This is a genomic window from Arthrobacter sp. TJ-238 (assembly GCF_058269215.1).
In genome coordinates this window covers 1-57215 of sequence record NZ_JBZCNH010000005.1, presented here as the reverse complement: position 1 = coordinate 57215, position 57215 = coordinate 1, and the positions used below count along the sequence as shown (strand labels likewise).

Sequence of the window (57215 nt, the reverse complement as noted above, 5' to 3'; positions counted from 1 at the left end):
TCGCGGCAGCCATCATGCGCTCGTGCAGGGTCCCCATGGTGGCGCGGACCTCCTCGTCCGTCGCGGCGGTGGGCCAGATCTCGACGGCCCGCCGGTCCGTGGCACTCGGGCGGCGTTCGGCGTGGCCGCTCCTGGTCAGACGGTCGACGAGGACCGTCGTCGCCGCCGTCGAGATGCCGAGCTCGCGCGCGAGTACCGCCGCGGTCAGCGGCGTGCCGGTCTGCCCGGCGCGGAGCAGGAGGCGCAGCGCCGTCATGTCCGACCGCCCGAGATGCATGGAGTCCCTGCTCCGGCCGCGCATGGCGATCTCCGCGGTCCGGTACCGCCGCACGGCGTCGATCAGGTCCTCGAGGCGCTCCGTACCGGGACCGGAGGTCTGCCGGTCCGCTGTCGGAACCGCGGCGGGAGGGACGGGAGGATCGGGCGGCACAGGAATCAGCGTAGTCGAGGGCGGCCACCGGCGTCCCGGCTATGGGGCGGTATCGCAGCGGACGCCGGATGGGGTACCGTCCCGCTGCGGCGCATCAGGGCCGGGAGGCCGGCGCCGAGCACTCCGGGCACAGCCCGTGGATCTCGACCGTGTGTGCGGTGTCGGTGAAGCCGTGGTCGGCGGCGATGCGCGCGGCCCACTGCTCGACGGCGGGAGCCTCGATCTCCACGGCCCGGCCGCAGTTCCTGCACAGCAGGTGATGGTGGTGGTGCTCCACGGCGCAGCGACGGTAGACCGCCTCGTTGTCGCCGCTGCGCAGCACGTCCACGAGGCCGTCGTCGGCCATGGACTGCAGGATCCTGTACGTCGTCGCGAGCGAGACCGACTCCCCGCGGTCGTGGAGCACCCGGTGGAGTTCCTGGGTGCTGACGAAGTCGTCGAGGTCGTCGAGGGCGGCACTGACCGCACGGCGCTGGCGCGTGACGCGCTGCGCGCCTCCCGTTCCTACCGTGGGCCCTGCCTCGGATGTCGCCTCAGGCGTCATGTTCCAACCTTCCCGAGGGCACCGGACGTGCCCTGGACCAGAGTCAAGATTATCAGCGTGGCCGCGGGTAGTCTGGGCGCATGCTGCTGACCAAGTTCTCGCACTCCTGCGTGCGTCTCGAGCAGGACGGCGCCGCGCTCGTCATCGATCCGGGCTCCTTCTCGGAGGTCGAGGAGGCCCTGGAGGACGCTGCCGCGATCCTCGTCACCCACGAGCACCCCGATCACATCGACGTGGACCGGGTGGTCGCCGTGCTCGCGGCGAACCGTTCCATGCAGCTCTGGGCTCCACCCGGTGCCGCCGATGCCGTCACGCAGGGCCTGGGCGATGCCGCGGGTGACCGGGTCCACGCCGTGGCCGGTGGCGAGGAGTTCTCCACCGCCGGCTTCGACGTGCGGACGTTCGGCGGCCAGCACGCGCTGATCCATCCCCTCATCCCCATGATCGCCAACGTGGGGTTCCTCGTCCGGGGGGTCGGGGGAGCAGGTGGCCCCGTCTACCACCCGGGCGACTCCTTCGTCGTCCCTGACGGCATCGACGTCCGGACGCTGCTCGTCCCCGTCCACGCGCCCTGGTCGAAGCTCGCCGAGGTGGTGGACTTCGTGGCCTCCGTGCGTGCGCCGCGCGCGTTCCAGATCCACGACGCCCTGCTGAACGAGACCGGGCTCGGCATGGTCGAGGGCCACGTCACCCGGCTCGGCGCGCGCTACGGGACCGTGTTCCGCCATCTGGTGGTCCGCGAGGGCGTCGAGGTCTGACGGGCGCCACCCGGGCGCCCCGGGTCCTTGGTGCGCGGACCGGCGTGTGGTGGACTGGCCTGCATCAGGGCCGGCCGCGGCGATCGCCGCGGTCCGGCCGCCCGTCCCGACAGGAGATCTCGATGAAGACTCTGATGGATGTGCAGGAGCTGCAGGACCGGATGACCTCCGGCCGGCAGACCATCCTGCTCGATGTGCGCTGGTCCCTGGGCGACCCCCACGGCCACGAGCACTACCGTGCCGCCCACATACCCGGCGCCGTGTACGTGGACATGGAGACCCAGCTCTGTTCCCCCGGCGGTCCGGGTATCGGCCGTCACCCGCTGCCCACGGCCGAGGCGCTGCAGGAGGCCGCCCGCCAGTGGGGCCTGAACGACGGCGACGTCGTGGTCGCCTACGACGACTCGGGGAACCTCGCGGCCGCCCGCCTCTGGTGGCTCCTGCGTGACGCCGGCGTCACGCAGGTCAGCCTGCTCGACGGCGGCCTGACCGCGTGGCGCGCCGCAGGGTTCGACGTCGAGGGCGGGGAGGAGCGCCACTGCGTCGGCTCCGTGCACCTCACCCCGGGCCAGATGCCGGTCGTCTCGGTCCCGGACCTCCTCGACGCCTCGGTGGTCGACGTCCTGCTCGACGCCCGTGCAGGTGAGCGTTTCCGCGGCGAGCAGGAGCCGGTGGATCCGCAGGCCGGCCACATCCCCGGCGCGGTCAGTGCGCCGACGGCGGACAACCTCGCGGCGGACCGGCGCTTCCGCACCGCCGACGAACTCCGGCGCCGCTTCGGGGCCCTCGGCGCCGACCGCGGGCGCGTCGCGGTCTACTGCGGCTCCGGCATCACGGCAGCCCACGAGATCGCCGCCCTGGACATCGCGGGCATCGACGCCGCGCTGTTCCCGGGTTCGTGGTCTCAGTGGTCCACGACGCCGGGCCTCCCGGTCGCGACGGGCGCCTGACCCGGCGCGCAGGGGCGGTTCGACGGCGGGCCCGTCACTGGTCCGCCCCGGGTTGCTCGGGTAGCGTCGGGGCATGACCCCAGGACGCCCCGTGCCACCGCCCCTGCGCGGCCGCGTGACACTGCCCGACGCGTCGTCGCACGCCGGCGTCCGACCAGCCGCAACCCCAGGAGGCACGATGCCCACGCTGTTCACGAGGATCATCGACGGCGAGATCCCTGGCCGGTTCGTCTGGCAGGACGAGGACGTCGTCGCGTTCCTGACCATCGCCCCGATCACGCCGGGGCACACGCTGGTGGTGCCGCGCCGGGAGATCGGGCACTGGCTCGACGCCGACCCGGACACCCTGGCCACGGTGATGGCGGTGGCGCAGACCGTCGGCCGGGCGCAGGAGAAGGCGTTCGGGGCGAAACGCGTGGGGGTCCTGCTCGAGGGCTACGAGGTACCCCACCTCCACGTCCACGTGTGGCCGACGCAGTCGCCGCAGGACTTCGACCTCCGGCGCGTCGACCACGACCCCGACCCGGGCGCGATGGACCGCGCCGCCGACGCTCTGCGCACCGCCCTCCGGGACGCCGGGCACGGAGCCCACGTCCCGGGGTAGGCGGCCGACGGCGGGCCGGCCACCCCTACCGCGTCGCTGCCAGTGCCTCGTTGAGTGCGGTCCGCACGCGCTTCTCGGACACCGAGTACGCCGTCCCGAGGTCCTGCGCGAAGAGGCTGACGCGCAGCTCCTCGATCATCCAGCGCACGCGCCGGAGGACGGCCGGGCGGTGTCGCCCCGCGGCGAGGGACGCCACGGCGTCGTCGTACTCGTCCTCCAGCCGCTGGATCACCGCGGTGGCGAGACCGTCGCGCTGCACGTTCGTGGGCAGCTTCTCCAGCCGGACCTCGATGGCCTTCAGATACCGGGGGAGGTGCGCCAGCTGCGCGTAGCCCGTCGCCGCGACGAACCCGGGGTACACGAGGTGCTCGAGCTGGCTCCGGACGTCGTTCAGGGCCGTGATGAGCGCGAGGCTCGTGGTGCCCTTGAGCTGCTTCTGGATCCGGCGGTTGCTGGACAGCACGCGCTCCACCGTCGCGGTCACCGTGAAGACGGTGTCGATGAGCTCGGCGCGGACGTCCTCGTACAGCCGGTCGAAGGCCTCCTCGGTCCAGGGCAGCTCCTCGGGCACGAGCTTGTCGATCGCCGCGAGCGAGCAGTCCCGGATCAGCTCCGCGACGCTGCCGTGCGGGTTCTGGCTGAAGGTGAGCTTCTCGGTGTTGCTCAGGTGCTCCAGGACGTACTTCGCCGGGCTCGGGATCCGCAGCGCCAGGAGCCGGATGACACCCGCGCGCATGACCGTGGCCTGCTGGCCGGCGTCGGGGAAGACCTTCAGGCCCACGGAGGTGCCCTCGTCCACCAGGGCGGGAAAGCCCGTGATCCGGTGTCCGGCGACGGTGCGGGACACCTCGCGCTCGACGGCGCCGAAGACCCACGCCTTCTCTCCCGTGCGTTCCGCGACGGCCGGCGCCTCGGCGACGGCGATCCCGCCGCGGGAGGCAGGGGCGGCGCCGGTGCGCCCGCCCGTCCGGGGCGCGTCGGCTGCGGGGGCGCCGCGGCCGCCCCGGCCGGAGGCGGGACGTCCCTCGTCGCGTCCGGCGGGGCCCGTGCCTCCGCCGCGGCCGCCCCGACCGGGTCCTCCCGAGGGCCGTGTGCTGCCGGGCGTGGCGCCGAGGGACTGCGCGATGGCACGGCTGACCGCGGGCGCGAGCGACTCCTTGAGCGCCTCGAGGTCGCGGGACTCGTCGAGCACCCGTCCACCGGCGTCGACGATGCGGAACATCATCAGCAGGTGCTGCGGGACGGCCGACCAGTTCCACGAGCCCGGCGGGATGACGTGTCCGCGCAGGCGGCGCAGCGCGAGTTCGAGGGACGCCTCGAGATCGTCCTCGGCAGGGTCGAAGTCGCCGGCGAGCGCGGCGACGGCGGCCCGGGCGACGTCGGGGGCGGGCACGAAGTTCTTCCGGACCTGCTTGGGCAGGGACTTGATGAGCGCGGTGACGAGTTCCACGCGCTGGCCGGGGATCTGCCAGCGGAACGGCTTCGGCTCGAGCTGGTTGAGGAACAGCACCGGGATGGTGACCGTGACGCCGTCGTGCGCCTCGGGGGTCAGGGGCGAGAACTCGTACGTCAGCGGCAGCTCGAAGCCCGCCTGGTGCCAGGTGCTCGGGAACGCCGCCTCGTCGAGTTCCGCCGCGTCCTCACTGAGGAGCTGCTCCGGGTCGAAGTCGAGCAGGTCGGGGTGGTCCTGGCGGGCCTGCTTCCACCAGGAGTCGAAGTGCCGTTCGGAGACGACGTCGGGGCCGATGCGCTGGTCGTAGAACTCGAAGAGCGTCTCGTCGTCGACCCGCAGGTCACGCCGTCGCAGCCGGTTCTCGAGTTCCTCCACCTCGGCGAGGCGGGCCTGGTTGCGGCTGAAGAAGGTGTGGTGCGTCTTCCAGTCGCCCTCCACGAGGGCGTGCCGGATGAACAGTTCGCGGGCCACGTCCCGGTCGATCCGCCCGTAGTTGATGCGGCGCTGGGGCACGATCGGCACACCGTAGAGCGTGACCTTCTCGTAGGCCATGACCGAGCCCATCTTCCTCGACCAGTGCGGCTCGCTGTAGGTGCGCTTCACGAGGTGCGGTGCCACCTGTTCGGCCCACAGGGGGTCGATGCGGGCGACCACCCGGGCCCAGAGCCGCGAGGTCTCCACCAGTTCGGCGGCCATGACCCAGTCGGGCGACTTCTTGAACAGCGCCGACCCCGGGAAGACCGCGAACCGGGTCCCGCGGGCACCGGCGTACTCCCGCTTGCGCTGGTCGTAGAGGCCGATGTTGCTGAGCAGACCGGAGAGCAGGCTGACGTGGATCTGCTCGTGCAGGCCCACGGGGTCCACGGGTCCGGCGGGCAGCGTGATGCCGAGCGGCTTCGCGAGCTGGCGCAGCTGCTGGAAGAGGTCCTGCCACTCCCGGACGCGCAGGTAGTTGATGAACTCGGCCTTGCAGAGCTTCCTGAACTGCGTCGAGGAGAGCTCGTCCTGCTTCTCCTGGAGGTAGCGCCACAGGTTGAGGAAGGCCGTGAAGTCGGAGTTCTCGTCGACGAAGCGCTTGTGCTTCTCCGCCGCCTGCTGCTGCTTCGCCGGCTGGTCGGCCGAGGGCCGCTCGCGGGGGTCCTGGATGGTCAGTGCGGCCGCGAGGACCATGACCTCCTTGACGGCGCCGCGCGAACCGGCCTCGACGATCATGCGTCCGAGCCGGGGGTCCACGGGAAGCTGCGCGAGCTTGCGACCGACGGCGGAGAGCCCGCCGTCGTCCTTCAGCGCGCCGAGCTCACGCAGCAGGGCCACGCCGTCGTTGATGGCCTTGGTCTCGGGAGGTTCCACGAACGGGAACTCCGCGATGTCCTTGGGGCTGCGGGTGACGCCCATGGCCGCCATCTGCAGGATGACCGCGGCGAGGCTCGTGCGGAGGATCTCCGGCTCCGTGAACGGCCGGCGGGACTCGAAGTCCTCCTCCGAGTAGAGGCGGATCGCGATGCCGTCGGAGACACGGCCGCTACGGCCCGACCGCTGGTTCGCGGACGCCTGCGAGACGCGCTCGATCGGCAGGCGCTGCACCTTGGTGCGGTGGGAATAGCGCGAGATGCGTGCCGTCCCCGTGTCGATCACGTACTTGATGCCCGGCACGGTGAGGGACGTCTCGGCGACGTTCGTGGCCAGCACGATGCGGCGGTGGTTGCCCGTGGGGCGGAAGACGCGGTGCTGCTCCTCGAGGGACAGGCGCGCGAACAGCGGGAGCACCTCGGTGCCGCGCAGGCGCGTGGTGGACTGGATCCTCGCCCGGAGCGCATCCGCGGCGTCGCGGATCTCGCGCTCGCCGGAGAAGAAGACGAGGATGTCACCCGGCGCCTCGAGGGAGAGTTCGTCCACGGCGTCGCAGACGGCATCCAGGGGGTCGCGTTCCTCCTCGAGCTCGCTGTCCGCACCGCCGTCACCGTCGTCGATCCCGCCCGGCGGCTGGTCGAGCGGCCGGTACCGGATCTCCACGGGGTAGGTGCGGCCCGAGACCTCGATGATCGGTGCGGGGGAGGTGTCCGCGACGGCGGCATCGGCGGCGAAGTGCGCGGCGAACCGCTCGGGGTCGATGGTGGCCGAGGTGATGATGACCTTGAGGTCCGGACGCTCGGGCAGGATCCGCCGGAGGTAGCCGAGGATGAAGTCGATGTTCAGGCTGCGCTCGTGCGCCTCGTCGATGATGATGGTGCTGTACTTGCGCAGCATCCTGTCGTGCTGGATCTCGGCGAGCAGGATGCCGTCCGTCATGAGCTTGATCTTGGTCTTGCGGCCCACCGAGCCGGTGAAGCGGACCTGGTAGCCCACCTCCTCGCCGAGCGGGACCTGCAGTTCCTCGGCGATGCGCTCGGCCACGGTGCGGGCAGCGAGGCGCCGCGGCTGGGTGTGACCGATCAGGCCGCGCTCCGCCAGGCCGAGCTCGAGGCACATCTTGGGGATCTGCGTCGTCTTCCCGGACCCGGTCTCGCCGGCGATGATGGTGACCTGGTTGGCCGCGATCGCGGCCATGATGTCTGCCCGGCGTTCCGAGACAGGAAGGTCCGCGGGGTAGGAGATTGTCAGTGTCATGGTTGCCTGCCAGTCTAGTTGCTCGTGCCGGACCGCAGGCGGGCGTTCACTGAGGGCTGGGCTCCGGCTCGACGGCGTCGTCGGTGCGGGCGGGCACCCCCGCCGATCGGCGCAGGCGGTCGGCCACGACGACGGCGCGCTCGCGCATCTCGGCCGGCTCGAGCACCTCGAAGTCCACGTCCCAGCTCGCCAGATAGGCGAGGGGGAAGTCCAGCGAGTCGAAGCCGGCCCGGAGCAGCGTGGCGTGCTCACCGTCCGCCTCGAGCGTGCCCGTGTTCGAGGGCACGCGCGACTCCAGCTCGTGCAGGGGCGCGTGGAACCTGATGACGGCGTCGTAGGAGTACGGCGAGCGCGTGATGGACTCCTGCACGTAGGCTGCGAGGTCCGTGGCCGGCAGGGGGCGGGGCGTGAAGCGGTCGCGTGCCACCGGGATGCTGTGGCAGCGGTCCACGCGGAAGGTCCGCCAGTCCTCCCGCGAGCGGTCGAAAGCCACGAGGTACCAGCGCCGTCCCGTGTCCACGAGGCGGTACGGCTCCACGACGCGGCGGGAGGACTCGCCGTCGTGCCGTTCGTAGCGGAAGGCCACGCAGCGGCGCTCGGTGATGGCCGACGAGAAGGCGGTCAGTACCTCGGGGTTCACGGGCGTGCTCGCGGCCGCCATGCGGGTCACCGCGGAACGGAGACCGGAGAAGCGGGGGCGGAGGCGGGCCGGGAGCACCTGCTCCAGTTTCGTGAGGGCACGGACGGACGCCTCGCCGACGCCGGAGACAGGGCTCGCCGTGACCGCCGTGAGGCCGATCGCGACGGCGAGTGCCTCGTCGTCGTCGAGCAGCAGCGGCGGGAGCTGGGCGCCGGCGCCCAGCTGGTAGCCGCCGGCCACGCCGGGCGAGGCATTGATGGGATAGCCCAGCGTGCGCAGCTTGCCGATGTCCCGCCGGACCGTGCGCTCGGTGACATCCATGCGCTGAGCGAGCGCCGGTCCGGTCCACTCACGCCTCAGCTGGAGGAGCGAGAGAAGCTGCAGGAGGCGTGCCGACGTCTCGATCATGGTCCAACGGTACGGCCGACCGCGGACAGGAACGGTCCGTATTGCGACCGGGCCACAGGCGATCCGCGCTGTCGACCTGCCGGATCCCGTCCGCGGTCAGGTGCGGTCGGGTCCGGGGTCGCGCGGCGCCCGGTCGTGGCTCACCTTGGACAGCGTGAAGATCCCGTAGCGCATCGCACCGGTGCGGTAGGCCAGGATCATGCGGGGGAGGATCAGGAAGGAGATGCGGCTGCGTGCGACGCGACGGGCCTCGCGGTCGACGAGCACGGCCTTCACGAGCCGAGCGGCGCAGATCGTCCAGGTGCGTGCGACGCGGCGGCTGACGTCCTCATAGGCCGTGACCGTGAAGCCGGCCGCCACTGCCATCGCCTCGTAGTCCTCGCGCGTGCCCATCGACGGCAGCCGCCCGTCCCGGCAGATCGGCTCGAGCAGGTGGCGTACCTTCCACGCGCGGGCCTCGGTCTCGGCGAGCCAGGCGCAGATGACGAAGCGGCCGCCGGGGACCAGCACGCGGTGCGCCTCAGCGAAGAACCCGGGCTTGTCGACCATGTGTTCGCTCGACTCGATCGCCCAGGCGGCGTCGGCCGAGGCATCGGGCAGCCCGCTGACGAGCCAGTCGCGGACGTGGATGTCGACGCCGGGTACCGGATGCGCGGCGGCGTAGCGAGCCTGTTCGGCGGAGAGGGTGAGGCCGGTGACGGCGACCCCGTGTGCGGCCGCGAGCAGCCGTGCGGTGGAGCCGTAGCCGCAGCCGATGTCGACGCACGCCTCGCCCGGGGTGAGGCGCAGCCGTTCGCCGACCGCTCGGCTCAACGCCTCGACCGCCTGGGTGGATGTCTCGCGACCCGTCGTCCACAGCCCGTGATGGACATGCTCGCCCCACACGCCACGATAGATCGGGTCGAGGTCGTCGTAGTGGTCCGCGACCGCTGCGGCGTTCTGGGAGATGTCGGGGACGATCACGCCAACACGCTACAACGACGCTCCATGCCTCCGTAAGGGTCCCGCTCGCGAGGAAGGACCCCGGGTCGAGACGGCGAGGGGGCTCCGGCTCGCCCTGCAGGCCGAGGAGTCCTCGCCCTACGCGCGTCCCCTTCCTGCCAGCCAGAGCGCCCAGCAGCAGAACCCCGCCACTCCCACGACCACCACCGGGAGGCTGGAGCCGGCGTCACCCAGCAGCAGTGCGAGCAGGGCCACGGGCTGCGCGAGGAGCTGGATGCGGAGGAAGGACCGCGCGAGCTCTCGCAACGCACCCGCACTGATCCACCCGCGGAGGGGAAGGTGGGCGAGCAGGAGGTAGAGCACGAACACTGCGTGGAGCCCGGCGACGAACACGAGGAGCCACGGTGATCCGGCGGGCAGATTCACCGCATACGCGACCACGAGCAGCATCAGGGACAGGAACGCGAGACCGATCGACGGAAGCACCGCCGCACCGACCGCCACCAGGACGGGCACGGCGATCCAGGCGGAGCCGTCCCAGACCACGGTTCCGAGCAGGACGGCCACCAGCGCCGTCGCCCCCCTCACCACGGCCAGCGGGACGAGCCCGCCCCGGTCGGGGACGGCGCGGTCCCACGCACCAGGCCGCGCTGCACCAGGCCGCGCTGCACCACGCCGCGCTGCCCCACGGTCGGCCGCGCGCGCCGGCAGGGGGAGCTTCATGGGGTCCCGCCGCCGGCCGGGGCGACAGGGGTGCCGGAGTCGGGGACGCCGCGGTTCCCGCCCCGCCGTCCGGCCTGCCGGGCCAGCAGCCGGAGACCGGACTCGAGGTCGGGCCCCATCGCGGCGAAGAGGTCCGTACCCCCGGTGGTGGAGGCCGGCGTGTCCCGCACACGCGGTCCTGGCCCGGGCCGCGCGTCCGCCGGGGCACCGACGAACACCGGGATGCCGTCGTCCTGCAGGGCTTCGAGGAGCAGGCGGCGCCGGAGGAGCGTCAGCCGCACGGCCTCCGCCTGGGACGCAGTCACCCCTCCCGGCCGCAGCGGGGGCACGCAGTCCACGCCGGCCACGAGGTGGCCCTGCGCATGCCACAGGCGCAGCAGGCGTGCCGGCTCGGCATCGAGGAAGGCCGAGAACACGACGACGACGGTGCCCGGCGGCGGGACCGGATCACGGCGGCGCCGCTTCCGGGGGACCACCGGCATACCCGCCAGCCGGGTCCGGATCTGCTCGAGGTGCCGGGCCCCGCCCGCGGAGCGCAGGGGGCGGCGGGTGCCGGACAGGTCGTGCAGTCCCACCCGGTCCCCGCCGGCCAGGAAGGACGCCGCCACCGTCGCCGCCGCTACCCGCGCCACATGGAGGGACCCCGGACCCGGGCGCCGCGGCCCTGCGGCGAACCAGTCGGCGGTCGATGCCGGAAGGTCGTGCGCCTGGTCGACCACGAGGAAGACGGAGGCCTCGGCATCGGCGTAGGAACGCCGCACCATGAGCCGGTCCTGGTCGGTGGAGCGGCGAGCAGTGGCCCGCCAGTCGATCCGCCGCAGCGCATCGCCCGCCTGCAGGGGTGCCACGGACCGCAGCTCCCCGCCCTCGCCCGGTCGCCTCGACACATGGGTGCCTGCGAGGCCGACGAGGCGGCGGGAGACAGGCCGCGCGAGAAGAGGACCGATCGGTGGGAGGACGCTGATGCGAACCGGCGGACGGGACACGAAGGGTGAGGAACGCGTGACGTCCGCGGTGAAGCCGGATGCACCGTAGGACAGCACGTCGCGCTCGCCCGAGAACGGTGCCCGGACCAGCAGCGGGCACTCCTCGCCGGCTCTCAGCACGAGCGCATCCGGTGGGCACCCGGGTGCGGCCAGGACGGCCGCGACGAGACCTTGGGAGGACGCGCGGCCGGCCGGCCCCGAGGTGAGCAGCAGCCGCAGCCGGGAGCCCTGTCCCTCGGCCCGCCTGTCCGCGGTGATGCCGACGGGTGTCTCCTCCCCGGCGGGCGATGCCGGGCGGCCCGCGAGGGCCAGGAGGGCGAACGGGGCTGCGAGCGCGACGGCGTCCGGCCGGCCTGCGACGAATCCCGCCACCACGCACACCAGCGCCACGATGACCGCCAGGGCCGCACCGGCCGACCGGGTGAGTCCGCCGGCCCTGCTCCCGGCCCCGCCGTTGCTCCCGGCCCCGCCCCTAACCATGGGGCACGGTCGACGGCGCGGGCACCTCGGCCAGTACGTCGCGCACCACGCGCTCCGCAGCCACCCCCTGCGCCCAGGACGACGGCGTGAGGGTGAGCCGGTGCGCGAGGACCGCCACGGCGCCCTCCTTGATGTCCTCGGGGAGGACGAAGGTGCGCCCGTCGAGGACGGCGAGGGCGCGGCCGAGAAGCACGAGTGCCTGGGACCCGCGTGGCGAGGCGCCCACCTCGACATCGGGGTGGCGGCGCGTCGCCGCGGTGAGGCGCACCGCGTAGTCGATGACGTCGTCGTCCACGCCCACGGACTCCACGGCGGACTGCAGCCGCACCAGCCCGTCGCCCGTGGTCACGTTCGCCACCCGCGTCCCGTCCTGCCGCCGGGCCAGGCGTCGGGCGATGATGTCCTGCTCGCCGCCAGGACCGGGATACCCGAACCGGAGGCGGACGAGGAAGCGGTCCAGCTGCGCCTCGGGCAGCGGGTAGGTGCCCTCGAACTCGATCGGGTTCGACGTCGCGAAGACGTGGAACGGCCGCTGCAGCCGCAGGGTGGTGCCCTCCACCGACACCTGCGCCTCCGCCATGGCCTCCAGCAGCGCGGACTGCGTCTTGGGGGAGGTCCTGTTGATCTCGTCGGCAAGGAACAGGCCCGTGAAGATCGGTCCCGGCTTGAACTCGAACTCGCGCGTGGCGGGATTGAAGATGGAGGACCCCGTGACGTCCGAGGGCAGGAGATCGGGCGTGAACTGCAGGCGCCGGAAGTCGAGACCGAGCGCCTGGGCGAGGGTCTTGGCCGCGAGCGTCTTGCCGAGTCCGGGGAGGTCCTCGAAGAGCACGTGGCCGCCGGCGAGGACCGCCGCGAGCGCGAGGCGGAGCGCGCCCTCGGCGCCCACGACGACGGTACCCGTGCGGTGCAGTACCTCCCCGCCCAGCCGGGCGGCGGCCTCGGGAGCGAACGCCCGAGCGGTGTCCGGGATGGTACCCGGGGCGGGAGCGTCGGGATCGATGGTGCTCATGCGGTCTCCTGGGGATGCGGTGCAGGCGGTGCAAGCTGTGCAGGCTTTGCGCCTGGGATGAGGACGAGCGCCGCGAGTTCGTCGACGACGGCGCGGAGCTCGCGGGAGGTGGGCGAGAGGGGGTGGGGCTGCGCGGTGAACGCGCGGAGGGCGTCGCTGCGCGGTGCGTCCGGCCGAGCCGCAGCCACCAGGACCGCGAGCGCGTGCACCTCCAGGACCGCGCGTGCCCCGGGCTCCGCGGACGCCAGCGAGAACTCGAGCGAGTGCAGGTCGGCGAGGCCGTGCACCGGTTCGGGGAGCGGTGGCAGGACGGCACGCGGGACGTCGACCGCCTCGAGGAGCCCGTTGGCGACGCCGGCCGCGACCGCCACCCCGACGAGCATGACGGCATGGCGTGCATCGAGGCCGAAGAACCATCCCGCCACGACGGCAAGGACTACCAGTGCAGCGGTGATGACCCACGCCGAGCGCTTCACGGAGCCTCCATCCGGCGGGAGGGCAGGGCGGCCGAGAGTTCCCGGACCGCGGTGAGCGCCTGGTCCCGGTCGTCCCGGCCCAGCGGCGACGCGGTGCCCGCCCGGCCGAACCGGGCGCGCTGGTAGAGGCGCGTCAGCACGGCCAGGGGAGCAGGGGGCAGGTCGAGGGCCGTGGCTGCGGCGGTCGCGAAGTCCGACGTCGTCTGGGCGCGGGTCCTCGCCACGCCCGCCGTCGCGCACAGGCGTTCGAAGTCGAGCCAGCACCGGATGACGACGTCCGAGGTGTCCCCATCCGCGGTTAGGAACGCCTGCGAGGCATCCGTCCAGGCAGGGAGCGCGTCGGCCGCGAGGGAGCGTGGATCGTGCGGTTGCGGGTCGGTCTGCTCGGACACGCCGTCCTCGGCCTCCCGCTGCGCGCGGAACCGCAGCAGGAAGCGCACCAGCAGGGCGAGCCCCGCCATCACCAGGACCAGCAGTGCCGCGACGGCCCAGTCGCCGGCGATCTCGACGCGCTCGCCGTCGGGCAGGGGTTCCGGGGTACCGGTGGCTGTCGGTGCGGGCGTACCCGGCTGGTCCGGCACGGCGGCCGGTGCCTCCACGACGGGGTCCGCCGAGAAGTCGCCGATGAAGCCTGCCGCGAGGACGGCCAGGACCAGCATGATCACGGTCAGGGCGGGGACGACGGGTGCACCGGACGCGCGTCGCGGCCTGAGCTTCGTCGCCACGCGTCCCCTGCCGGTAGGTGCCAGTACGGTCCCCGGGACCGCGTGCTGGAGAGCCTACCAAAAGCAGAACCGCCGCCGGCCTGATGGCCGACGGCGGTGGACTCTGCGTGAGTCGGTGTGCCCTCGATAGGATTCGAACCTACGACCTTCTGCTCCGGAGGCAGACGCTCTATCCCCTGAGCTACGAAGGCAGACACGGGAGTTTCCGTGCCGGTTGGAGACTCGTCGAGCTTAGCAGGTGAGCCGGGTCCGGGAAAACGCGGGGACCCTTCCAGGCCGCGTCAGTAGCCCAGGAAGGCGTCCGTCTTGACCCGGGACACGCCCGCGGAGCGCATCGTGGTGCGGAAGCCGCCGATGAACGCCGGTGATCCCGAGACGAGCACGGTGCGGCTGCCGAGATCCGGCACGGCGGCCAGGAGATCGTCCGCCGAAGGGTCCACCCCGGCGTACGTCCACGCCCCGGGCAGCGGAGGGACGTCGCTCCCGGCAGGCAGGAAGAGCACCACACGGGTGCCGAGCTCTGCCAGCTCGTCGCGGTACGCGATCTCCTGTGCGTCGCGCACCACGTAGACGAGGACGACGTCGCGGGTCTCACCCCGCGCGGCCAGGTCCCTGAGCTGGCTGATGAACGGGGTCACGCCGATGCCGCCCGCGGCGAGCAGCAGCGGGACGGACGGGTCACGCGGCAGGCAGAAGTCGCCCCCCACGAGGGTGCCGGTGATCCGTGCGTCGCGGGGCAGGTCGAGCAGCGCCTTCTTGAACGAGCTGCCGGATTCCGTGGTGCGCAGCCCGAAGGTGACGTCGTCCTGCTGGGGCGCGGAGGTGATGCTGAAGACCCTCCGGCTGCCGCGGCCGTCCGCGCCGCGGTGCGGCAGGCTCAGCTCCATGTACTGGCCGGCGCGGAACCGCACGGGTTTCGCCGGCGCGAAGACGAGTTCGGTGCTGGTCGGAGTGAGCCGCCGCGAGCCCGCGAAGGACAGCCGCACGCCCCGCCGCTGTCCCATGAGGAACGCCACGGCGTTGCCGATGACGAGCGCGAACTCGGGGCCGAGGAACACCGGGCCGACGGAGAGCTGGAGTGCGAACACGACGGCCACGACGGCCGCGAAGAGCCACTGCTGCCGGCGCAGCGGGGGCAGTGTGAGCGGTTCGGTCATCATGAACCCGAGCAGGAACAGGACGGGGTAGGAGGTCAGGACGAGCTGGAGCCCGGCCCCGGGCGCCATGCCGCCCTGGACGAGGCCCACCAGGAGGAGCCCGAGCGCCACGACGAGGAAGACCAACCCCATGGACAGCTTCCGCGTGCGGTACAGGAGCAGGGCGGCGCCCACCGCGACGACGGGCAGCATGTACGGGTTGGCGACCCACCAGGCGGCCGCACCGACCCCGAGGAGCGTGGCGACGACGGCGCCGGTCGCGGCCGGGTTGAAGACATGGCGCCCGCGGAAGGCGAGGAGGAACTTCGACGCGCCGGCTGCCGCCCCGGCCACCAGGATGCCCCCGAGCCCGGCAGCGGTGCTCGACGGGAACATGATGAGGAACACGATCAGGCCCGTGATGAGGGAGGACTCGCTGTGCGGTCGCAGCCGCAGGATCAGGGCCATCAGCCGGGTGCCGACGATCGTCCCGCCCACCGCGGCGGCGAGTGTCCCGCCGAGCTCGGCGGGCGTGTAGGCGAGGAGCCCCGCCACCGACAGGACGAACGCCTCGACGGTCAGGACCAGGAGGAGGGTCAGCGTCAGCCGGTACATGGTCATGCGGCCGAGCAGGCGGTCGAGTACTGCGGTCATGGGAACAGGGCTCCTTGGAGTGCGGCGGACGAGCGGGCGCGACCGTCCGAGTACACGAGGACGTAGTCGAAGTCGAAGGCCGGGGCGAGGTCGGCGGGGTCGGCGACGAACAGGGCCGTGCACAGGCCGTCCGCGGTCATCGCATCGGAGGCGAGGACCCAGGTGGCGACGACGGTGTCGACGCAGCGGCCCGTCCGGGCGTCGAGGACGTGGTGCAGCCCGTCGCCCCACACGCGGCGGTTGGACGCGGACGCGCACAGGGCGCCCGACCCGAGCCGCACCGTCCCGATGGCCGACGACGGATCGTAGGGGTGCTCCAGGGCGACCGTGATCGTGCCGGTGCCGGTGCCGGTCCGTCGCATGTCGCCGCTCGCATCCACGACCACGTCGTCGTGCCCCTCGGACACGAGGTACTCCAGCATCAGGTCGACGAGCTGTCCCTTGCCCGCGGCGCCGACGTCGAGGAGCGCGGGAGAACTCAGGGCGACGCCGTCCTCCGTCCAGTCGAGGAGGCCCTGCCAGGCGCGGGAGGGCGCCGGTGCCGCGGTGGGCACGAACGAGTACCCGGCGTCGTACCCCAGGGCGGCCAGGCGCTCACCGACCAGCGGCGAGACACTGCCGCCGGTCACGTCGTGGAGGGAGCGCAGCAGCCGGCCGAGCCCGGCGCCGTGGCCCGGCAGCGGCAGGAATCCTCCCGTCGACGCGAGCGCCGTGACGCCGGAGTCCTCGCGGAAGCGCGAATAGAGCGCGTCGTACTCCTCGGCGAGGCGCAGGAGTGCAGCGCGCTGCCCGGGCAGGAGCACCGCGGCGCTGTCGACGCGCCAGCGGGTGCCGATCGCCTCGAAGGTGAAGGAGTCCGCCACGGGGCGCCCTAGAGCTGGGCATCGCTCTTGATCCTGTCGGTCGCTTCGTTGAAGCCACCGCTGGTGAGGGAGGACCCGGCCACCTTGTCGACTGCGAGATCGTCGAGCTTCCTGCCCACGATCGCGTCCGAGATGCCGCCCGCGAAGCGCTCCTGGTACATGGTGGTGGTCGGGTTGTCGGGCATGGGCTCCACCTCGACGGCGGTCACGACGTCGGCCTCGAGCGTCATGGTCACGCCCACCTCCTCCGGACCGGCCGGGGACTGGTAGGAGCCGGTCTCGGTGTAGGTGCCGTCCTCGTACACCTGGCCCGCGGCGTCCGGACCCGCGCTGTTCGGACCCGCGGCGCCACCGGCCTCCGTCGTCGCCGGCACCTCGCCGGCCGGCGCCTCGGTCTCCGCCGGGGTCTCCGCCTGGGACTCCGGGGCGGGAGGCTCGGCCTCGGCGCCGGCGCAGCCCGCTGCCCCGAGGATCGAGACCGCCGCGAGGGCCGTCAGGACCCGCCGGGGGAGCGTGGACGCTGCCGTGCCGGTCGTCCGAGCGGAGGAAGGAGCGGAGGAAGCGGAGGTCGACGCGGGGAGGGCATCGGGAAGGCGGACGGTCACTGGGTGCTCCTGGGGGTCGGCGGAAGGGACCGGGCGGGACGCCCCGATACCGGTGCGGAGGTTGAAGCTCGAACTGACGTGCCTGTTCCGTCCAACGTTCCACTGTGTCATTCGTTTCCCCCGGCACATCGGACTGTCGTCTGGATCACAAAGCACCCGCAGCAGTCCTCGCCGTCGCGTCGGCTGCGTCACGCGAATCGGGGCGCCGAGGTGCGCGCCGCTATGCTGGTCTGGTGACTCCCGAAGAACTCTCTGCCGCTATTTCCGCCTGCCTGAGGGCCGCCGTCGAGGACGGTGACCTCCAGCTCGACCTCCCCTCGGAGGTGCGCGTGGAGCGACCGAAGAACCGGGACCACGGGGACTGGGCCACGAACATCGCCCTGCAGCTCGGCAAGAAGGCCGGCATGAACCCGCGCGAGTTCGCCCAGCTGCTCAGCGAGCGCCTCGCGGGCATCGACGGCGTCAAGAGCGTGGACATCGCCGGTCCCGGCTTCCTCAACATCACGCTCGACGCCGGAGCTGCGGGCGAACTGGCGCGCACCATCGTGGACGCCGGCCGAGCCTACGGCACCAACGAGGCGCTCGCCGGCCACACCATCAACATGGAGTTCGTCTCCGCCAATCCGACGGGCCCGCTGCACCTGGCGCACACGCGCTGGGCGGCCCTCGGCGATTCCATCGCCCGCGTCCTGCGTGCCAGCGGCGCGCAGGTGACCACCGAGTACTACATCAACGACGCCGGTACGCAGATGAACAACTTCGCGGACTCCGTCCTCGCGACCATCAAGGGACGCCCGACGCCCGAGGGCGGCTACCCCGGCGAGTACATCGCCGAGCTCGGCCGCGCGGTGCTCGCCGCCCGCCCCGACGTGGCGGACCTCGAGGACGCCGCAGCCCTCCCGATCGTGCGCGCCCTCGCCTACGAGGCGCAGATGGCCGACATCAAGGAGACGCTGGCGGACTTCGGCGTCCACTTCGACGTGTTCTTCTCCGAGTCGGCCCTGCACGACGGCGGTGCGGTCGAGCAGGCGGTCGACCGCCTGCGCGAGCAGGGCCACGTCTTCGACGAGGACGGCGCCGTCTGGCTGCGCACCACCGACTTCGGCGACGACAAGGACCGCGTGCTGATCCGCGCCAATGGCGAGCCGACCTACTTCGCCTCCGACGCCGCCTACTACCTCTCGAAGAAGGACCGCGGCTTCTCGGAGAAGATCTACCTGCTCGGCGCGGACCACCACGGCTACATCGGCCGCCTCAAGGCCATCGCGGCCTGCGCCGGCGACGACATGGAGCAGAACATCCAGGTCCTCATCGGGCAGATGGTGTCCGTCAACGGCGCTCGCCTGTCCAAGCGCGCCGGCAACATCATCGAACTGCGCGACCTGCTGGACTGGCTCGGCAGGGACGCGCTGCGGTACTCGCTGGGACGCTCCCCGGCGGACTCGGCCATGTCCATCGACCCCGAGCTGCTGCGGAAGAACACCAACGAGAATCCCGTGTTCTACGTCCAGTACGCCCACGCCAGGACCCACGCCGTCGGCCGCAACGCCGTGTCGGCCGGGGTGGACACCAGCACTTTCGACGCCACCTCGCTCGCACACCCCACCGAAGGCGAGCTGCTGGCCGCCCTCGGCCAGTTCCCCGGCGTCGTCGCGCAGTCCGCGACCTTCCGCGAACCGCACCGCGTGGCCCGCCACCTCGAGGTCATCGCCGGCACCTACCACCGTTGGTACGACGCCTGCCGCGTCGCGCCGCTCGGCGACGCGCCGGTCGAGGACGTGCACCGCTCACGCCTCTGGCTGAACAACGCCACGCAGCAGGTCCTCGCCAACGGACTCGACCTTCTCGGCGTCTCCGCGCCGGAGAGGATGTAGCGGTGACGGGGACGGGATCCGCCGAAGCATCGCCGCTCGCGCCCGAGTGGCTGTCCTTGCCCGCCGAGCCTGCCCGGCTGGACGCGAAACTGTGGGCCGAGGACGTCGGGCGGGGCACCGACGGCGTCCTGCGCGTCGACGGCGTGTCCGTGACCGACCTCGCCGAGCAGTACGGCACCCCGCTGTTCGTCATGTCGGAGCAGGACTTCCGCACGCGTGCAGCGACGTTCCGCGATGCGTTCGACGAGGCCTTCGCGGACCTGTGCGGGGGAGTGGACGTGTTCTACGCGGGCAAGTCCTTCCTCTGCACCGAGGTGGCCCACTGGGTCCGGGAGGAGGGCCTCGGGCTCGACACCTGCTCGGGCGGCGAGCTCGCCGTCGCCCTCCGCGCCGGGCTGCCCGGTGCGAAGCTCGGACTGCACGGCAACAACAAGTCCGCCGCCGAGATCACCCGGGCCATCGACGCCGGCCTCGGCCGGATCGTCGTCGACAGCATCCAGGAGGTCGCGCTCGTCGGCGACCTCGCCCTGCAGCGCGGCCGCACCGCCAACGTCATGCTCCGCCTCACCCCGGGCGTCCACGCGCACACGCACGAGTTCATCGCCACGGCACACGAGGACCAGAAGTTCGGCCTCTCCCTGACCACCGACCAGGGCCCGGGCCAGGACGGCGGCCAGGAGGGCGACGCCTCGCCGGCCGCCCGCGCCGTCGCGGACGCCCTCGCGCACCCCGGCATCAACCTCCTCGGTGTGCACTGCCACATCGGGTCGCAGATCTTCGAGCCGGAGGGCTTCGAGCTCGCGGCGCAGCGCCTGCTCGGCTTCCTCGCGGGCGTCCGCGACCGGCACGGCGTCGAACTGCCGGAGCTCGATCTCGGCGGCGGCTACGGCATCGCCTACACGGAGGCGGACGAGCCGCGCCCCGCGGCGGAGATCGCGCAGGCCATGGCCGCCGTCGTCGGGACGACCTGCCGGGAGCTGGGGCTGTCCGTACCCCGCATCTCGATCGAGCCGGGCCGGGCGATCGTGGGCCCGAGCACCTTCACCCTCTACACCGCCGGGACCACCAAGACCGTGCGCGTGGATGCCGCGGCCAACGGCTCAGAGGTGGTGCAGGACACCTCCGTTACGCATCCGCGGCGCTATGTGTCGGTGGACGGCGGAATGAGCGACAACCCCCGCCCGGTGCTCTACGGCGCGGATTACTCGGCCGTCCTGGCCTCCCGGACGCCCGAGGCGGCACCCGTGCTCTCGCGCGTGGTTGGCAAACACTGCGAGAGCGGTGACATCGTGGTGCGGGACGTCTACCTCCCCGAGGACACCGGGGCCGGTGACCTCCTCGCCGTCCCGGGCACCGGGGCCTACTGCTGGGTGCTCTCGAGCAACTACAACTACCTGACGCGTCCGCCCGTCGTGGCGGTCGTCGACGGCGTCGCGCGCCTGATCGTGCGCGGCGAGACCGAGGAGGACCTGTTCCGCAGGGACGTCCAGCGCGAGCCCGCCTCGCCAGGCAACGCAGCGCCCGCCACGGATCCAGGAGCCCGCACAGCATGAACTCACCAGAACCCTCCGCGCGACCCCTGCGCGTAGCCCTTCTCGGCTGCGGAAACGTCGGCTCCCAGGTGGCCCGCATCCTGCTCGAGGACGCGGAGAACCTCGGCCGCCGCGCCGGCGCACCACTCCAGCTCACCGGCGTCGCCGTGCGCAGCCTCGACGCACGACGCGACGTCGACCTGCCGGCGGGGCTCCTCACCACGGACGCCGAGACGCTCGTCGAGGACGCCGACATCGTGATCGAGCTCATGGGAGGGATCGAACCGGCGAAGTCCCTCATCCTCCGCGCGATCGGTCACGGCGCCACCGTGGTCAGCGGCAACAAGGCGCTCTTCGCGCTGGACGGCCCCGAGCTCTACGAGCAGGCCGACGCCGCGCGCGTGCAGCTGTCCTACGAGGCCGCGGTGGCCGGGGCCATTCCGATCCTCCGACCCATCCGCGACAGCCTCTCCGGCGACCGGATCACGCGTGTGCTCGGGATCGTCAACGGCACCACCAACTACATCCTCGACCAGATGGACTCCACGGGTGCCTCCTTCGCGGACGCGCTGAAGGCCGCGCAGGACCTCGGCTACGCGGAAGCGGACCCGACGGCCGACGTCGAGGGCCACGACGCCGCCGCGAAGGCCGCCATCCTCGCCTCCCTGTCCTTCCACACGCGGTTCGCCCTCCACTCCGTGTACTGCGAGGGCATCACGTCCGTCACCGCCGACGACATCGCGGCCGCCGCCGACGACGGCTACGTCATCAAGCTGCTGGCCATCGCGGAGATGCTCACCGACGAGGCCGGCGAGGCGGGCATCGGCGTCCGTGTGCACCCCACGCTGCTGCCGCGCTCCCACCCGCTGGCCGCGGTCCACGGCGCGTTCAACGCCGTGTTCATCGAGGCGGAGAACGCCGGCGAGCTGATGTTCTACGGCCAGGGTGCAGGGGGCACGCCGACGGCGTCCGCCGTGCTCGGCGACGTGATCAGCGCGGCCCGGCGCATGGTGCTCGGAGGCCCGGGCCGCACCGAGACCACCACGGGCCACGTACCCGCGCTGAGCATCGACACCGTCCGCACGAGTTACTGCATCCGCCTGGAGGTCGCCGACCAGCCCGGCGTCCTCGCGCGCATCGCGCAGATCTTCGCCGAGAACGGCGTCTCCATCGAGACCATGCGCCAGCGCATCCACCAGGGCGGGCACGACGGCGGTACCACCGCCGAACTGCGGATCGTCACCCACCGGGCGCCGGAGGCCTCCCTCGCGGCGACCGTCAAGCAGGTCGCCGCGCTCGAGGTCATCACCGCCGTCTCGTCCGTGCTCCGAGTAGAGGGAATCTGAATGGCCCACCAGTGGCGCGGAGTCATCCGCGAATACGCCGACCGCCTGCCCGTCACCGACGCCACCGAGGTCATCACCCTCGGTGAGGGGGGAACACCCCTCGTGCACGCCAGGCACCTGTCCGAGCTGACGGGATCCGCCGTCTACCTCAAGGTCGAGGGCATGAATCCCACGGGCTCCTTCAAGGACCGGGGCATGACGATGGCGATGACCGCCGCGGTCGCAGCCGGGGCGAAGGCCGTGGTCTGCGCGTCGACGGGCAACACCTCCGCGTCCGCCGCGGCCTACGCCACCCAGGCGGGCATCACCTGCGCCGTGCTGGTGCCCGACGGCAAGATCTCCATGGGCAAGCTCAGCCAGGCCATCGCCCACGGTGCGCAGCTCCTCCAGGTCAACGGGAACTTCGACAACTGCCTCGACGTGGCACGGAAGCTCGCCGAGGCGTACCCCGTCTTCCTCGTGAACTCGGTCAACCCCGCCCGGCTCGAGGGCCAGAAGACCGCGGCGTTCGAGGTGGTCGACACCCTCGGCGACGCCCCGGACTATCACCTCATGCCGGTCGGCAACGCCGGGAACATCAGCGCGTACTGGAAGGGGTACAAGGAGTACGCGGCACCCTACGCCTCGATGCACGCCGGCGAGCTCCCCGCCGTCGCCACGCGCACGCCCGTCATGTGGGGCTTTCAGGCCGAGGGCGCAGCCCCGCTCGTCAAGGGTCATCCCGTCACCGAGCCGGACACCATCGCGACCGCCATCCGCATCGGCAACCCCGCGTCCTGGGATTTCGCCGTCGCCGCGCGCGACGAGTCCGGCGGGCTCATCGAGGCCGTGACGGACGAGGAGATCCTCAACGCCCACCGCTGGCTGTCCTCCCGGGAGGGCGTCTTCGTGGAGCCCGCCTCCGCTGCCGGTGTCGCGGGGCTCATCAAGAAGCACGCGGAGGGCCTCGTGCCCGCCGGCAAGACGATCGTCATCACGGTCACGGGCCATGGCCTGAAAGACCCGCAGTGGGCGCTGCGCATGGCGGACGGCTCGGACGTCGAGCCCACCAAGGTGGACTTCGACGTCGTCAGCGTGGCCGCCGCCCTCGGGCTCGAGGACTGACATGGCCGGTCTGCACGCCGCACCGGCGCCCGCGGAGGTGCTCGACCTCCCCGCCGTCGAGGCCGGACAGGACGTCCAGGTGCGGGTTCCCGCCACGAGCGCGAACCTCGGCCCCGGCTTCGACTCCCTCGGCCTCGCACTGACGCTGCAGGACACCGTGCGCGTGCGCACGACGACGTCGGGCACCACGGTCGTGCGGGCCTCCGGTGAGGGGGTGGAGGATCTGCCGACCGACGAGCGGCACCTCGTCGCGAAGTCGCTGATCAGCACGCTCCACCACGCCGGACGGCGGGCAGCCGGGCTCGAGCTCGATACCACGAACGTCATCCCGCACGGCCGCGGGATGGGTTCGTCCGCCGCCGCGATCGTGGCCGGGGTCCTCGCCGGCAACGCGCTGCTGCCCGCCGCGGAGCAGCTCGATGCGGCGCACCTGCTGCAGTGGGCGGCGTCCATCGAGGGCCACCCCGACAATGTGGCACCGGCGCTCCAGGGCTCGCTCGCGATCTCCTGGGAGAGCGGCCACGCCTTCCACAGCACGCGCGTGGAGGTGCACCCGGACGTGGTCCCCGTCCTGGCCGTCCCGGACCTCGCCCTCTCCACGGACAGCGCCCGCGCGCTCCTGCCCGCATCGGTGTCCCACCGGAGCGCCGCCGCGAACGCGGGTCGCGCCGCGCTCCTCGTGCATGCGCTCGGGTCCGACCCGTCCCTGCTGTTCGCCGCCACGCAGGACGCGCTGCACCAGGACTACCGTGCTCAGGCCATGCTGCCGAGTGCCACGCTGCTGCGCTCGCTCCGGTCCGCCGGCTTCGCGAGCACCATCTCGGGGGCGGGCCCCAGCGTCCTGACCCTCGCCGTCGGGGAGGCCGGGGCCCTTGCGGCGGAGGAAGCGCTCCGCGACCTGCTCGGACAGGGCGACACGCCGGGGATGTGGAGCATCGTCAGGCTCGCCGTGCAGCGGGAAGGTGCTAAAGTGGGAGTGCACCAAGGGTAGGAACCGCCGGGCGTATCATGCGCCCATCGGAACCAGTGTGTTCCAGCAGGCAGCGCGTGCTGGTGAACTGGCCGTCTCTCTGGACCGCCGCGAATCTGCAGGTCCACAGCAGTAGAACATCCTCCGGTGTAGCCTCCGACCTTATCTTTGTGCGTGCGGACCCACCTCCCGCACAACGACATCCTCAGGCTTCCAGCACACCCAGTCTGTGCCGGATCGTATCCGACCCGACTGAACCCCGCCTGCTTCCCATGCGGCACGGGGCAAACCACCGCGGACCACCGATCAGGTGGCCGCCCGACGAGGGGGAAGGATCCTTCGTGACTGAAACCACTGACCTGTTACCAGGTGTGGCCACCCAAGACGCTGAAGCAACCGGCGCAACAACTTCCAAGAGCAGCGGCCTCGCAGGCCTGAAGCTCGCCCAGCTCCAGGCCCTTGCCGGCCAGCTCGGTATCACCGGCGGATCGAGGATGCGCAAGAGCGACCTCGTGTCCGCGATCTCGGACCACCAGCGCGGTTCCGCCGTCGCCGACCGCCAGAAGGCCCCGAGCGTCCGCAGCGAGCGCAGCGCCGACGCCGGGAACCCCGCCGTCGCCGGGACCCCCGCCGTGTCCGACGACCGGCCGCAGGACGACCAGCCCGCGTCGGCCGAGCGCCAGCCGCGGACCCGCAACCGCAACCGCCGCGCAGGCAGCGACGGCGTCGTCTCCGCCCCCGGCCAGGACGACGCCGTCCAGGGCGAGCAGGTCGAGGCCCCGTCCCGCGACGCCTCCGACGACACCTCCGCGGACGAGCAGCAGGACCGCGGCGACCGCGACAACGGCGGACGCAGCCAGCGCAACCGCCGCAACCGCCGCGGCGAGGACCGCTCCGACGCGCAGCAGGTACAGGGCGACGTGAACGGCTCGCAGGGCGAGGCGCAGAACGGCGGCCAGGGCGAGTCCCAGGCCGACGCGCAGTCCGGTCAGCAGGGTGAGGGCCGCAGCGACCGCAACGAGCGCCGCACCCGGTCCCGCAACGGACGCGACGACGATCGCTCGAACGGCTCGAACGGCTCGAACGGCTCGAACGGCTCGAACGGCTCGAACGGCTCGAACGGCTCGAACGGCTCGAACGGGAACAGCGCGAGCAGCGACACCCAGTTCGACAGCGGCCGCAACGGCAGCGAGCGCAGCGACAACCGCGGCAACGGCGGCAACGGGGCGAACGGTGCCAATGATGACGACGGTCGCGGACGCAACCGCCGCAACCGCGCTAACCGCAACGGTGGCGCCGGGGGCAACGGTCCCGAGGACCGCAGCAGCCGCTTCCGCGACCGCAACGACCGGAACGACCGGAACGACCGGAACGACCGCAACGAGCGCCGCCGCGGACGCAACCAGCCGGACGTCGACGACGTCGAGGTCACCGAGGACGACGTCCTGCTGCCGGTCGCCGGCATCCTGGACGTCCTCGAGAACTACGCGTTCGTGCGCACCTCCGGCTACCTGCCGGGCCCGAACGACGTGTACGTCTCGCTCGCCCAGGTGAAGAAGCACAACCTGCGCAAGGGCGACGCGGTCGTCGGCGCCATCCGCGCTCCCCGCGATGGCGAGACCCAGGCCAGCGCCCGCCAGAAGTTCAACGCCCTGGTGCGCGTCACCTCGGTCAACGGCAAGCCCGCCGAGGACCTCAAGGACCGCGTGGAGTTCGCGAAGCTCGTCCCGCTCTACCCCTCCGACCGCCTGCGCCTCGAGACGGACCCGAAGAAGATCGGCCCCCGGGTCATCGACCTGGTGGCCCCGATCGGCAAGGGCCAGCGCGGCCTGATCGTCTCGCCGCCGAAGGCCGGCAAGACGCTCATCCTGCAGGCGATCGCGAACGCCATCACGATCAACAATCCTGAGGTCCACCTCATGATGGTCCTGGTCGACGAGCGTCCCGAAGAAGTCACCGACATGCAGCGGACCGTCAAGGGTGAGGTCATCGCTTCGACCTTCGACCGTCCCGCCGACGACCACACCACGGTCGCCGAGCTCTCCATCGAGCGTGCCAAGCGCCTCGTGGAGATGGGCATGGACGTCGTCGTGCTCCTGGACTCGATGACCCGCCTCGGACGCGCCTACAACCTCGCCGCCCCGGCGTCGGGCCGTATCCTCTCCGGTGGTGTCGACTCGGCAGCGCTGTACCCGCCGAAGCGCTTCTTCGGTGCCGCACGCAACATCGAGAACGGTGGCTCGCTCACCATCCTCGCCACGGCGCTCGTGGAGACCGGTTCCAAGATGGACGAGGTCATCTTCGAGGAGTTCAAGGGGACCGGCAACATGGAGCTGCGCCTCTCGCGCAGCCTCGCCGACAAGCGCATCTTCCCCGCCGTGGACGTCAACGCGTCCGGTACGAGGCGCGAGGAGAACCTGCTCTCGCCCGACGAGGTCAAGATCATGTGGAAGCTGCGCCGCGTGCTGTCGGGTCTGGAGACCCAGCAGGCACTCGAGCTGCTCACCAACAAGATCCGGGAGACGCAGTCCAACGTAGAGTTCCTCATGCAGGTCCAGAAGACCACGCTGGGCTCCAAGGACTCCGACTAGCAACGGCAAGCCGTTCGGGACGGGCCGGCCACCTGGCCGGCCCGTCCCGGGCGGCTCCGTCCGTTAACGGGGCGGTCGTCCATGCCCTCTCGACCTTCGTAGACTGGCTGCACAAGCCGAAAGAGGTACACCCGATGTTTGAGTCCATCCAGGGACTGCTCGACGAACACTCCGAGCTGCAGGACCAGCTCGCCGATCCCGCGGTCCACGCCGATCAGGCCCTGGCGCGCAGGCTCGGCCGCCGGTACGCGGAGCTCGGGCGCATCGTCGATGCCCACAACCGCTGGAGCGCGCTCGACGACGACCTCCAGGCGGCCCGCGAGATGGCCTCCGAGGACCCCGAGTTCGCGGCGGAGGTGCCCGTCCTGGAGGAGCAGCTCGCCACGGCGCAGGAGCGGCTCCGCCGGCTGCTGATCCCGCGCGACCCCAACGACAGCCGCAACGTGATCATCGAGGTCAAGGGCGGCGAGGGCGGCGACGAGGCCGCACTGTTCGCCGGCGACCTGCTGCGCATGTATGCGCGCTACGCCGAGTCCCGGGGCTGGAAGACCGAGCTCATCTCGGCCAACGAGTCCGACCTCGGCGGGTACAAGGACGTGCAGATGGCCATTAAGGGGTCCTCGAACGATCCCGCCGAAGGCGTCTACGCCCGGCTCAAGTTCGAGGGCGGCGTGCACCGCGTGCAGCGCGTCCCCGTCACCGAGTCGCAGGGCCGCATCCACACCTCCGCCGCGGGCGTCCTCGTGCTGCCCGAGGTCGACGAGCCGGAGGAGGTCGAGATCAGCCAGAACGACCTCAAGATCGACGTGTACCGGTCCTCGGGCCCCGGCGGGCAGTCGGTCAACACCACCGACTCCGCCGTCCGCATCACGCACCTCCCCACCGGCATCGTGGTGGCCATGCAGAACGAGAAGTCGCAGCTGCAGAACCGCGAGGCCGCCATGCGCGTGCTCCGCTCGCGCATCCTCGCCCACGAGCAGGAGAAGATCGACGCCGCGAACTCCGACATCCGGAAGTCGCAGATCCGCACCATGGACCGCTCCGAGCGCATCCGGACCTACAACTACCCGGAGAACCGGATCGCGGACCACCGCACGGGCTACAAGGCGTACAACCTCGACGCCGTGATGAACGGCGACCTGGAACCCGTGGTGCAGTCCGCCATCGAGATGGACGAGCAGGCACGCCTGGACGCCATCGGCGCGGACGAGTAGACGTGGAGGAAGCCCTGCGGGCCGCCGAACGGCAGCTCCGGGACGCCGGCGTGCCCAGCCCCCGCGTCGACGCCGAGCTCCTGGCCGCGCACCTGCTGGGCGTGTCGCGCGGCCGGCTGCGCGCACTGGCCCTCACCGGTGCGGCGGTCCCCGAGGGGTACACGGCCCTCGTGGACGAGCGTGCCCGCCGCGTCCCGCTGCAGCACCTCACCGGCAGGGCGTCCTTCCGCCGCATCGAGCTGTCCGTCGGGCCCGGGGTATTCGTCCCGCGGCCCGAGACGGAGACGGTGGCGCAGCTCGTGATCGACCGTGCCGCCGGTCTCGACGCGCCGAGGATCGTGGACCTCGGCACCGGCAGCGGGGCGATCGCCGCGGCCGTCGCGGACGAGGTACCCGGAGCGGAGGTGTTCGCCGTCGAACTCAGCGACCTGGCCCTCGCCTGGGCCGGACCCAACCTCGAGCCCTTCGGCGTCCACCTCGTCCAGGGCGACCTCGCGACCGCCCTGCCCGAGCACGACGGCTCGTTCGACGTCGTGGTGTCCAATCCGCCCTACATCCCGGCCGACGCCGTACCGCTGGAACCGGAGGTGGCCGAGCACGATCCGAGCATGGCACTGTACGGCGGGGGAGCGGACGGCATGGACCTGCCGCGTGCCGCCACCCGCACGGCGGCGCGCCTGCTGAGGCCCGGCGGCTACTTCGTGATGGAGCACGCGGAAGTGCAGGCGCCCTGGATCGCCGCGTTCCTCGGGCGGATGGGCGGCTGGAGTGCGGTGACCACCCACCAGGACCTCGGCGGCAGGGACCGTGCGACGAGCGCGGTGCGTGTGGCCGGGGGACCGACGACGACGGAAGAGGCACCATGACGGAGCGCAGCACGCAGACCGGACCCGCTGCAGGCACGGACAGGGGCACGGACAGGGGCACGTCCACGGACACCGTCGCCGTCGCCGCGGTGACGTACGACCGGCACGAGGAGCTGGCGCAGCTCCTGCGCTCCCTCGCGGCCCAGACCGCGCCGATCGCGCGCGTGGCCCTCGTGGACTCGGGGACGAAGCCCGCCACCGACGTCGTGGACGCGGCCACTGCGGCGGGAGGCGCGATCCACTACCTGCGCTCGGAGGCCAATCTCGGCGGGGCGGGCGGCTTCGCCTTCGCCATCCTCGCGGCTCTCGCGAGCGGCGCCCGCTGGATCTGGCTCATGGACGACGACGGCCATCCCGAGGACGAACACTGCCTGACCGAACTGCTCCGCGCGGCCCACGAGCACGACCTCGACGTCGTGAGCCCGCTCGTCGCCGCGACGGATGATCCCACACGGCTGTCCTTCAACTTCCGCATCAACGGGCTGCTCACCAACGACCGCGCGACCCTCGAACCGCTCGGCTACCTGCCCGGCATGGTGCACTTCTTCAACGGTGCCCTCATCCGCGCCGAGGTGTTCTCGAAGATCGGGCTGCCGGACATGAAGTACTTCATCCGCGGCGACGAGGTGGACTTCCTGGCGCGTGTGCGCAAGGCCGGCCTCAAGTACGGCACGGTGGCGACCGTCGCCGTCCGGCACCCGGCCACCTGGTCCGAGATGAAGCCGATCTTCGGCGGGTTCATCACGCCGGTCATCCCCGAGGGCGAGTTCAAGCGGTTCTCCTACTTCCGCAACCGCGCCTACAACGCGCGCAAGTACCGCAACCTGCGCTGGTTCGGAGCCGACGTCATCGGCTTCCCCTACTACTTCCTCACCCGGCGCGACCTCCGGGGGCTTCGCGTCTGGTTCGCGGCCTACTCCGCAGGGCTGCGGGGCACCGGCTTCGGGCCTCCGCCGTCGTGATCCGGCACGGCGCTCCCGAGCAGGTGTGCCGTCCGGCGCCGATGTGCGCAGGCGCGCCCGGCAGTGGAAAGATGAACCGGTGACCACCAGCTACGACTGCTCCGACCCCGCCCAGCGCAGTGAGGGCCTCGCCGCCGCCCAACGCGCCGTCTCGCTCAAGCAGTGCGTCGTCCTGCCGACGGACACCGTCTACGGGATCGGCGCTGACGCCTTCTCACCCCAGGCCGTCGCGACGCTGCTCGCCTCGAAGGGCCGGGGCCGGAACATGCCGCCGCCCGTGCTCATCCCGCGGATCCAGACCCTCGACGGGCTCGCCACCGACGTGCACCCGGACGCCCGCGCCCTCGCCGAAGCCTTCTGGCCCGGCGGCCTCACGCTCATCTGCCATGCGCAGCCCTCCCTGACCTGGGATCTCGGCGACACCCTGGGGACCGTCGCGCTGCGCATGCCCGACGACGACATCGCGCTCGAACTGCTCACCCTGACGGGGCCGCTCGCGGTGTCGTCGGCCAACCGGACAGGCAATCCTGCGGCGACCACCGCGGCCGACGCCGCCGGTCAGCTCGCCGAATCGGTGGCGGTGTACCTGGACGCGGGCCCGCGGACCGCGGCCGACGGGACCGGCTCCACCATCGTCGACGCGACGGGGGAGACCCTCAGGGTGGTCCGCCAGGGCACCATCCCGCTCGAACGACTGCGCGAGGTCGTCCCGGGCGTCGTCGGCCCGGACGGCGCGGACGGCGTGGACGGCGTGGACGGTGCACCCGCCGATCACGACGCCGGAGCGCCCTCGGCCTGATCGCCGTCAGGCAGGGGCGGAGCCGCCGCGTGCCTGCGCCAGGACCTCCCGTACCCTGGGCGCGGGTGCGAGCTCCTGCTCCACGGCCCAGCCGGGCACCTGGTCCTGGCCGAACCACATGAGCTCCACGCGGCGCACGTGGCCGTCGAGGCGTCCGCGGAGGACCGAGGACAATGCGTAGCCACCCGCGACGGCGGCGCGGCAGAGCGCGGCCGGCAGCACGCGCGGCCGTCCGCCCGCCGCCTCGAGGACGGTGCGGACGGTGAGGCCCTCCCACGGCTGGAGGACGATGCCCGGCACCGCGCCACGGTGCAGTCCGACGGCGAGGACGAGCCCCGACAGGGCGTCCACGGAGGTGATCGGCGACCGCGCCGTGCCGGGGGAGGCCACCGATGCGAGCGGGGAGTGCGCGAGCCGAACGAGCGCCGCCGTCGTCGGGCGGGCCGGGCCCTGCACCGAGGTGGCGCGGACCGTCACCACCGACAGTCCGGGCGCGCCGTCCGCCGCGAGTGCCAGTGCCTGCTCGCCGAGCGCCTTGCTGCGCGAGTAGGCGGAGAACGGGCGCACGGTCCCCGACTCGTCGAGCCTGTCCGTCCTGCCCTGCACCGCCGCGCTGCTGAGGTGGACGAGGCGGCCCGCTCCCGCCGCCGCCGCGGCGCGGGCCAGGACGGCGGGGAGCAGGGCGTTGGCGCCGAGCAGATCCGACCCCTCGGGCGCGGAGGGCGCGGCGAGCCCAGCGGCGTTGACGACGACGTCGTGCCCCTGCATCGCGGCCACCAGGGCGGAGACGTCGGTGCCGACGGCCGCCGCCAGGAGCGCGGCAGGCGTCTGCGCGGTTGCCGCCAGACGCGGGGCGGGGAGCGCCCGGGCGTCGATGCCCGCGGCCCCCAGTGCGCGCAGGACCGAGGAGCCGACGAATCCCGACCCGCCGACCACGAGCCAGGTCATCGCGTCCCGCCGGTGTGCGCACGTGCCAGCGGCGGCTCGGGCTGCCACGCGGGATCGCGCAGGATCGCACGCGCCGCGCGCCAGCCCCGCCAGAGGGCGGGCGCGCCGGACAGGGACCGTTCGACGGCGACGAGGCGCACCAGCTCCTTCCCGGCCGAGAGGAGCGTCCCGAAGCCGAAGGCCACGGGACTGAACCGGCCGTGCAGCCGCAGGTAGCGGGCGAGGTGCCCCCGGTTCCGCATGCCGCAGAAGCGCGAGAGGTCGCTGGAGTCGTTGAGGTGCCGCACGCCGAGGTCCACCTGCCGCTGGGCGCGGGTCTTCCGGAGCACGAAGGCGTCGACGTACGCCACGGGGTACCGCCGGGAGATCAGCCAGCCGTAGGTGAGGTCGTCGCCGTTGAGGAAGAACCGGGCGTCGGGCAGCCCGATCTCGCGGACCACGTCCGCGGCCACGAGCATGCCCTCGAAGCAGCCCACGTTGGTGTGGAAGACCCGGGACCGCGCGAAGACGTCCCCGCGCACCGGCAGATGCACGCCGAGGGACTCGTTGAGGATGTGCTGCCAGAAGAACGGTTCGCCCGCGTGGTCGTACCGGCGCCCGTGGATACAGGAGTAGCGGTCCATCCAGGGGCGGAAGGAGGCGAGGGCGTCGGGCAGCACCACGACGTCGTCGTCCATCAGCCACAGCCACTCGGCGCCCTCCCCGAGGGCGCGCGACACGCCGGCCGCGAACCCGCCGGACCCGCCCACGTTCGCCGGGAGGCGGTGCACGAGGACCGGCACGCGCGGCTCGAGGGCCGCCAGGAGGTCCCGGGTGCCGTCGGTGCTCGCGTTGTCGACGACGATCACGCCCGACGGCGCCGGGTCCATGGCGTCGATCGACACGAGGAGGTCCCGCAGGTGGTCGGCCCGGTTGAAGGTGGTGATGACGATGAACACGCGCGGCCTGCCGGCGTCGGGGACGTGCAACGTGGTCCTTCCGGGCCGCGCCAGCGCGGTGCGCAACGGGCCTGGCACGGGCGGGACGGCTAGTATTCTCGGGTAACAGCAGTCTATTACACCGTGTTCCAGCACCCGCCGGACCAGCCCCGCCGGACCGGGCACCGGCCGCTCCGGTGCTACCGGAGCATCCCGGCAGCGGCAGACGGATCCGGTGCTGAACACGGTGGCTGCCTGACACCGTTAGGAATCATGGGACTCAACGAAGGCCGCCCGCCGGGCTCCACCGCCGCGGCTCCATCCGGCGACAAGCCTGCGATCTGGCTGTGGTCGCAGTACCTGCTCGACGCCGTCGCCTGGATCGTCGCCATCCTCCTCGCGCTGATCCTGCGCTACGAGCTCCTCGTGAAGGAGGTCAATGTCCCGGGCATCGCCGTGTTCTGCGCCGTGGCCGTCATCGCCCAGCTGGTGGTCGGACTCAGCTTCGCCCTGTACCGCGGCAGGTACAGCTTCGGCAGCTTCCACGAGGCCAAGCTGCTGGTCATCGTGGCCGTGCTCGTCGCCGTCATCCTCGTGCTCACCGGCGTGGCCTTCTTCAGCGTCATCGAGGTGCCGCGCAGTATCGGGATCATCGCGTTCCCCTTCGCGTGCATGTTCCTCGCCGCGACCCGCTACCTGAAGCGCATGTACGTGGAGAGCAAGGCCAAACCGGGGGAGGACGCCCAGCGGACCCTCATCTACGGCGCCGGCTTCCTCGGCAACTCGCTCGTTACGCGCATGATGCAGGACCCGGAGTCCCCCTACTTCCCGGTGGGGCTCATCGACGACGATCCTGCCAAGAAGCACCTCCGGCTGTCCGCCGTCCCCGTCCTCGGGCGGATCGACGACCTCCGGGACATCGCCGCCAGGACGCAGGCGCAGGTCCTCGTCATCGCGTTCGCCGAGGTCGAGGCCGCGCAGGTGCGCCGGGTCTCCGACCTCGTGGCCGGCCTCGGCATCAAGGTGCTCGTCCTCCCGCCGCTGCGCGACATGCTCGGCGCCGCGGGAGCCGCCATCGCCGACTTCCGCGAGGTCGCGGTCGAGGACCTCATCGGCCGACGGCCCGTGGACATCCACCCCGACGAGGTGGCCGGCTACGTCACCGGCAAGCGCGTGCTCGTGACCGGCGCAGGCGGGTCGATCGGCTCGGAGCTCTGCCGCCAGCTCGCCACCTTCGCGCCGGCAGAACTCATCATGCTGGACCGGGACGAGACCGGGCTGCAGTCCACGCAGATCTCCCTCACCGGGCGCGGGCTGCTCACCGGCCGCGACACCGTCCTCGCCGACATCCGCGATGCCGACGCCCTGCTCGACATCTTCGAGGACCGCAGGCCGCAGGTCGTGTTCCACGCGGCGGCGCTCAAGCACGTCTCGCTGCTCGAGCAGTACCCGGAGGAGGCGTGGAAGACCAACGTCCAGGGGTCGCTCAACGTCCTGCGGGCGTCGGGCGCGGTCGGCGTCACCAACTTCGTCAACATCTCGACGGACAAGGCGGCGGATCCCACGAGCGTCCTCGGCCACTCCAAGCGCGTCGCGGAGAGGCTCACCTCCTGGCACGCGGAGCGCACGGGGCAGAAGTACGTCTCGGTGCGGTTCGGCAACGTGATCGGCAGCCGCGGCTCCATGCTGCCGCTGTTCACCGAGCAGATCCGCAGCGGCGGCCCCATCACCGTCACCGATCCCGAGGTCACGCGCTTCTTCATGACCATCCCCGAGGCCTGCCAGCTCGTGGTGCAGGCCGGCGCCATCGGCAGGGGAGGGGAGGTGCTCATCCTCGACATGGGCGAGCCGGTGCGCATCCTCGACGTCGCCCAGCGCATGATCGCCATGTCCGGCAAGGACATCGACATCGTCTTCACCGGTCTCCGGCCGGGCGAGAAGATGCACGAGGACCTCATGGGCGAGGGCGAGAACGACTCCCGGCCGCTGCACCCCAAGATCTCGCACACGTCCGTGGCGCCCCTCGACCCCCAGCAGCTCAGCCTCCAGGCGTGGAAGGCCGAGGGCGGCTTCGGGCCGGGCAGGCGCGGGATCGGCACCGGTCCGGGTGTGGCCGGCAAGGTCACCGCGGGCACGGCGGACCCGCCGACGGCCACCGTCCCGGCGGTCGGGTCGCACGTCGGACGCTCCGCATGAATCCGCTCCTCGCCCTCGTCGCGCTCGTGGCCCTCGGGCTGTCACTCGCACTGCCCGTCGTCGTGAAGCCCCTGCTGAAGCGCCTCGGTGTCATCGACATCCCCAACGACCGCTCCTCCCACACCACCACCGTCATCCGCGGGATGGGTGTGGCCGTCGCGGCGGCGATCCTCACCGCGCTGGCTCTCTCCCTCGCCACGGGCCTCGTCGCGGTGGACCGGTCGCTGATCCTCATCATCCTGGTCATGATCGCGGCCGCGTCGGCCCTCGGCTGGACCGAGGACTTCCGGGGCCTGTCGATCCGCGTCCGCGCATCCGCGCAGCTCCTCGTCGGAGCCGTCGGGACCGTCGCCCTCGCGACCACCATCGACGACAGCAGCTACTGGTGGGTGCCCGTCGGCGCGGTCGCCGTCGCCACCTACATCAACGCCGCCAACTTCATGGACGGCATCAACGGCATCTCCGGCATGCACGGTGTGGTGGTGGGCCTGTTCTACTCCGGTGCGGGAGTCCTCAGCGACCAGCTCTGGCTGACGGTCGCGGGCCTCGTGGTCGCCGCGGCCTTCGCGGGCTTCCTGCCGTGGAACCTGGGCCGCGGCTTCGTGTTCCTCGGCGATGTGGGCAGCTACCTGCTGGGGGCCTCCATCGTGGCGATCGCCGTCACCGGCCTGCTGGCCGGGGTGTACCTGGAGTACCTGCTCTCGCCCGTGCTGATCTACCTCGCGGACACCTTCACCACCTTCGTGCGGCGCGCCCGGCGCGGGGAGCCCGTCTACACCGCTCACCGGCAGCATGTGTACCAGCGCCTCACGGACACCGGGCTCGGCCACGTCCAGGTGTCGCTGTTCGTCAGCGTCCTGTCGGCGCTCACCGGGGTCGCGGGTTTCGTGGCCGCCACCGCCCCCGCGCCGCTCGCCGTGTCGGCCTCGCTGTTCGCCGCCGCGGTCGTCGCCCTGTACCTGTACTCGCCGCGGATCTTCCGCGCGCTCGCGCGCCGCCGCGTCCCGGCGGAGGCGTGAGGGCCCCGGCGGCCGTCGTCGCCATGCGGTAGAATTTCAGGCGCCGGGCACGCCGACGCCTCCGTCGCGCCGCCCCGGTTCCACGCCTCACGACGCCGTCGGCAGAGGACCAGCAGTGCGCCGGACGGCGCAGTCGACAGAGCGGACAGCGCGTGCCACGACCGGAGCAACCGGCCACCGGAACCCACACGAACCTCGTCCCCGCATCGGGCGCCACCGCGTCCCCCTGGCTGGGCATCCTGGCCAGGAGCGCCGCAGCGTCCGGCGGCGTGGCGCTCGTCCTCGCCGTCGCGGCCCTCCTCGCCACCTCGCCCGCGGCAGGACTGAGCGTGCTGTTCGGCGCCGCCCTCGTCATCGCCTTCTTCGGGATCAGCCTCCTCATCGGACACTTCGCGGGGCGGAGCAACCCCTCCGGCGCGCTCGGGCTGTTCATCGTCACGTACGCCATCAAGGTGGTCGGATTCGCCGCCGTCCTGTTCCTCCTCGGCACGCCCGGCTGGCTGGACCGCACATGGTTCTTCACCGGGGCCCTCGCGACCGTCCTGGCATGGCAGGCCGCCGAGGTGTTCGCGTTCTCGCGGCTCCGCACGCCCCTCTACGACGACCAGCACGACGCCGCGCCCGCACGAACGGTACCGCCGTCCCCCGCTCCTCCAGCCGGTCCCGGCAAGGGTTCCTCCGCCGATCCGACGGGCGGACGCTGACATGGCGGAGCGTCCGGCAGCCGGGCCGGGAGCAGACGGCGACCCCGCGGCGCACAACGAGCAGGCCCGTCTCGCGAACGGCGGTTACAACGCCGGCATAGCAGTCCTCAGCTACATGATTGGCGGGATCGCGGTGTGGAGTTTGATAGGCTGGGGGCTGGATAATCTCCTCGACACGCGCTGGTTGGTGCTGGCGGGAGCGTTCTTAGGTGCAGCAGGGGGTTTCTACCTCTCCCACATGCACAACCTCACCCGGAACCACACCCGAGTCCGCAGCGCGGATCCCGGGCGACCTCCGGTGCCGAGGACGGACCCGAGTGACTCCCCACAACTCAACGAGTCGGACCAGTAACGCTGCGACCGAACAGATCTTGCCCAACGATGGACACTGCAGAGAGGAAACGCGTTGATCGCGCTTGCGCTCCCGGCCGCAACTACCGAAGAGGGATTCGTAGCCCCGACTATCGAGGACACCCACCCCCGGGACATCCTGCCCTGGGGTGACGCCTACGGAGTCTGGTTCGACCCCGGCTTCGGCAAGCAGATGCTCATGGTCATCCTGTCCGTGGTCCTCATCGCCGCCTTCTTCCTCGTCGCCTCGCGGCGCCGCCAGCTGGTCCCCGGCAAGATGCAGTTCCTCGGAGAGTCCGCGTACGGGTTCGTGCGCAACTCCATCGGCAAGGACATCATCGGCGGGCGCGACTTCCTGAAGTACGTGCCCTGGCTCTTCACCGCCTTCTTCTTCGTGCTGGTGAACAACATCTTCGGTGCCATCCCGTTCCTGCAGCTGCCGAGCTTCTCGCACCCGGGCAGCGCCTACGCCATCGCGGCGATCTTCTACCTCCTCTGGGTCGGCATCGGCCTCAAGAAGCACGGCCTGCGCTACTTCAAGCTGGCCGTCGTCCCGTCGGGCGTCCCCTGGTACATCCTGCCGATCGTCGTGCCGATCGAGATCATCTCGAACTTCATCGTCCGTCCCGTGACCCACTCGCTGCGACTCTTCGCGACGATGCTCGCCGGCCACCTCATCGTGACCCTCGCCGGCTCCGCCATCGAGTACATGGTCTCCACCGGCAACATCCTCCTGCAGGGCACCAGCGTGCTGGTCCTCGCCGGCGCCGTGGCGATGTACATGCTCGAGGTGCTGATCATGGTCCTCCAGGCCTACGTCTTCACGCTGCTCGCCGCGATCTACATCGAAGGCGCGCTGCACGCCGACGCCCACTGATTCACACACGTCTTCCCCGTCGGGGATGATCCCAAACAACCTGTCGCATCCGAGCGGCATCTTGAAAGGAACACAATGGAAGTACAGGGTAGCCTCAACCTCGTTGGATACGGTCTCTCCGCAATCGGCGGTGGTATCGGTGTGGGTCTCGTCTTCGCGGCCTACATCAATGGCGTCGCTCGCCAGCCTGAGGCACAGCGTGTCCTCCAGCCCATCGCCTTCCTCGGTCTGGCACTGACCGAAGCCCTCGCGATCCTGGGCCTCGTCTTCGCCTTCGTCATCGGCGCCTGACACAGCCGCCCTGACCGACCGAAGACCAGTTGAAGAAAGACGGGTGAAAAATGCTTAACGCAGCAATCATGGCGGCGGAGGAGGGCTCCAGCCCCCTCGCGCCGAACTGGTGGGAGTTCCTCGTAACGCTGGTCGGCTTCGCCGTGCTGATGTTCATCGTCATCAAGTTCGTCATGCCGGCGTTCGAGAAGACCTTCGCCGAGCGCACCGCCGCGATCGAAGGTGGCATCGCCAAGGCGGAGGCCGCCCAGGCGGAAGCCAACGCGGCACTGAACGAGTACAAGCAGCAGCTTGTCGATGCTCGCACCGAGGCGAACCGCATCCGTGAGGAAGCACGTGCCGAAGGCGCGCAGATCCTCGCGGACCTCAAGGAGAAGGCCGCCGCCGAGTCGGCGCGCATCTCCGAGCAGGCGCACGTCCAGATCGAGGCCGAGCGCCAGGCTGCAGTGGTCTCGCTCCGCGCCGAGGTCGGGACCCTCGCCACGGATCTCGCCAGCCGTATCGTCGGGGAGTCCCTCGCCGACGACGCCCGCTCGTCGCGCGTCGTCGACCGCTTCCTCGCGGACCTCGAGACCTCCTCGCACGGCGTTTCGGATCGTGCAGGTGCGGCGAAGTAATGGCAGGTGTATCGAGCGTCTCCCTGGCCACCGTCCGTGAAGGTCTGGAGTCCCGGCTGCCGGGTACCACCCTGGCCCTCGCGGAGGACCTGTTCGGCGTCCTGGCGATCCTGGACAGCAACGCCGGTCTCCGGCGTGCGCTGACCGATCCGTCACGCACCGGCCGGGACAAGGCCGTGCTGGTGGACCAGCTCATCGCCGGCCGGGTGTCGCCGGAGGCCGCGAGCGTGGTCAAGGACCTCGTCAACGAACGCTGGGCCAACGCCCGCGACATCGGTGACGCCCTGGAGACTCTCGCCGCGACCGTCGTCATCGCCGTGGCCGAGCAGGGCCGCGGAGCGGAGGGCCTGGACCAGCTCGAGAACGAGCTGTTCTCCTTCATCCAGGTGGTCGCCTCGAACCACGCCCTGCAGAGGGCGCTGTCGGAGGCGCAGGCCACGCCGGAGTCGAAGGTCGCCCTCGGCCTGAAGCTCGTACCCCAGGCGGGTGCTGCCGGCAGGCTCCTCATCGCGCAGGCCGTCCGCGCCCCGCGCGGACTCAAGCCCGCAGCCCTCGTGCAGCGGTTCCTCGAACTCGTCGCCGCACGCCAGCAGCGCTGGATCGCCAACGTCAGCGTCACCCGTCCGCTGACGGCAAGCCAGCTCGCTCGCCTGGAGTCGGGCCTGAACGCCATGTACGGCCGTGAGCTCAAGGTCAACGTGAAAGTCGACCCTTCACTCATCGGCGGAGTCCGTGTCAGCGTTGGAGACGAGATGGTCGACTCGACCGTCATCACGCGTCTGTCCGAACTCCGCCGCACGTTGGCGGGATAGGCGTCCGCGCCTGTCCCACCGGAGTTCCACCCACAGAATCACACCCAGGTCGCCACGCACCCCATGGGGACCAACAACACAGGAGAGCAGGGACTGAGATGGCCGAATTGACCATCAACGCCGAAGACGTACGCAGTGCGTTGAACGACTTTGCGGCGTCCTACGAGCCCGGGAACGCGGAGCGCGTCGAAGTCGGCCGCGTCTCCACCGCCAGCGACGGTATTGCCCGTGTGGAGGGTCTTCCCTCCGTCATGGCCAACGAGCTGCTGCGGTTCGAGGACGGCACGCTCGGACTCGCCCAGAACCTCGACACGCGTGAGATCGGTGTCGTCGTCCTCGGTGACTACACCGGGATCGAAGAAGGCCAGGAAGTGCACCGCACGGGCGAGATCCTCTCGGTCCCCGTCGGCGACGCCTTCCTCGGCCGCGTGGTCGACCCCCTGGGCCAGCCCATCGACGACCTCGGCGAGATCGTCGCGGAAGGCCGCCGTGCGCTCGAGACGCAGGCCCCCGGCGTCACGCAGCGCAAGTCGGTGCACGAGCCGATGCAGACCGGCCTCAAGGCCATCGACGCGATGATCCCCATCGGCCGCGGCCAGCGCCAGCTGATCATCGGCGACCGGCAGACCGGCAAGACCGCCATCGCCGTGGACACCATCATCAACCAGCGGGAGAACTGGGCGTCGGGTGACGTGACCAAGCAGGTCCGCTGCATCTACGTGGCGATCGGCCAGAAGGCGTCGACCATCGCCGCCGTGCGCCAGACCCTCGAGGACAAGGGTGCGCTGGAGTACACGACCATCGTCGCGTCTCCCGCCTCCGACCCCGCCGGCTTCAAGTACCTCGCCCCCTACGCCGGTTCGGCCATCGGCCAGCACTGGATGTACGGCGGCAAGCACGTCCTCATCGTGTTCGACGACCTGTCGAAGCAGGCCGAGGCCTACCGTGCGGTGTCGCTGCTGCTCCGCCGCCCGCCGGGACGCGAGGCCTACCCCGGCGACGTGTTCTACCTGCACTCCCGCCTGCTGGAGCGTTGCGCCAAGCTCTCCGACGAGCTCGGTGCCGGTTCGATGACGGGCCTGCCCCTCATCGAGACGAAGGCGAACGACGTCTCGGCGTACATCCCGACGAACGTCATCTCCATCACCGACGGCCAGATCTTCCTGCAGTCGGATCTCTTCAACGCCAACCAGCGTCCCGCCGTGGACGTCGGCGTGTCGGTCTCCCGCGTGGGTGGCGCCGCCCAGGTGAAGTCGATGAAGAAGGTCTCGGGCACCTTGAAGCTCGATCTCGCCCAGTACCGCGACATGCAGGCGTTCGCGATGTTCGCCTCCGACCTGGATGCGGCCTCACGCCAGCAGCTGACCCGCGGTGCGCGCCTGATGGAACTGCTCAAGCAGGGCCAGTACTCCCCGATGCCGGTGGAGCAGCAGGTCGTGTCCATCTGGGCCGGGACGAACGGCTACCTGGACGACGTGCCGGTGGAGGACATCCGCCGCTTCGAGTCCGAGTTCCTGGAGCACCTCGGCCACAAGTCGCAGATCCTCAACACCCTCGCCCAGACGGGCAAGCTCGAGGATTCGACGGCGGAAGAGCTGAAGACCCAGATCACGGACTTCAAGCAGGGCTTCTTCGGGGTCGGCGCCGACGGTTTCGGCGCGGGCCACGAGGAGCACCAGGCCATCGACGCCGAGTCGGTCGAGCACGAAAAGATCGTTCGACAGAAGCGCTAGAGGACCTGTTGCCGGGAGGGGCCATGCCCCTCCCGGCCGGCAGGACCCTGGCCTGATCGCCCCCCGACGCGGGGGCGGAGGAAAGGACAAGAATGGGAGCCCAGATCCGGGTCTACCGCCAGAAGATCGCCTCGACCACGTCGACGCGGAAGATCTTCAAGGCGATGGAGCTGATCGCGACGTCGCGCATCGGCAAGGCACGTACGCGTGTCGCTGCGGCCCAGCCGTACGCCAACGCGATCACCCGGGCCGTCTCGGCCGTGTCGTCGCAGTCGGAGATCGACCACCCGCTCACCACGGAGCACAGCGAGGTGCGGCGTGCCGCCGTGCTGGTGATGACCTCAGACCGCGGCCTCGCAGGCTCGTACTCGGCCAGTGCCCTCAAGAAGGCCGAGGGTCTCTTCGAGGCCCTCCGCTCCGAGGGCAAGGAGATCCAGTCGTTCCTGGTCGGACGCAAGGGGCAGTCGTACTTCGACTTCCGCCAGCGCGACTACGAGAAGGTCTGGACGGGCAACACGGATGCTCCCGAGTTCGAGACCGCGCGTGAGGTAGGCGAGGCCCTGCTGGAGACCTTCCTCAAGGACTACGAGGACGGCGGCGTGGACGAGATCCACATCGTCTACACGAAGTTCCGCTCGATGGTGGTCCAGGAGCCGGCCGTCCTCCGGCTGCTCCCGCTGGAGGTCGTCGACGAGCAGGTACCCCAGGACGGCGAACTGCTGCCCCTGTACGAGTACGAGCCGGAGCCCGAGCAGGTCCTCGACGCGCTGCTCCCCAGGTACATCGAGTCGCGCATCTTCGCGGCGATGCTGCAGGCTTCGGCCAGCGAGCTCGCAGCCCGCCAGCGGGCCATGAAGTCCGCCGGTGACAACGCGACGGAGCTCATCAAGAAGTACACGCGTCTGCGCAACACCGCCCGCCAGGCGGAGATCACCCAGGAGCTCTCGGAGATCGTGGCCGGCGCGGACGCGCTGAACGCGTCCTGACGCCCCACCCGCCCGGGTCCTCGCGGATTCCGGGCAGCTAGACTTAGTTCCACGCCATCTACGTAAATGAAGTGAGAGAGATGACTGCCCAGACTGTTGAGCACGGTACGGACTCAGTTGCCCCCGGCGCCACCGGCCGTATTGCACGTGTCATCGGCCCGGTTGTCGACGTCGAGTTCCCGGCCGACGCAATCCCCGCCATGTACAGCGCGCTGACCACCGAGATCACCCTCAACGGTGTGACGCGCCTGATCACCTTCGAGACCTCGCAGCACCTCGGCGACAACCTCGTCCGCGCGATCTCCCTGCAGGCGACCGACGGACTCGTCCGCGGCACCGTCGTACAGGACACCGGATCCCCGATCACCGTTCCCGTCGGCGACGGCGTGAAGGGCCACATCTTCAACGTCCTCGGCAAGCCCCTCGACGTCGAGGAGTCCGCACTCGAGATCACCGAGCGCTGGCCGATCCACCGCGCGGCTCCGAGCTTCGCCTCGCTCGAGGGCTCCACGGAGATGCTCGAGACCGGCATCAAGGTCATCGACCTGCTGACCCCCTACATCAAGGGTGGGAAGATCGGCCTGTTCGGCGGAGCCGGCGTGGGCAAGACCGTCCTCATCCAGGAGATGATCACCCGAGTCGCCCGTAACTTCGGTGGCACCTCCGTGTTCGCCGGTGTCGGCGAGCGCACCCGTGAGGGCAACGACCTCTGGGTCGAGATGGAGGAGGCGGGCGTCCTGAAGGACACCGCCCTCGTGTTCGGCCAGATGGACGAGCCGCCGGGAACGCGCCTGCGCGTGGCGCTCTCGGCCCTGACCATGGCGGAGTACTTCCGCGATGTGCAGAACCAGGACGTGCTGCTGTTCATCGACAACATCTTCCGGTTCACCCAGGCCGGCTCGGAGGTGTCGACCCTCCTGGGCCGCATGCCGTCCGCCGTGGGCTACCAGCCGAACCTGGCCGACGAGATGGGCCTCCTGCAGGAGCGCATCACCTCGACGAAGGGCCACTCGATCACCTCGATGCAGGCCATCTACGTCCCTGCCGACGACTACACCGACCCGGCTCCGGCGACCACGTTCGCGCACCTCGATGCGACCACCGAGCTCTCCCGCGAGATCGCGTCCCGTGGCCTCTACCCGGCCGTGGACCCGCTCGCGTCGACCTCGCGCATCCTGGATCCGCAGTACATCGGGCACGACCACTACAACACGGCCGTGCGCGTCAAGCAGATCCTGCAGAAGAACAAGGAACTGCAGGACATCATCGCGATCCTCGGCATCGACGAGCTCAGCGAGGAGGACAAGGTCGTGGTCGCCCGCGCGCGCCGCATCCAGCAGTTCCTCTCGCAGAACACCTACACCGCCAAGCAGTTCACCGGCGTCGAGGGCTCGACCGTCTCCATCCGGGACACCATCGAGGGCTTCTCGGCGATCTGCAACGGCGACCTCGACCACATCGCGGAGCAGGCGTTCTTCAACGTCGGCGGCCTCGACGACGTCGAGCGCCAGTGGGCCAAGATCCAAGAGCAGACCGGTAAGTAACGCCGATGGCATCGAACGGTGAACTCGAGGTCGAAATCGTCGCGGCCGACCACTTCGTGTGGTCGGGCGCGGCGCGCACCGTCAACGCACGCACCAGCAACGGGCAGATCGGGATCCTTCCCGGCCACGCCCCCATCCTGGCGATCCTCGAAGCCGGTGAGCTCTCGGTGGAACCCGTCAACGGTGAGCGACTGGTGGTGGGTGTGGACGGTGGCTTCTTCTCGGTCGACTCAAACCGCGTGGTGATCGTGGCGGACAACGCCAGGGTCGGCGGTTCGGTGACTCCGGAATCCGTCTAGGGTTCCCGGCGTGGAGGCTCTCGGTGTGACGTTCATCTGCCTAGCGGTCGTGTTCGGCCTGCTCGTGCTCGTGATCGCCGCGTTCCTCCTCCGCCGCTACCAGCTGGGCCGCGCGCTCGGCACCTTCGACGCCTCCATCCGCTTCCCTCCCCGGGGATGGCGGGTGGGGGTTTGTCGTTACACGGAAAAGAACCTCGAATGGCTCAGCCTCATCTCGCTGAGCCCCATCCCGAAGTTCCGCTTCCTCCGCAGCTCCCTCGAGGTGGTGGGGTGGCGTGCCGCCACCGAGGCGGAGAAGGCCAGCATCCAGCCGGGTGCGATCATCGTCCACCTGACGCACGACGGCGAGGCCTTCGACATCGCCATGAGGTACGACGTCTACGCCGGTCTCTCCTCCTGGATCGAGGCCGGCCCGGTCATCGGCATCGGCACCTGGCGCTGACCCCGCACGGCTGACCTGTCGACGCTCAGTCGAGCTCGAGCGGCAGGACCCAGCGCCCCGCGCGGAGCACGCCCCTCAGTGCGAGGTCGGGGGACACCACGACGGCGTCGGCCCGCAGCCCGCTGCGCAGGCTCCCCACCTCGTCGGCCAGGCCCAGCACGCCTGCCGGGACGCTCGTCGCGGAACGCACCGCGTCGGCCACGCCGACCCCCGCCCCCACGGCGCAGCGCACGACGTCCAGCAGGCTCCCCGCGCCGCCGGCCAGCCCGCCCGTCGAGGTCAGCACCGCGGCATCACCCACGACGGTCACCTCCCCGTGTCCCAGCTGGTACGTCCCCGACGTGCGGCCCGCGGCGGCGGTCGAGTCGCTGACGAGGCAGATGTTCTCCGCCCCCGCGATGGTGAATGCCATCCGCACGGTCTCCGGGTGCAGGTGCACGTTGTCCGCGATGAGCTCGACCGCGATCTCGCCGGCGCGGGCGCGCTGCAGGAGCAGGGGCACCGGGCCGGGGGAGCGGTGGTGGATCGCGGGCATCGCATTGAACAGGTGCGTGGCCATCGGTCTTCCGCTGAACCCCTCGAAGCCGGTGGAGGCGAGCTCCTCGTTGATGAGGTCCAGCGCCCCACCGGTCTCCTCGGTGGAGCTGTCCGTGTGGCCGATCGACGGGATGACCCCGTGCATCACGAGTTCGTAGACCAGGACGTCGCTGCCCGGTAGTTCAGGCGCGTACGTCATGGACGTGAGGTGCCCCTGGCCCGCAGCAACGAGCCGGGCCACGTCCTCCTGCGTCGGCAGGAGCAGGAAGGCGGGGTCGTGCGCTCCGTTGCGCTCCTTGGACAGGAAGGGTCCCTCCGCGTGGATCCCGGCCACGAGCCCCGCGTCCGCCGCAGCGGCGAGGCGGCCGAAGGCGGACTCGAGCTCCTCGAGAGGTGCTGAGCACGTGCTGGCGAGCAGCGTCGTCGTGCCGCTGCGGTGGAGGTGCGCCGCCGCCGCTTCGATGTCGGCGGCGGACCCGGATGTGAAGTCGCCTCCGTCCGCCCCGTGGCAGTGGAGATCGATGAGCCCGGGGAGGATGAGGAAGCCCTCGGGCAGGGGCTCCGCGGAGGGGTCGGCCTTGCCCGCGCCCGCCGAGACGATCCGTGTGCCGTCCCAGCGGAGCACGCCGTCATCGATGATCCCGGCTTCGGTCACCAGGCGTCCGGAAAGGGCAGTGGGCGTTCCGCTGGAGTGGGCCATACTCCGATTCTAGGCCGTCGCCCTGTGCGGGCCCCGGCGGACCGGACGGCGGGCTAGAACAGGCGGGAGGCGCTGTCGTCCACGCCGCGCATCGCGTCGTAGTCCAGGGTCAGGCAGTCGATGCCCCGGTCGGTGGCGAGGACGCGGGCCTGCGGCTTGATCTGCTGCGCGGCGAACACGCCGCGCACCGGCGCCATGATCGGGTCGCGGTTGAGCAGTTCGAGGTAGCGCGTGAGCTGCTCGACGCCGTCGATGTCCCCGCGCCGCTTCAGCTCGATGGCCACCGTGCGCCCCTGGGCGTCGCGCGCGAGGATGTCCACGGGACCGATCGCCGTCATGTACTCGCGTCGGATGAGCGTGGATCCGGCGCCGAGGAGCTCGATCTGCTCGGCGAGGAGCCGCTGCAGATCGGCCTCCACACCGTCCTTCACGAGGCCCGGATCGACGCCGAGGTCGTGGGCGGACTCGTGCAGGTGCTCGCGGATGTTGATGACCAGCCGGTCGTCGCTCTTGGCATGCTGCACCGTCCACACCTCGGTGATGCCCTCGGCACGGTCGGCGTCGTCGGGCTCGCTGACCCGCAGGGTCGCGGGAGGGCTCATCCAGTTCAGCGGCTTGTAGGAGCCGCCGTCGGAGTGCACCAGCACGGAGCCGTCCGCCTTCACCATGAGCAGACGGGTGGCCAGCGGGAGATGTGCCCTGAGCCGGCCGATGTAATCGACGGAGCAGCGGGCTATGACGAGACGCACGTCGAAGATTCTACCGGGTGCAGGACCGCCGGCTGCCCGGTGCGCGGCCGTGCCGCAGCATCGGGCACACTGATGGGGTGCCCCGTTCCAATCGTCCCAGCCGCCCCCGCGGGTCCTCGCGGTCCAAGTGGTCAGCGCCGCCGGAGCCGGATCTCGAGCGCACGCGGCTCGGTTCGCCGCTGCGGGAGTCGGCGCCCGACGGCGAGTGGTCGGTGCGCCGGATCACCGAGCGGAACGCGGCCAAGACCTACACCTGCCCGGGGTGCAACTCCTTCATCCTGCCCGGGATCGCGCACCTCGTGGTGTGGCGGGAGGACTCGCTGTTCGGTGCCGAGACGGCTCTCGCGGACCGCAGGCACTGGCACGTGCGGTGCTGGCAGACGCGGAGCTTCCGCTACTGACGCGCGCCCCGGCGGGACGGCGACGGCGGCGCGCCCGTCCTAGACTGGGAGGATGCCCAGCGACCCGTACACCTTCACGCCGAACGACGAGGCGATCGAGATCCGCGCGGCGACGGTGCTCCCCGCCGACCGGCGCGACATCGAGCTGCACACCGCCGACGGCCTGACGCTCGTGGGCGAGTTCGCCGCCCCCGCCGGCGGCCGTGCGCCGCGGGCCACGCTCGTGACCCTCCATCCCCTGCCAACGCACGGCGGCTTCATGGACTCGCACGTGTACCGGAAGGCGTCCTTCCGGCTGCCCGCCCTGGCCGACATCGCCGTCCTGCGGTTCAACACGCGCGGCACGTGCTCGCCGCGCGGCTGCAGCGAGGGCGCGTTCGACGGCGGCGACGGCGAACGGCTGGACCTCCAGGCCGCCGTCGAGTGGGCCGTGGCGCAGGGGCTCGAGCACATCTGGCTCGTGGGCTGGTCCTTCGGGACCGAGCTGTGCCTCAAGTACGGCGCCCAGGACCCGGTGGCGGAGCTGATCGAGGGGGCCATCCTGCTGTCTCCGCCGCTCCACCGCGCCGTCGACGCCGACCTCGATGCGTGGGGGGCCAGCGGGCTCCCCCTGAAGGTGCTCGTCCCCGAATTCGACGACTACCTGGTCCCCGAGGACGCCGAGCGCCGGTTCGCCCGCGTCCCCCAGGCGGACGTGACGGGCGTGGACGGCGCGAAGCACCTGTGGGTGGGGGAGAAGTACGCGGCGCGCGCGCTTAACGAGATCGTCGGCGTCGTGCGTCCGGACCTCGACCTCCCCCTGCCGGCGCGGTGGACGGGACCAGCCGCCGTCGCACCCTCGGCGCCGACGGGCGGCTGACGGCTACTGGCTGTCCTGCCGTGCGATGAACACTTCCTTGAGGAGCAGCATCACGGCTGCCGCCGTCGGGATGGCGATCAGTGCGCCGAGGACGCCGAGGAGGCTGCCGCCGGCGATGACGGCGATGACGGCGACCGCCCCGGGCACCGCGACGGCGCGCTGCATGATGCGCGGGGAGATGAAGTACGCCTCGAACTGCAGGTACGCCACGTAGGGGATGGCGAACAGGAGGGCGGTGTGCCAGCCGACCGTCAGGGCGATGAGGCTGACGATCACCGCGGCGATGGCGCCGCCCACCAGCGGGATGAACGCCAGCAGCGCGACGACGAACGCCAGCAGCACGGAGAACGGGACATCGGCGATCGACATCACGATGAACGCGAACGTGCCGTTCAGCAGGGCCACGCAGGCCTGACCGATCACGTACATGCCGACGCTGCGCGTGATCTCCTCGGAGAGGACCTCCACGCGGGGTCTGCGCGAGCGGGGCGCGAGCCGGTACGCCCACCTCTTGATGGACGGCAGGGACGCCAGGAAGTAGAGCGCGAGGACCAGGATCACCAGGGAGCCGAACAGGCCGTTGATGATCACTGTGCCCACACCGAGGACGCCGCCGAAGATCCCGCCGACGGCCTCGCTGTTGGCGAAGAACTTGTCGATCTCCGAGACCACGCGGTCGCGGACCTGGAACTGCTGGTCGAGCGTCGTGAAGAACTCCGAGTTCAGGAAGTCGTCGGCGTACCCCGGGGCGCGCTCCACGATCTGGGAGGTCTGGCTCACGATCGTCGGGATGAGCAGCGCGAAGAACCCGGCCACGATGCCCACGAGGACGGACAGGGCCACCGCGATGCCCGCCGGGCGCGGCACGCCCTTCGTCTCGAGCCACCGGACGATCGGGTCGAGCCCGAGGGCGATGAAGAGGGCCGCCCCGATCCACACGAGGAGCTGACCCACGTTGGTGATGATGAAGAACGCCAGCAGCGCGAGCCCCACGCCCACGCTCATCATGAAGCCGAAGTGGATGGGGTGCGCCCTCATGCTGCGGCGATCGGGGCTGCTGAACTTGAGGCGCTCGTCGGCGAGCGACACGTCGGGATCGACGACGACGCCCACGGGTTCGCGTTCGGGCGGGAACTCGAAGCGGGGCCGCGGCTGCGCCGTCGGCAGGGACTTCCGGGCGAGCGAGAACAGGGAGCGCATGGTCGGCGGCGGCGGCGGCGTGCCGTTGCCCGGTGCAGCTGCGGGCTGTGTGTCCTCGCCGGTCCCGGGTGGCTCGGGCCGCGGGAGCGGCTGGTCGAGCGGGACTTCCTGGTGGTCTGTCAACGAGAAGCTCAGCTTTCGAAAGTGCGGTGCGTGTCCGGCGGGTGGGTCGACTAGCGAAACCCTAACAGCCGGGCACCGCCGAGGACGGTCTTGACGGGCCGCCTGGAACGGGGCCGCGGAGGAACTTCGTTACCATTGGGTGACTATTCCCGATGGCCCGTCGCCGCATGCGCCGGGCCATCGGAGCGGAAGGGGCCGGGAGGTCCGCAGCAACGGACGACGATAGGCAACCAGTGCGCGGAAAGACAGCAGTACCGATCATCGTGGCAGGGCTCCTGCTGATGCTCCTCGGCATCGGCCAGCGGACCCTCTGGGCGCCCGCGGAGACGGTCACCGCGAGCGTCGCACAGGGTGCCGATGCGGCACCCGTCACCGTGATCGAGCCCGGAGCCCGCGGCGACGCCGACGGGTCGGTCGAGGTCACCGTCGAGGCGGACGGTCCCTTCACCCTGGCGATCGGTCGCGCGTCCGACGTCGAGGCCTGGGTGGGCGATGCCGCGCACCTCGCCGTCACGGGTGTCACCGACGAGACGCTGTCCTCCGAGTACACCGACGGTGAGGACTCCGTCCCCGACCCGAGCGGCAGCGACCTCTGGATCAGCGAGGAGCCCGGCGACGGGTCGCTGACCTACCGGTGGAGCGAGCCCGTGGAGGGCGACTGGTCCATCCTGCTCGCCGCCGACGGGGAGACGCCCGCACCCACGCAGGTCTCCATCACGCGCCCCAACGACCAGGCCACGCCGTTCGCGCTGCCGCTGATCATCGGCGGAGCGCTCGTCGTCGTCCTCGGCATCGCGCTCCTCTTCGTCCCGCCGCGCAACCGGCGGGGCGCGCAGGCCACCGAGGCTGCCGAGGGCACCCGGGCGTATGCCCGCCGGCACGCCCAGGCCGGCCGGTCGGTCGGGGCCTCGTCGATCGCCGCTCCCGCCCTGGTCCTCACGGGCCTCGTGGCCGGCGGATCCCTGCTGGGGATCGCTCCCGGGATGGCGACCACGACGCCGTCCCCTACAGCCACTGCGACCCCGGGCGCCTCGTCGTCCGCCGCTCCCGGCGCGCCGTCCGCGGGCAGCGAGGCCAGCGGCCCGCCCGTCGTCCTCGCCGCCCAACTCGAGCGGATCCTCGCGGCCGTCGCCTCGACCGTAGCCGACGCCGACGCCGCCTCCGACGCCCGGCGGCTGGCCCCGCGCGTCGACGGCGCCGCGCTCGACCTGCGGACCGGTTCCTACGCCGTCCGCGCGAAGGACGGACAGGCCGCCGCCCCCGTGCCGGTCGCCGCGGAGCCCGTGCTGCTGGACATGATCCCCACCGACGCCGAGTGGCCCCGTACGGTCGTGGCCCTCACCCAGAGTGACGACAACCCGGTGCCGCAGGCCCTCCTGCTGGTGCAGGAGACCCCGCGCGCGAACTACAAGCTGACCTCCGCGGTCCAGATGCTGCCCGGCAGCACCTTCCCCTCCCCGCCGGCGCCCGGCGCATCGGCTCCCGTCCCGCTCGACGACGCCGGGAAGCTCGCCAAGGCACCCCAGGACGCCGTCGCGTCGATCGCCGACTTCCTCACCAAGCCTGCCGGCGCCAACGCCGCGACCTTCGAGGAGAACTCCTTCTCCGAGGCCATCACCGAGTTCCAGGCCGGCGTCGTCGCCGACCCGGGCAACAAGGCGGCCACCATCACCTTCACCCACCAGGCCCAGGGCGAGCGCACGCAGGCCCTGCCGACGGGCGACGGCGGCGCGATGGTGTTCGGCTACCTCACCCACACCTACTCGAGCGTCCCGAAGGGCCGTGGAGACACCATCGACCTGAAGGGCACGGTGTACGAGTCGCTGACCGGCAGCGACACCAGCGACAAGGGCATCGACGTCAACTACGGCGAAGCCGTGATGCTGTACGTCCCCCCGGCCGGCAGCGACGATAGGATCCGGGTGACCGGCGCAGCGCAGCAGCTGCTGTCGGCGAAACTCCGCTGACCCGGAATCCACGAGCATCCCTCCCAGGCAGCCAGAGAAAGGCAGAGCATTGTCCACACCACCACAGCGGGGCGGAATGCCGCCGTCCACCATGAACCTGCGGGGAGCGGTGGACCTGTCCGCGCTCAAGGCGCGTGCCGACGCCGCCGCCCGCCCCGCCGCGGCACGCCAGCCCTCGGCAGGGCCGAGCCCGTACGTCGTCGAGGTGACCGAGCAGACGTTCCCGCAGCTTGTGCAGCTCTCGACCCAGGTGCCCGTGGTCGTGAACCTCCGTGCCACCTGGAGCGAGCAGTCGAACCAGGTGACCGCCGTCCTCGAGGCGGCCGCGGTGGAGTTCGACGGCCGCATCCTGCTCGCCAACGTGGATCTGGAGGCCCAGCCGCAGATCGCCCTGGCGTTCCAGGCCCAGGGGGCACCGACCGTTGTCGCCGTGGTCAAGGGCCAGCCGGTGCCGCTGTTCGAGGGTGCCGTGCCCGAGCCCCAGATCCGCGCGTACCTCGACGAACTGCTGAAGGTCGCGGAGGCCAACGGCGTGACGGGTACGCTCAACGACGGCGCCGGGCCCGGCCCGGCAGCGCCCGAGGAACCGCAGCTGCCGCCCCTGCACCAGGAGGCGTTCGACGCCATCGAGGCCGGCGACTACCCGGCCGCTGCCGCCGCCTACCGCCGCGCGCTGGCGGAGCAGCCCGCCGACGCCGACGCGAAGGCCGGACTCGCGCAGGTGGAACTCATGCAGCGCGTGCAGGACGCGGACGCCGCCGCGGTGCGGCAGCGCGGCGCCGACGAGCCGGACGCCGTCGACGCACAGCTCGCCGTGGCCGATCTCGACCTCACGGGCGGCCATGTCGAGGACGCCTTCAACCGCGTCGTCGCCTTCATCGGACGGACCGCGGGCGAGGACAGGGAAGCCGCGCGCAAGCGCCTGCTGGAACTGTTCGACGTCGTCGGCGTCACCGATCCGCGCGTCGCGAAGGCCCGGAGCGCCCTCGCACGCGCCCTCTTCTAGCAGGACCCCGCCGCCGGTCGCGGCGCTCCTCCCCGCACGCACCCCGTTCGACCACCAGAGGATGGCATGACTCCCGCAGTTCCCGCCGGCACGCCCGGCCTGTTCGACCCGATCACGCTCCGTTCGCTGGACCTGCCCCACCGGGGCTGGGTCGCCGCCATGTGCCAGTACTCGTGCGATCCCGCCACGGCTCCCGGCGTGCCCACGGACTGGCATCTCGTGCACCTGGGTCAGTTCGCGACAGGGGGCGCGGCGCTGATCATCACGGAGGCCGCCGCGGTGAGCCCCGAGGGCATGATCAGCCCCCGCGACGCCGGCATCTACACGCAGGAGCAGGCCGACGCCTGGCGCCGCATCAACGACTTCGTCCACGAGCACAGCGCGGTCGGGACGAAGACCGCGGTGCAGTTGGCGCACGCCGGGCGGAAGGCCTCCACGTACTGGCCCTTCAGCGGGAAGCACGACTCCGTCCCGGAGTCCGAGGGCGGCTGGCAGACCGTCGGGCCCACCGACGAGGCCTTCGGCCGGTACGCTGCGCCCCGTGCCATGACCGAGGAGGACATCCGGAAGGTCATCCGCGACTTCGGTGCGGCCGCCGCCCGCGCTGTCGACGCCGGCTTCGACACCATGGAGATCCACGGTGCCCACGGGTACCTGTTGCACCAGTTCCTCTCCCCGCTGGTCAACACCCGCACGGACGGGTGGGGCGGCTCCGAGGAAGCCCGCTTCCGGCTGACGCTCGAGGTGATCCGCGAGGTCCGGCGCGTCATCCCCGCCGCTATGCCGCTGCTGCTGCGCATCTCCGCGTCCGACTGGACCGAGGGCGGGATCGACGGCGCCGTGTCGGCGCGGCTCGCCAAGCGTGCCGCCGAGGAGGGCGTCGACTTCGTGGACGTGTCGTCCGGCGGAGCCGTCCCTGCAGCGTCCATCCCCGTGGGCCCCGGCTACCAGGTGGCGCTCGCGGAGGAGGTCCGGACTTCCGGCGTGCCGACCGGCGCCGTCGGCCTCATCAACGACCCGCGCCAGGCCGACGACGTCATCCGCGAGGAGCGGGCCGACGTCGTCCTCATCGCCCGCGCCGCCCTGCGCGACCCGCACTGGTGGATGCGCGCGGCGGACGAGCTCGGCCACGACCTCGTCCCCGCGCCCCAGTACGAGCGGGCAGGAGGCTTCTGACCTGCTGCTTCTCCTCCTTTGGGATGACGAGGAGCGAGAGCGCGCGTTGCTAGCGTGACAGCATGAGTTCCCTCGTGCCACCGCCGACCGATGAGAACGATCCGCAGGCCGGGGCCGGTACGGCCGCACTGAGCATCCGTGGTCTCGCCAAGCGCTTCGGAGAGAAGATCGCCGTGAACGGGGTGACCCTCGAGGTTCCGACGGGCTCCTTCTACGGGCTCGTGGGACCGAACGGCGCCGGCAAGACCACCACCCTCTCCATGGCCACGGGCCTGCTCCGGCCCGACTACGGCCAGGCGCTGGTGCACGGCGTCGATGTCTGGGCGCAGCCGCTCGAGGCGAAGAAGCTCATGGGCATCCTGCCCGACGGCGTCAGGCTGTTCGACCGGCTCACGGGCGAGCAGCTCGTCACCTATGCGGGACTGCTGCGCGGCATGGACCGCGAGACCGTGCTGGAGCGCACCGGTGACCTGCTGCGCGCCCTCGACCTCACGAACGACGCCGGGACGCTCGTGGTGGACTACTCGGCGGGCATGACGAAGAAGATCGCGCTCGCCTCGGCCCTGATCCACGCACCGAAGCTACTCGTCCTCGACGAACCGTTCGAGTCCGTCGACCCCGTCTCGGCCGCGAACATCCGCGACATCCTGGCAGGCTATGTGCGCTCCGGCGGCTCGGTCATCGTGTCCAGCCACGTGATGGACCTCGTGCAGCGCATGTGCGACCACGTCGCCGTCATCGCGGCGGGCACCGTCCTCGCCGCGGGAACCGTGGACGAGGTCCGGGGCGACGCGACCCTCGAGGACCGCTTCGTCGAGCTCGTCGGTGGCCGCAGCACATCGGAAGGGCTGTCGTGGTTGCGGACCTCCTGAGACTCAAGCTCCTCCTGCTGCGGAATTCGCTCAAGCGCAGCACGGGGCAGCTCGTCGGTGTGATCCTCGGCGGACTGTACGGGCTGGGACTCCTGGTCCTGCTCATGATCGGCCTGGTGCTGCTCGGCACCGCGGAGCTCGAGGTCATCAGGACCGTCCTCGTGATCGGCGGCTCGGCGGCCGTGCTTGGCTGGATCCTCATCCCCATCGCGGCGACCGGCATCGACATGACGCTCGACCCCGCGCGGTTCGTTACCTTCGCGATCCCGATGCGCCAACTGCTCGCCGGTCTCGTGCTGGGCGGCCTCGCGGGCATCCCGGGGCTGGTCACCCTGATCGCAACGCTGACGCAGGTGGTCACCTGGATCCGCTACCCGGCGGCCGCCCTGACAGCCCTCGTCTGCGGTCTGATCGCCGTCCTGCTGTGCGTCGTGGCCTCGCGGCTCGTGACGACGGCGGTGTCCTCGATGACGGGCTCCCGACGCTTCAAGGACGTCAGGGGAATAGTCGCCTTCATCCCCCTGATCTTCCTCGGTCCGATCATCGGGGGAGTGACGGCGGGGTTCCAGAGCTCGCCCGGGTTTGCACTGACCCTCGCCGATTTTCTCGCCTGGACGCCGCTCGGTGCGCTGTGGGCGGCACCGGCGGATGTGGCCGCGGGCAGCATCGGTCCGGCGATCCTGAAGTTCCTGATCGGGACGGCCACACTGATGCTGTTCCTCGTGCTGTGGAGCCGCGGCCTCACCCACGCCCTGGTCACGCCTCCCTACAACGCCGTCACGAAGCGGGCGGGCGGGAACCTCGGCTGGTTCGCCCGGTTCCCGGCGACCCCCGCGGGGGCCATCGCGGCGAGGGCTCTGACCTACTGGCTCCGCGACCCGCGGTATTCCGCGTCCCTCGTGGTGATCCCGTTCGTCGCGGTGCTGCTGTACTTCTCGGGCGGAGGATCGGGCACGGCCTTCGCCTTCCTCGGGCCCCTCACCGCGTTCCTGCTCGCATGGTCCATCTCGGCCGACATCTCCTACGACAACACCGCCTTCAGCCTGCACGTCTCCACCGGCGTCCGCGGATACGACGACCGTCTGGGCCGGGCCGTCGCACTGATGGTCTTCTCGCTGCCGGTCACCCTCGTGTTCACGGTGGTGCCGTTGCTCGTCACGGGCCGGACCGAGGATCTGCCCGTGATGCTGGGTCTGTCGCTCGGCCTGCTGCTGACTGGCGCGGGCCTGTCGAGCGTCGTGTCGGCGCGCTACACCTACAACGTCCCTCTTCCCGGCGAGAGCGCCTTCAAGACGCCGCCGGGAACGAACTTCACCATGTTCGCCGTCCAGTTCATCGGATGGTTCGTGATGCTGCTGCTGGCGTTGCCCGAGATCGTCCTCGCGATCCTCTACTTCGTGACCGGTGACGCGCTGTTCGGCTGGCTGACCGTCGTGGTCGGGCTGGTGCTCGGCAGTGTGCTGTTCGTGGTCGGCGTCAGGACGGGCGGCCGGTGGTACGACCGCAGGGCTCCTGAGCTGCTCCTGGCGGTCTCTGCCAACCGCTGACCCCTGACCGTCGGGCTCGAGCCAGCCCTGGTGCCCCCCTGAAGATCGTGCACCTGTCCATACCCGCGCTGCACCTGGTGGCCGTCCGGGCGCTGGCGGCGGGCGGGCATCAGGTGCAGCTCCTCCCAGGTTCCGGGTCGTCCGGCCGGATTCGCCTGTGCACAACCTGTAGCACCCGGGCCTCATGGGGCTATGCTGAGGGCCATTCCGGTCGCCGGACGCCTGTGATGGGGGAGTTGCATGGTCCTTGTGCGTGCAGATGGTCATGGTCGCCGTCGTCGAGGGGTAGCGCCTCTCCTGGCCGGTGCGGTGCTTGCGGTGCTGTTCCTGGCCGGATATCAGGGCGATCCGGATCCGTCCGTCCAGCCGAGCCCTGACTCTTCGTCGACTTCCTCCGCGGCGCCTTCAGTTTCTGCCACACCGTCGGCGTCCGCTTCCTCGAGCCGTGAGCCGTCGCCTGCATCGTCGGCCGGTCCGGCGGCGAACATCCCGGTGCCCGTGAAACCCGCGCTGGCGGACGAGAACTCGGCCGAGGGGCTCGAAGCGTTCACGAAGTACTGGTTCGAGCTGTTTTCCTATGGCTACGAGACCAACGACTGGGCGCCATTCGAAGCCGTGACGGACCCGCGGTGTGAGACGTGTTCGAACACGGTCAGCGCGGTCAAGGATGTCTACGCGAATGGCGGATGGGTCTCTGGAGCCAACTCCGACGTCACTACGTTCAGCACCGATTTCCTGACGAACACAGAGGGATCAATTGGCTCTTATGTAGAAGTGGTTCAAGGGGCATCGAAAACTTACTCGGCCTCTGGCGAGGTCGAAGCCGACGCGCCAAAGGGAGACCCCAATTTCAATGCAATTTTCTCAGCTCATCTAGAGGGCCGTTGGGTAATGCTAGATTTCGGTGCACCTGAAGGTACACAGTAATGAAATCCCTATTGGTACGCGTCATTTTCATGGTTACCGTTTTCCTACTCTGCACTCCTTCAGCGGCGGCGTCAGGTAGAGGCAACGACATCCGATTCGACGGCGACACAGCAACTGCAAAGGTTCGAGATACAAGTTCCTTTGACAAGAAAGCACTAGGAGGCAGACCCGACGCTCAACCGGGCAGCGTTGCAAAAGAGGTGCCAGCCATGTTGCCCATGGACGACGGCATCGAATACACCTACGTCCGGGCCTGCACAGCCGGGGTCGGTGAGGCCCTCGACCCGGCGACCTGCCCACGAATTAACGCGCGTTGCGCTGTCCGTGAGGGTGGCGTATTGGTGAACTGGATCGAGGTCAACAACAACACGCAGCCGGCAACACGGACGCCGACAGGCCGGACCTCGTGTATGTACCCCGGCGAGCCGCCGCAACTGCCGGTGGAGGGCGCGGCAGTGCCGGAGGAAGCGCCCATCGTTATCAGTCTCGAGGAGTTCCAGAAGCAACCGGTGCTGGCGGCGACGATCCTGTCACAGCCCTCGAACTTCGGGTTACGTAACGCCCACTCGAACATCTATGCGCAGGCTCAGGAGCAGGAGTTCACGTTCGACTTCCAGGACGCCTCGATCGTGCTCAAGGCGCGGCCGGTGTCCTACCGATGGAACTACGGTGACGGCTCCAGCATGACGACCATCACGCCAGGCGGCCCTGTCATCGAGAACGCTTTCAACACGCCCACGACTACGAGCCATCAGTACGCTCAGACAGGGGACTTCCAGGTCACGGTGACCACGTTTTTCGCCGGGGACTATTCGGTGGACGGCGGACCGTTCCAACCGGTCGCCGGGGAAGCTGCGGTCGTGTCCGCGCCGCATCTCATGAGTATCTGGCGAACGCAGTCCCACCAAGTGAGTCAGGACTGCTTGGAGAATCCGACCGGCATCGGCTGCCAACCACCCACGCGCTGATCGCCCGCCAGCATCGACTGGTTCCTCCAGCCGGGGGCCACCCTTCGACGAGTCCTACCGCGCCGCCAGGTCCTTACCTCCTGCGCTCCGGAGGGCAGGCGGTCAGAAGGGTGGTGGGTCGGGGGTGGTGGTGTAGGTGCGGCCGGTGGGGGAGGTCGCGGTGAGGGTGCCTGGGCTGCTGGGGGTGCTGGGG

The 57215-nt window shown here is 70.9% G+C and carries 53 protein-coding genes and 1 tRNA gene (1 of these 54 running past the window's edge); 35 read left to right on the top strand and 19 right to left on the bottom strand.

The features are described 5' to 3' along the window. Positions 1–430, bottom strand: partial view of a MarR family winged helix-turn-helix transcriptional regulator gene (locus tag AC4D2O_RS11840; protein WP_490907564.1) — the 5' portion only. 137 nt of this gene lie to the left of the window's left edge; the window shows 430 of its 567 coding nt (coding positions 1–430); its start codon is at positions 428–430; the stop codon falls past the left edge of the window. A gap of 94 nt (positions 431–524) precedes the next feature. Beyond that, positions 525–974 carry a Fur family transcriptional regulator gene (locus tag AC4D2O_RS11835; RefSeq protein ID WP_490907563.1) on the bottom strand — a complete coding sequence of 150 codons (450 nt, stop codon included), beginning with the start codon at positions 972–974 and terminating at the stop codon, positions 525–527. An 80-nt stretch (positions 975–1054) separates the two neighbouring features. Between AC4D2O_RS11835 and AC4D2O_RS11830 the strand changes: the two genes are divergently transcribed. The 3 genes from AC4D2O_RS11830 (at position 1055) to AC4D2O_RS11820 (ending at position 3286) form a co-directional block, all read left to right on the top strand. After that, entirely contained in the window at positions 1055–1732 is a 678-nt protein-coding gene (locus AC4D2O_RS11830) for an MBL fold metallo-hydrolase (RefSeq protein WP_490907562.1), read from the top strand. A 122-nt stretch (positions 1733–1854) separates the two neighbouring features. Then, positions 1855–2682: a sulfurtransferase gene (locus AC4D2O_RS11825; protein ID WP_490907561.1), complete on the top strand. Its 828-nt coding sequence runs from the start codon at positions 1855–1857 to the stop codon at positions 2680–2682. 178 nt (positions 2683–2860) lie between these two features. After that, on the top strand, positions 2861–3286 hold the full coding sequence (locus AC4D2O_RS11820) for an HIT family protein (RefSeq protein WP_490907836.1): 426 nt from the start codon (positions 2861–2863) through the stop codon (positions 3284–3286). 25 nt (positions 3287–3311) lie between these two features. On the opposite strand, the gene hrpA is transcribed toward AC4D2O_RS11820, so the two are convergent. The 12 genes from hrpA to AC4D2O_RS11760 form a co-directional block, all read right to left on the bottom strand. Beyond that, entirely contained in the window at positions 3312–7346 is a 4035-nt protein-coding gene (gene hrpA / locus AC4D2O_RS11815) for an ATP-dependent RNA helicase HrpA (protein ID WP_490907560.1), read from the bottom strand. A 46-nt stretch (positions 7347–7392) separates the two neighbouring features. Next, positions 7393–8394: a helix-turn-helix transcriptional regulator gene (locus AC4D2O_RS11810; RefSeq protein WP_490907559.1), complete on the bottom strand. Its 1002-nt coding sequence runs from the start codon at positions 8392–8394 to the stop codon at positions 7393–7395. Positions 8395–8490: 96 nt separating this feature from the next. Continuing rightward, positions 8491–9357 carry a class I SAM-dependent methyltransferase gene (locus AC4D2O_RS11805; RefSeq protein ID WP_490907558.1) on the bottom strand — a complete coding sequence of 289 codons (867 nt, stop codon included), beginning with the start codon at positions 9355–9357 and terminating at the stop codon, positions 8491–8493. Positions 9358–9474: 117 nt separating this feature from the next. Next, positions 9475–10059 carry a hypothetical protein gene (locus AC4D2O_RS11800; RefSeq protein WP_490907557.1) on the bottom strand — a complete coding sequence of 195 codons (585 nt, stop codon included), beginning with the start codon at positions 10057–10059 and terminating at the stop codon, positions 9475–9477. Further along, a complete protein-coding gene (locus AC4D2O_RS11795; protein WP_490907556.1) occupies positions 10056–11525 on the bottom strand; it encodes a DUF58 domain-containing protein in 1470 nt (489 codons plus the stop codon). The genes AC4D2O_RS11800 and AC4D2O_RS11795 overlap by 4 nt, the downstream gene beginning before the upstream one ends. Further along, positions 11518–12537 (bottom strand): AAA family ATPase, encoded by a 1020-nt coding sequence (locus AC4D2O_RS11790; protein ID WP_490907555.1) that lies wholly within the window; start codon positions 12535–12537, stop codon positions 11518–11520. Before AC4D2O_RS11790 ends, AC4D2O_RS11795 begins: the two co-directional genes overlap by 8 nt. Next, positions 12534–13013, bottom strand: coding sequence for a hypothetical protein (locus AC4D2O_RS11785; protein WP_490907554.1), 480 nt, complete (start codon positions 13011–13013; stop codon positions 12534–12536). Before AC4D2O_RS11785 ends, AC4D2O_RS11790 begins: the two co-directional genes overlap by 4 nt. After that, positions 13010–13738: a DUF4129 domain-containing protein gene (locus tag AC4D2O_RS11780; protein ID WP_490907553.1), complete on the bottom strand. Its 729-nt coding sequence runs from the start codon at positions 13736–13738 to the stop codon at positions 13010–13012. The genes AC4D2O_RS11785 and AC4D2O_RS11780 overlap by 4 nt, the downstream gene beginning before the upstream one ends. Positions 13739–13856: 118 nt before the next feature. Next, a tRNA-Arg gene (locus tag AC4D2O_RS11775) sits at positions 13857–13929 on the bottom strand. A gap of 90 nt (positions 13930–14019) precedes the next feature. Further along, positions 14020–15528 carry an FAD-dependent oxidoreductase gene (locus AC4D2O_RS11770; protein ID WP_490907552.1) on the bottom strand — a complete coding sequence of 503 codons (1509 nt, stop codon included), beginning with the start codon at positions 15526–15528 and terminating at the stop codon, positions 14020–14022. After that, positions 15525–16391 carry an FAD:protein FMN transferase gene (locus AC4D2O_RS11765; protein WP_490907551.1) on the bottom strand — a complete coding sequence of 289 codons (867 nt, stop codon included), beginning with the start codon at positions 16389–16391 and terminating at the stop codon, positions 15525–15527. Before AC4D2O_RS11765 ends, AC4D2O_RS11770 begins: the two co-directional genes overlap by 4 nt. 8 nt (positions 16392–16399) lie before the next feature. Further along, positions 16400–16996 carry a hypothetical protein gene (locus AC4D2O_RS11760; protein WP_490907550.1) on the bottom strand — a complete coding sequence of 199 codons (597 nt, stop codon included), beginning with the start codon at positions 16994–16996 and terminating at the stop codon, positions 16400–16402. Between the two features lie 233 nt (positions 16997–17229). Here AC4D2O_RS11760 and argS point away from each other — a divergent pair, with 233 nt between their 5' ends. From argS to AC4D2O_RS11710, 10 genes are all read left to right on the top strand, one after another. Beyond that, entirely contained in the window at positions 17230–18870 is a 1641-nt protein-coding gene (gene argS, locus AC4D2O_RS11755; protein ID WP_490907549.1) for an arginine--tRNA ligase, read from the top strand. Positions 18871–18872: 2 nt separating this feature from the next. After that, the gene (gene lysA, locus AC4D2O_RS11750; protein ID WP_490907548.1) at positions 18873–20423 is read left to right on the top strand and encodes a diaminopimelate decarboxylase; all 1551 of its coding nucleotides are present in this window, start codon (positions 18873–18875) and stop codon (positions 20421–20423) included. Then, positions 20420–21748, top strand: coding sequence for a homoserine dehydrogenase (locus AC4D2O_RS11745; protein WP_490907547.1), 1329 nt, complete (start codon positions 20420–20422; stop codon positions 21746–21748). The genes lysA and AC4D2O_RS11745 overlap by 4 nt, the downstream gene beginning before the upstream one ends. Then, entirely contained in the window at positions 21749–22852 is a 1104-nt protein-coding gene (gene thrC / locus AC4D2O_RS11740) for a threonine synthase (RefSeq protein WP_490907546.1), read from the top strand. Position 22853: 1 nt separating this feature from the next. After that, positions 22854–23843 carry a homoserine kinase gene (gene thrB / locus AC4D2O_RS11735; RefSeq protein WP_490907545.1) on the top strand — a complete coding sequence of 330 codons (990 nt, stop codon included), beginning with the start codon at positions 22854–22856 and terminating at the stop codon, positions 23841–23843. A gap of 320 nt (positions 23844–24163) precedes the next feature. After that, entirely contained in the window at positions 24164–26413 is a 2250-nt protein-coding gene (rho, locus tag AC4D2O_RS11730) for a transcription termination factor Rho (RefSeq protein WP_490907544.1), read from the top strand. Positions 26414–26547: 134 nt separating this feature from the next. Further along, positions 26548–27627 (top strand): peptide chain release factor 1, encoded by a 1080-nt coding sequence (gene prfA / locus AC4D2O_RS11725; protein ID WP_104049675.1) that lies wholly within the window; start codon positions 26548–26550, stop codon positions 27625–27627. A 2-nt stretch (positions 27628–27629) separates the two neighbouring features. After that, positions 27630–28493, top strand: coding sequence for a peptide chain release factor N(5)-glutamine methyltransferase (gene prmC / locus AC4D2O_RS11720; protein WP_490907543.1), 864 nt, complete (start codon positions 27630–27632; stop codon positions 28491–28493). Then, entirely contained in the window at positions 28490–29455 is a 966-nt protein-coding gene (locus tag AC4D2O_RS11715) for a glycosyltransferase (RefSeq protein WP_490907542.1), read from the top strand. The genes prmC and AC4D2O_RS11715 overlap by 4 nt, the downstream gene beginning before the upstream one ends. Positions 29456–29534: 79 nt before the next feature. Further along, positions 29535–30254 carry an L-threonylcarbamoyladenylate synthase gene (locus AC4D2O_RS11710; protein WP_490907541.1) on the top strand — a complete coding sequence of 240 codons (720 nt, stop codon included), beginning with the start codon at positions 29535–29537 and terminating at the stop codon, positions 30252–30254. A 6-nt stretch (positions 30255–30260) separates the two neighbouring features. Here AC4D2O_RS11710 and AC4D2O_RS11705 read toward each other — a convergent pair whose 3' ends face one another. Together AC4D2O_RS11705 and AC4D2O_RS11700 are read right to left on the bottom strand one after the other, a co-directional pair. Beyond that, a complete protein-coding gene (locus AC4D2O_RS11705; protein WP_490907540.1) occupies positions 30261–31202 on the bottom strand; it encodes an NAD-dependent epimerase/dehydratase family protein in 942 nt (313 codons plus the stop codon). Beyond that, positions 31199–32170 (bottom strand): glycosyltransferase, encoded by a 972-nt coding sequence (locus tag AC4D2O_RS11700; RefSeq protein ID WP_490907539.1) that lies wholly within the window; start codon positions 32168–32170, stop codon positions 31199–31201. Before AC4D2O_RS11700 ends, AC4D2O_RS11705 begins: the two co-directional genes overlap by 4 nt. A gap of 222 nt (positions 32171–32392) precedes the next feature. Here AC4D2O_RS11700 and AC4D2O_RS11695 point away from each other — a divergent pair, with 222 nt between their 5' ends. From AC4D2O_RS11695 to AC4D2O_RS11635, 13 genes are all read left to right on the top strand, one after another. Further along, positions 32393–34315 carry a polysaccharide biosynthesis protein gene (locus AC4D2O_RS11695; RefSeq protein WP_490907538.1) on the top strand — a complete coding sequence of 641 codons (1923 nt, stop codon included), beginning with the start codon at positions 32393–32395 and terminating at the stop codon, positions 34313–34315. Further along, the gene (locus tag AC4D2O_RS11690) at positions 34312–35334 is read left to right on the top strand and encodes an MraY family glycosyltransferase (RefSeq protein WP_490907537.1); all 1023 of its coding nucleotides are present in this window, start codon (positions 34312–34314) and stop codon (positions 35332–35334) included. Before AC4D2O_RS11695 ends, AC4D2O_RS11690 begins: the two co-directional genes overlap by 4 nt. A gap of 152 nt (positions 35335–35486) precedes the next feature. Further along, positions 35487–36038, top strand: a complete 552-nt coding sequence (locus AC4D2O_RS11685; protein WP_490907536.1) for a Cg1360 family ATP-synthase-associated protein — start codon at positions 35487–35489, stop codon at positions 36036–36038. A 1-nt stretch (position 36039) separates the two neighbouring features. Then, on the top strand, positions 36040–36390 hold the full coding sequence (locus AC4D2O_RS11680; protein WP_490907535.1) for an AtpZ/AtpI family protein: 351 nt from the start codon (positions 36040–36042) through the stop codon (positions 36388–36390). A 54-nt stretch (positions 36391–36444) separates the two neighbouring features. Next, entirely contained in the window at positions 36445–37266 is an 822-nt protein-coding gene (atpB, locus tag AC4D2O_RS11675; protein ID WP_490907534.1) for a F0F1 ATP synthase subunit A, read from the top strand. Between the two features lie 75 nt (positions 37267–37341). Continuing rightward, positions 37342–37557 (top strand): ATP synthase F0 subunit C, encoded by a 216-nt coding sequence (locus tag AC4D2O_RS11670; RefSeq protein WP_019481292.1) that lies wholly within the window; start codon positions 37342–37344, stop codon positions 37555–37557. Between the two features lie 50 nt (positions 37558–37607). Further along, positions 37608–38174: a F0F1 ATP synthase subunit B gene (locus tag AC4D2O_RS11665; protein ID WP_490907533.1), complete on the top strand. Its 567-nt coding sequence runs from the start codon at positions 37608–37610 to the stop codon at positions 38172–38174. Then, positions 38174–38986, top strand: coding sequence for a F0F1 ATP synthase subunit delta (locus AC4D2O_RS11660; RefSeq protein ID WP_490907532.1), 813 nt, complete (start codon positions 38174–38176; stop codon positions 38984–38986). Before AC4D2O_RS11665 ends, AC4D2O_RS11660 begins: the two co-directional genes overlap by 1 nt. Positions 38987–39084: 98 nt before the next feature. Further along, complete coding sequence (atpA, locus tag AC4D2O_RS11655; protein WP_490907531.1) at positions 39085–40719, top strand: F0F1 ATP synthase subunit alpha; 1635 nt, start codon at positions 39085–39087, stop codon at positions 40717–40719. A 92-nt stretch (positions 40720–40811) separates the two neighbouring features. Next, complete coding sequence (locus AC4D2O_RS11650) at positions 40812–41705, top strand: F0F1 ATP synthase subunit gamma (RefSeq protein ID WP_490907530.1); 894 nt, start codon at positions 40812–40814, stop codon at positions 41703–41705. An 80-nt stretch (positions 41706–41785) separates the two neighbouring features. Then, positions 41786–43249: a F0F1 ATP synthase subunit beta gene (atpD, locus tag AC4D2O_RS11645; protein WP_490907529.1), complete on the top strand. Its 1464-nt coding sequence runs from the start codon at positions 41786–41788 to the stop codon at positions 43247–43249. 5 nt (positions 43250–43254) lie between these two features. Continuing rightward, positions 43255–43548 carry a F0F1 ATP synthase subunit epsilon gene (locus AC4D2O_RS11640; protein WP_104049690.1) on the top strand — a complete coding sequence of 98 codons (294 nt, stop codon included), beginning with the start codon at positions 43255–43257 and terminating at the stop codon, positions 43546–43548. A gap of 10 nt (positions 43549–43558) precedes the next feature. Then, entirely contained in the window at positions 43559–43990 is a 432-nt protein-coding gene (locus AC4D2O_RS11635; protein ID WP_490907528.1) for a DUF2550 domain-containing protein, read from the top strand. A gap of 25 nt (positions 43991–44015) precedes the next feature. On the opposite strand, the gene AC4D2O_RS11630 is transcribed toward AC4D2O_RS11635, so the two are convergent. Next, positions 44016–45227: an N-acetylglucosamine-6-phosphate deacetylase gene (locus AC4D2O_RS11630; protein WP_490907527.1), complete on the bottom strand. Its 1212-nt coding sequence runs from the start codon at positions 45225–45227 to the stop codon at positions 44016–44018. Between the two features lie 53 nt (positions 45228–45280). Next, the gene (gene nucS, locus AC4D2O_RS11625) at positions 45281–45976 is read right to left on the bottom strand and encodes an endonuclease NucS (protein ID WP_490907526.1); all 696 of its coding nucleotides are present in this window, start codon (positions 45974–45976) and stop codon (positions 45281–45283) included. Between the two features lie 77 nt (positions 45977–46053). Between nucS and AC4D2O_RS11620 the strand changes: the two genes are divergently transcribed. Then, positions 46054–46377 (top strand): Rv1322 family protein, encoded by a 324-nt coding sequence (locus AC4D2O_RS11620; protein ID WP_490907525.1) that lies wholly within the window; start codon positions 46054–46056, stop codon positions 46375–46377. Positions 46378–46429: 52 nt separating this feature from the next. After that, on the top strand, positions 46430–47236 hold the full coding sequence (locus AC4D2O_RS11615) for an alpha/beta hydrolase (RefSeq protein ID WP_490907524.1): 807 nt from the start codon (positions 46430–46432) through the stop codon (positions 47234–47236). Positions 47237–47239: 3 nt separating this feature from the next. Here AC4D2O_RS11615 and AC4D2O_RS11610 read toward each other — a convergent pair whose 3' ends face one another. Next, on the bottom strand, positions 47240–48559 hold the full coding sequence (locus AC4D2O_RS11610) for an AI-2E family transporter (RefSeq protein ID WP_490907523.1): 1320 nt from the start codon (positions 48557–48559) through the stop codon (positions 47240–47242). A 233-nt stretch (positions 48560–48792) separates the two neighbouring features. Between AC4D2O_RS11610 and AC4D2O_RS11605 the strand changes: the two genes are divergently transcribed. From AC4D2O_RS11605 to AC4D2O_RS11575, 7 genes are all read left to right on the top strand, one after another. Continuing rightward, complete coding sequence (locus AC4D2O_RS11605; protein WP_490907522.1) at positions 48793–50526, top strand: DUF8094 domain-containing protein; 1734 nt, start codon at positions 48793–48795, stop codon at positions 50524–50526. Positions 50527–50575: 49 nt separating this feature from the next. Then, positions 50576–51532 carry a co-chaperone YbbN gene (locus tag AC4D2O_RS11600; RefSeq protein ID WP_490907521.1) on the top strand — a complete coding sequence of 319 codons (957 nt, stop codon included), beginning with the start codon at positions 50576–50578 and terminating at the stop codon, positions 51530–51532. Between the two features lie 66 nt (positions 51533–51598). Next, positions 51599–52708 (top strand): NADH:flavin oxidoreductase/NADH oxidase, encoded by a 1110-nt coding sequence (locus AC4D2O_RS11595; protein WP_490907520.1) that lies wholly within the window; start codon positions 51599–51601, stop codon positions 52706–52708. Between the two features lie 62 nt (positions 52709–52770). Beyond that, complete coding sequence (locus AC4D2O_RS11590) at positions 52771–53580, top strand: ABC transporter ATP-binding protein (RefSeq protein WP_490907519.1); 810 nt, start codon at positions 52771–52773, stop codon at positions 53578–53580. Then, positions 53562–55127, top strand: a complete 1566-nt coding sequence (locus tag AC4D2O_RS11585) for a transporter (RefSeq protein ID WP_490907518.1) — start codon at positions 53562–53564, stop codon at positions 55125–55127. Before AC4D2O_RS11590 ends, AC4D2O_RS11585 begins: the two co-directional genes overlap by 19 nt. Positions 55128–55367: 240 nt before the next feature. Then, a complete protein-coding gene (locus AC4D2O_RS11580; RefSeq protein WP_490907517.1) occupies positions 55368–56054 on the top strand; it encodes a DUF6318 family protein in 687 nt (228 codons plus the stop codon). Between the two features lie 209 nt (positions 56055–56263). Further along, positions 56264–57022: a PKD domain-containing protein gene (locus AC4D2O_RS11575; RefSeq protein WP_490907516.1), complete on the top strand. Its 759-nt coding sequence runs from the start codon at positions 56264–56266 to the stop codon at positions 57020–57022. Positions 57023–57215 lie beyond the last annotated feature (193 nt).

What these genes read in the sequence shown, in the direction of transcription:
- AC4D2O_RS11835 (WP_490907563.1), bottom strand. Translation starts at nt 974, where the DNA reads ATGACGCCTGAGGCGACATCCGAGGCAGGGCCCACGGTAGGAACGGGA.
- AC4D2O_RS11830 (WP_490907562.1), top strand. Translation starts at nt 1,055, where the DNA reads ATGCTGCTGACCAAGTTCTCGCACTCCTGCGTGCGTCTCGAGCAGGAC.
- AC4D2O_RS11825 (WP_490907561.1), top strand. Translation starts at nt 1,855, where the DNA reads ATGAAGACTCTGATGGATGTGCAGGAGCTGCAGGACCGGATGACCTCC.
- AC4D2O_RS11820 (WP_490907836.1), top strand. Translation starts at nt 2,861, where the DNA reads ATGCCCACGCTGTTCACGAGGATCATCGACGGCGAGATCCCTGGCCGG.
- hrpA (WP_490907560.1), bottom strand. Translation starts at nt 7,346, where the DNA reads ATGACACTGACAATCTCCTACCCCGCGGACCTTCCTGTCTCGGAACGC.
- AC4D2O_RS11810 (WP_490907559.1), bottom strand. Translation starts at nt 8,394, where the DNA reads ATGATCGAGACGTCGGCACGCCTCCTGCAGCTTCTCTCGCTCCTCCAG.
- AC4D2O_RS11800 (WP_490907557.1), bottom strand. Translation starts at nt 10,059, where the DNA reads ATGAAGCTCCCCCTGCCGGCGCGCGCGGCCGACCGTGGGGCAGCGCGG.
- AC4D2O_RS11795 (WP_490907556.1), bottom strand. Translation starts at nt 11,525, where the DNA reads ATGGTTAGGGGCGGGGCCGGGAGCAACGGCGGGGCCGGGAGCAGGGCC.
- AC4D2O_RS11790 (WP_490907555.1), bottom strand. Translation starts at nt 12,537, where the DNA reads ATGAGCACCATCGATCCCGACGCTCCCGCCCCGGGTACCATCCCGGAC.
- AC4D2O_RS11770 (WP_490907552.1), bottom strand. Translation starts at nt 15,528, where the DNA reads ATGACCGCAGTACTCGACCGCCTGCTCGGCCGCATGACCATGTACCGG.
- AC4D2O_RS11745 (WP_490907547.1), top strand. Translation starts at nt 20,420, where the DNA reads ATGAACTCACCAGAACCCTCCGCGCGACCCCTGCGCGTAGCCCTTCTC.
- thrC (WP_490907546.1), top strand. Translation starts at nt 21,749, where the DNA reads ATGGCCCACCAGTGGCGCGGAGTCATCCGCGAATACGCCGACCGCCTG.
- thrB (WP_490907545.1), top strand. Translation starts at nt 22,854, where the DNA reads ATGGCCGGTCTGCACGCCGCACCGGCGCCCGCGGAGGTGCTCGACCTC.
- prfA (WP_104049675.1), top strand. Translation starts at nt 26,548, where the DNA reads ATGTTTGAGTCCATCCAGGGACTGCTCGACGAACACTCCGAGCTGCAG.
- AC4D2O_RS11715 (WP_490907542.1), top strand. Translation starts at nt 28,490, where the DNA reads ATGACGGAGCGCAGCACGCAGACCGGACCCGCTGCAGGCACGGACAGG.
- AC4D2O_RS11705 (WP_490907540.1), bottom strand. Translation starts at nt 31,202, where the DNA reads ATGACCTGGCTCGTGGTCGGCGGGTCGGGATTCGTCGGCTCCTCGGTC.
- AC4D2O_RS11695 (WP_490907538.1), top strand. Translation starts at nt 32,393, where the DNA reads ATGGGACTCAACGAAGGCCGCCCGCCGGGCTCCACCGCCGCGGCTCCA.
- AC4D2O_RS11690 (WP_490907537.1), top strand. Translation starts at nt 34,312, where the DNA reads ATGAATCCGCTCCTCGCCCTCGTCGCGCTCGTGGCCCTCGGGCTGTCA.
- AC4D2O_RS11680 (WP_490907535.1), top strand. Translation starts at nt 36,040, where the DNA reads ATGGCGGAGCGTCCGGCAGCCGGGCCGGGAGCAGACGGCGACCCCGCG.
- AC4D2O_RS11670 (WP_019481292.1), top strand. Translation starts at nt 37,342, where the DNA reads ATGGAAGTACAGGGTAGCCTCAACCTCGTTGGATACGGTCTCTCCGCA.
- AC4D2O_RS11665 (WP_490907533.1), top strand. Translation starts at nt 37,608, where the DNA reads ATGCTTAACGCAGCAATCATGGCGGCGGAGGAGGGCTCCAGCCCCCTC.
- AC4D2O_RS11660 (WP_490907532.1), top strand. Translation starts at nt 38,174, where the DNA reads ATGGCAGGTGTATCGAGCGTCTCCCTGGCCACCGTCCGTGAAGGTCTG.
- atpA (WP_490907531.1), top strand. Translation starts at nt 39,085, where the DNA reads ATGGCCGAATTGACCATCAACGCCGAAGACGTACGCAGTGCGTTGAAC.
- AC4D2O_RS11650 (WP_490907530.1), top strand. Translation starts at nt 40,812, where the DNA reads ATGGGAGCCCAGATCCGGGTCTACCGCCAGAAGATCGCCTCGACCACG.
- atpD (WP_490907529.1), top strand. Translation starts at nt 41,786, where the DNA reads ATGACTGCCCAGACTGTTGAGCACGGTACGGACTCAGTTGCCCCCGGC.
- AC4D2O_RS11640 (WP_104049690.1), top strand. Translation starts at nt 43,255, where the DNA reads ATGGCATCGAACGGTGAACTCGAGGTCGAAATCGTCGCGGCCGACCAC.
- AC4D2O_RS11630 (WP_490907527.1), bottom strand. Translation starts at nt 45,227, where the DNA reads ATGGCCCACTCCAGCGGAACGCCCACTGCCCTTTCCGGACGCCTGGTG.
- AC4D2O_RS11615 (WP_490907524.1), top strand. Translation starts at nt 46,430, where the DNA reads ATGCCCAGCGACCCGTACACCTTCACGCCGAACGACGAGGCGATCGAG.
- AC4D2O_RS11595 (WP_490907520.1), top strand. Translation starts at nt 51,599, where the DNA reads ATGACTCCCGCAGTTCCCGCCGGCACGCCCGGCCTGTTCGACCCGATC.
- AC4D2O_RS11590 (WP_490907519.1), top strand. Translation starts at nt 52,771, where the DNA reads ATGAGTTCCCTCGTGCCACCGCCGACCGATGAGAACGATCCGCAGGCC.
- AC4D2O_RS11580 (WP_490907517.1), top strand. Translation starts at nt 55,368, where the DNA reads ATGGTCCTTGTGCGTGCAGATGGTCATGGTCGCCGTCGTCGAGGGGTA.
- AC4D2O_RS11575 (WP_490907516.1), top strand. Translation starts at nt 56,264, where the DNA reads ATGTTGCCCATGGACGACGGCATCGAATACACCTACGTCCGGGCCTGC.